The organism is Pseudomonas sp. NY15437 (assembly GCF_048068435.1).
Lineage (GTDB): Bacteria > Pseudomonadota > Gammaproteobacteria > Pseudomonadales > Pseudomonadaceae > Pseudomonas > Pseudomonas nitroreducens_B.
Genome location: NZ_JBLUQC010000002.1, coordinates 1 through 55,603, shown reverse-complemented (window position 1 = coordinate 55,603; position 55,603 = coordinate 1). Strand labels below are relative to the sequence as shown.

49 protein-coding genes and 3 tRNA genes (1 of these 52 cut by a window edge) are annotated in these 55,603 nt (G+C 67.1%); 24 read left to right on the top strand and 28 right to left on the bottom strand.

The window, feature by feature from the left end; genetic code table 11:
- Positions 1–904, top strand: the 3' portion of a protein-coding gene (locus ACNFIA_RS04255) for a patatin-like phospholipase family protein (RefSeq protein ID WP_416783719.1). Its footprint begins 278 nt before the window's first position; only the last 904 of its 1,182 coding nucleotides appear in the window; the start codon falls outside the window, past its left edge; its stop codon occupies positions 902–904.
- 77 nt (positions 905–981) lie between these two features.
- Here the strand turns inward: ACNFIA_RS04255 and ACNFIA_RS04250 are convergent, their stop codons facing one another.
- The 5 genes from ACNFIA_RS04250 to ACNFIA_RS04230 form a co-directional block, all read right to left on the bottom strand.
- On the bottom strand, positions 982–1,842 hold the full coding sequence (locus ACNFIA_RS04250) for a pirin family protein (RefSeq protein WP_259753600.1): 861 nt from the start codon (positions 1,840–1,842) through the stop codon (positions 982–984).
- Between the two features lie 140 nt (positions 1,843–1,982).
- Entirely contained in the window at positions 1,983–2,795 is an 813-nt protein-coding gene (locus ACNFIA_RS04245; RefSeq protein WP_416783089.1) for a VacJ family lipoprotein, read from the bottom strand.
- Between the two features lie 4 nt (positions 2,796–2,799).
- Positions 2,800–4,149, bottom strand: coding sequence for a serine/threonine protein kinase (locus tag ACNFIA_RS04240; protein WP_416783087.1), 1,350 nt, complete (start codon positions 4,147–4,149; stop codon positions 2,800–2,802).
- Positions 4,150–4,234: 85 nt separating this feature from the next.
- A complete protein-coding gene (locus ACNFIA_RS04235; RefSeq protein ID WP_259753606.1) occupies positions 4,235–4,720 on the bottom strand; it encodes a GNAT family N-acetyltransferase in 486 nt (161 codons plus the stop codon).
- A gap of 69 nt (positions 4,721–4,789) precedes the next feature.
- Positions 4,790–5,356 (bottom strand): hypothetical protein, encoded by a 567-nt coding sequence (locus ACNFIA_RS04230; RefSeq protein ID WP_416783085.1) that lies wholly within the window; start codon positions 5,354–5,356, stop codon positions 4,790–4,792.
- A 112-nt stretch (positions 5,357–5,468) separates the two neighbouring features.
- Here ACNFIA_RS04230 and ACNFIA_RS04225 point away from each other — a divergent pair, with 112 nt between their 5' ends.
- A complete protein-coding gene (locus tag ACNFIA_RS04225) occupies positions 5,469–5,834 on the top strand; it encodes a hypothetical protein (protein WP_259753614.1) in 366 nt (121 codons plus the stop codon).
- 1 nt (position 5,835) lies between these two features.
- Here ACNFIA_RS04225 and ACNFIA_RS04220 read toward each other — a convergent pair whose 3' ends face one another.
- Together ACNFIA_RS04220 and ACNFIA_RS04215 are read right to left on the bottom strand one after the other, a co-directional pair.
- Positions 5,836–7,392: a beta (1-6) glucans synthase gene (locus ACNFIA_RS04220; RefSeq protein ID WP_416783083.1), complete on the bottom strand. Its 1,557-nt coding sequence runs from the start codon at positions 7,390–7,392 to the stop codon at positions 5,836–5,838.
- Between the two features lie 77 nt (positions 7,393–7,469).
- The gene (locus ACNFIA_RS04215) at positions 7,470–7,691 is read right to left on the bottom strand and encodes a DUF2061 domain-containing protein (protein WP_416783081.1); all 222 of its coding nucleotides are present in this window, start codon (positions 7,689–7,691) and stop codon (positions 7,470–7,472) included.
- Positions 7,692–7,973: 282 nt separating this feature from the next.
- On the opposite strand from ACNFIA_RS04215, the gene ACNFIA_RS04210 reads away from it, so the two are divergent.
- The 10 genes from ACNFIA_RS04210 to ACNFIA_RS04165 all read left to right on the top strand — a co-directional run bounded on the left by ACNFIA_RS04210 (position 7,974) and on the right by ACNFIA_RS04165 (position 16,380).
- Positions 7,974–8,828 (top strand): glycine betaine ABC transporter substrate-binding protein, encoded by an 855-nt coding sequence (locus ACNFIA_RS04210; protein WP_259753619.1) that lies wholly within the window; start codon positions 7,974–7,976, stop codon positions 8,826–8,828.
- Positions 8,829–9,052: 224 nt separating this feature from the next.
- Positions 9,053–9,364 (top strand): DUF485 domain-containing protein, encoded by a 312-nt coding sequence (locus tag ACNFIA_RS04205; RefSeq protein WP_024763446.1) that lies wholly within the window; start codon positions 9,053–9,055, stop codon positions 9,362–9,364.
- Positions 9,361–11,016 carry a cation acetate symporter gene (locus ACNFIA_RS04200; RefSeq protein WP_259753622.1) on the top strand — a complete coding sequence of 552 codons (1,656 nt, stop codon included), beginning with the start codon at positions 9,361–9,363 and terminating at the stop codon, positions 11,014–11,016. Before ACNFIA_RS04205 ends, ACNFIA_RS04200 begins: the two co-directional genes overlap by 4 nt.
- Positions 11,017–11,091: 75 nt before the next feature.
- Positions 11,092–12,882 (top strand): DUF294 nucleotidyltransferase-like domain-containing protein, encoded by a 1,791-nt coding sequence (locus ACNFIA_RS04195; protein ID WP_416783078.1) that lies wholly within the window; start codon positions 11,092–11,094, stop codon positions 12,880–12,882.
- A complete protein-coding gene (locus tag ACNFIA_RS04190; protein ID WP_416783076.1) occupies positions 12,879–13,505 on the top strand; it encodes a 3'-5' exonuclease in 627 nt (208 codons plus the stop codon). The genes ACNFIA_RS04195 and ACNFIA_RS04190 overlap by 4 nt, the downstream gene beginning before the upstream one ends.
- Before the next feature lie 120 nt (positions 13,506–13,625).
- Positions 13,626–13,784, top strand: coding sequence for a DUF3309 family protein (locus tag ACNFIA_RS04185; protein WP_017522017.1), 159 nt, complete (start codon positions 13,626–13,628; stop codon positions 13,782–13,784).
- Between the two features lie 221 nt (positions 13,785–14,005).
- A complete protein-coding gene (locus ACNFIA_RS04180) occupies positions 14,006–14,305 on the top strand; it encodes a hypothetical protein (protein WP_416783075.1) in 300 nt (99 codons plus the stop codon).
- Positions 14,306–14,460: 155 nt separating this feature from the next.
- A complete protein-coding gene (locus tag ACNFIA_RS04175; protein ID WP_416783074.1) occupies positions 14,461–15,273 on the top strand; it encodes an SDR family oxidoreductase in 813 nt (270 codons plus the stop codon).
- 318 nt (positions 15,274–15,591) lie between these two features.
- Positions 15,592–16,017 (top strand): hypothetical protein, encoded by a 426-nt coding sequence (locus tag ACNFIA_RS04170; protein ID WP_259753632.1) that lies wholly within the window; start codon positions 15,592–15,594, stop codon positions 16,015–16,017.
- A gap of 33 nt (positions 16,018–16,050) precedes the next feature.
- Complete coding sequence (locus tag ACNFIA_RS04165) at positions 16,051–16,380, top strand: YnfA family protein (RefSeq protein ID WP_416783072.1); 330 nt, start codon at positions 16,051–16,053, stop codon at positions 16,378–16,380.
- A 347-nt stretch (positions 16,381–16,727) separates the two neighbouring features.
- Here ACNFIA_RS04165 and ACNFIA_RS04160 read toward each other — a convergent pair whose 3' ends face one another.
- The 4 genes from ACNFIA_RS04160 to ACNFIA_RS04145 form a co-directional block, all read right to left on the bottom strand.
- Positions 16,728–16,958: a YheU family protein gene (locus ACNFIA_RS04160; RefSeq protein WP_416783070.1), complete on the bottom strand. Its 231-nt coding sequence runs from the start codon at positions 16,956–16,958 to the stop codon at positions 16,728–16,730.
- 59 nt (positions 16,959–17,017) lie between these two features.
- Positions 17,018–18,241 carry an osmoprotectant NAGGN system M42 family peptidase gene (locus tag ACNFIA_RS04155; protein ID WP_416783069.1) on the bottom strand — a complete coding sequence of 408 codons (1,224 nt, stop codon included), beginning with the start codon at positions 18,239–18,241 and terminating at the stop codon, positions 17,018–17,020.
- Complete coding sequence (gene ngg, locus ACNFIA_RS04150; RefSeq protein WP_416783067.1) at positions 18,238–20,037, bottom strand: N-acetylglutaminylglutamine synthetase; 1,800 nt, start codon at positions 20,035–20,037, stop codon at positions 18,238–18,240. Before ngg ends, ACNFIA_RS04155 begins: the two co-directional genes overlap by 4 nt.
- 72 nt (positions 20,038–20,109) lie before the next feature.
- Positions 20,110–21,879 (bottom strand): N-acetylglutaminylglutamine amidotransferase, encoded by a 1,770-nt coding sequence (locus ACNFIA_RS04145; protein WP_416783065.1) that lies wholly within the window; start codon positions 21,877–21,879, stop codon positions 20,110–20,112.
- 132 nt (positions 21,880–22,011) lie between these two features.
- On the opposite strand from ACNFIA_RS04145, the gene ACNFIA_RS04140 reads away from it, so the two are divergent.
- A complete protein-coding gene (locus ACNFIA_RS04140; RefSeq protein WP_259753644.1) occupies positions 22,012–22,491 on the top strand; it encodes a MarR family winged helix-turn-helix transcriptional regulator in 480 nt (159 codons plus the stop codon).
- 4 nt (positions 22,492–22,495) lie between these two features.
- On the opposite strand, the gene ACNFIA_RS04135 is transcribed toward ACNFIA_RS04140, so the two are convergent.
- Positions 22,496–23,248, bottom strand: a complete 753-nt coding sequence (locus ACNFIA_RS04135; protein ID WP_416783064.1) for a sulfite exporter TauE/SafE family protein — start codon at positions 23,246–23,248, stop codon at positions 22,496–22,498.
- Between the two features lie 53 nt (positions 23,249–23,301).
- Positions 23,302–25,269, bottom strand: coding sequence for a bifunctional tRNA (5-methylaminomethyl-2-thiouridine)(34)-methyltransferase MnmD/FAD-dependent 5-carboxymethylaminomethyl-2-thiouridine(34) oxidoreductase MnmC (mnmC, locus tag ACNFIA_RS04130; RefSeq protein ID WP_416783062.1), 1,968 nt, complete (start codon positions 25,267–25,269; stop codon positions 23,302–23,304).
- A 246-nt stretch (positions 25,270–25,515) separates the two neighbouring features.
- Between mnmC and pap the strand changes: the two genes are divergently transcribed.
- Positions 25,516–27,021 (top strand): polyphosphate:AMP phosphotransferase, encoded by a 1,506-nt coding sequence (pap, locus tag ACNFIA_RS04125; protein WP_416783060.1) that lies wholly within the window; start codon positions 25,516–25,518, stop codon positions 27,019–27,021.
- Positions 27,022–27,561: 540 nt separating this feature from the next.
- Here the strand turns inward: pap and lapD are convergent.
- From lapD to ACNFIA_RS04105, 4 genes are all read right to left on the bottom strand, one after another.
- Positions 27,562–29,517 (bottom strand): cyclic di-GMP receptor LapD, encoded by a 1,956-nt coding sequence (gene lapD / locus ACNFIA_RS04120; protein WP_416783059.1) that lies wholly within the window; start codon positions 29,515–29,517, stop codon positions 27,562–27,564.
- Between the two features lie 12 nt (positions 29,518–29,529).
- Positions 29,530–30,231, bottom strand: a complete 702-nt coding sequence (gene lapG, locus ACNFIA_RS04115) for a cysteine protease LapG (RefSeq protein ID WP_259753652.1) — start codon at positions 30,229–30,231, stop codon at positions 29,530–29,532.
- A gap of 207 nt (positions 30,232–30,438) precedes the next feature.
- Positions 30,439–30,837 (bottom strand): YbaN family protein, encoded by a 399-nt coding sequence (locus ACNFIA_RS04110; protein ID WP_416783057.1) that lies wholly within the window; start codon positions 30,835–30,837, stop codon positions 30,439–30,441.
- 51 nt (positions 30,838–30,888) lie between these two features.
- Positions 30,889–31,476 carry a YecA family protein gene (locus tag ACNFIA_RS04105; RefSeq protein ID WP_259753654.1) on the bottom strand — a complete coding sequence of 196 codons (588 nt, stop codon included), beginning with the start codon at positions 31,474–31,476 and terminating at the stop codon, positions 30,889–30,891.
- 209 nt (positions 31,477–31,685) lie between these two features.
- On the opposite strand from ACNFIA_RS04105, the gene recQ reads away from it, so the two are divergent.
- The 5 genes from recQ (at position 31,686) to ACNFIA_RS04080 (ending at position 39,878) form a co-directional block, all read left to right on the top strand.
- Positions 31,686–33,830, top strand: a complete 2,145-nt coding sequence (gene recQ, locus ACNFIA_RS04100) for a DNA helicase RecQ (protein ID WP_416783055.1) — start codon at positions 31,686–31,688, stop codon at positions 33,828–33,830.
- Between the two features lie 273 nt (positions 33,831–34,103).
- Positions 34,104–35,300: a diguanylate cyclase domain-containing protein gene (locus ACNFIA_RS04095; protein ID WP_416783054.1), complete on the top strand. Its 1,197-nt coding sequence runs from the start codon at positions 34,104–34,106 to the stop codon at positions 35,298–35,300.
- 471 nt (positions 35,301–35,771) lie between these two features.
- On the top strand, positions 35,772–36,788 hold the full coding sequence (locus tag ACNFIA_RS04090; protein WP_416783052.1) for a DUF2804 domain-containing protein: 1,017 nt from the start codon (positions 35,772–35,774) through the stop codon (positions 36,786–36,788).
- A 107-nt stretch (positions 36,789–36,895) separates the two neighbouring features.
- Complete coding sequence (gene slyA / locus ACNFIA_RS04085; protein ID WP_259753658.1) at positions 36,896–37,330, top strand: transcriptional regulator SlyA; 435 nt, start codon at positions 36,896–36,898, stop codon at positions 37,328–37,330.
- Between the two features lie 385 nt (positions 37,331–37,715).
- Positions 37,716–39,878, top strand: coding sequence for a FimV/HubP family polar landmark protein (locus ACNFIA_RS04080; protein WP_416783049.1), 2,163 nt, complete (start codon positions 37,716–37,718; stop codon positions 39,876–39,878).
- 456 nt (positions 39,879–40,334) lie between these two features.
- On the opposite strand, the gene ACNFIA_RS04075 is transcribed toward ACNFIA_RS04080, so the two are convergent.
- Positions 40,335–42,539 carry a patatin-like phospholipase family protein gene (locus tag ACNFIA_RS04075; RefSeq protein WP_416783047.1) on the bottom strand — a complete coding sequence of 735 codons (2,205 nt, stop codon included), beginning with the start codon at positions 42,537–42,539 and terminating at the stop codon, positions 40,335–40,337.
- Positions 42,540–42,609: 70 nt separating this feature from the next.
- Here ACNFIA_RS04075 and ACNFIA_RS04070 point away from each other — a divergent pair, with 70 nt between their 5' ends.
- Both ACNFIA_RS04070 and rfaD read left to right on the top strand, forming a co-directional pair.
- Positions 42,610–42,894 carry a SelT/SelW/SelH family protein gene (locus ACNFIA_RS04070; RefSeq protein WP_236171477.1) on the top strand — a complete coding sequence of 95 codons (285 nt, stop codon included), beginning with the start codon at positions 42,610–42,612 and terminating at the stop codon, positions 42,892–42,894.
- 123 nt (positions 42,895–43,017) lie between these two features.
- Positions 43,018–44,010, top strand: coding sequence for an ADP-glyceromanno-heptose 6-epimerase (gene rfaD / locus ACNFIA_RS04065; protein WP_416783045.1), 993 nt, complete (start codon positions 43,018–43,020; stop codon positions 44,008–44,010).
- A 517-nt stretch (positions 44,011–44,527) separates the two neighbouring features.
- Here the strand turns inward: rfaD and ACNFIA_RS04060 are convergent.
- The 3 genes from ACNFIA_RS04060 to ACNFIA_RS04050 form a co-directional block, all read right to left on the bottom strand.
- A complete protein-coding gene (locus ACNFIA_RS04060) occupies positions 44,528–45,394 on the bottom strand; it encodes a DMT family transporter (protein ID WP_416783043.1) in 867 nt (288 codons plus the stop codon).
- Positions 45,395–45,481: 87 nt separating this feature from the next.
- A complete protein-coding gene (locus ACNFIA_RS04055; RefSeq protein WP_259753675.1) occupies positions 45,482–45,823 on the bottom strand; it encodes a tRNA-binding protein in 342 nt (113 codons plus the stop codon).
- A gap of 74 nt (positions 45,824–45,897) precedes the next feature.
- Complete coding sequence (locus ACNFIA_RS04050; RefSeq protein ID WP_416783040.1) at positions 45,898–46,662, bottom strand: AraC family transcriptional regulator; 765 nt, start codon at positions 46,660–46,662, stop codon at positions 45,898–45,900.
- 135 nt (positions 46,663–46,797) lie between these two features.
- Here ACNFIA_RS04050 and ACNFIA_RS04045 point away from each other — a divergent pair, with 135 nt between their 5' ends.
- Positions 46,798–47,607: a UDP-2,3-diacylglucosamine diphosphatase gene (locus ACNFIA_RS04045; RefSeq protein ID WP_259753678.1), complete on the top strand. Its 810-nt coding sequence runs from the start codon at positions 46,798–46,800 to the stop codon at positions 47,605–47,607.
- Positions 47,604–48,635: a glycosyltransferase family 4 protein gene (locus tag ACNFIA_RS04040; RefSeq protein ID WP_416783038.1), complete on the top strand. Its 1,032-nt coding sequence runs from the start codon at positions 47,604–47,606 to the stop codon at positions 48,633–48,635. The genes ACNFIA_RS04045 and ACNFIA_RS04040 overlap by 4 nt, the downstream gene beginning before the upstream one ends.
- On the opposite strand, the gene ACNFIA_RS04035 is transcribed toward ACNFIA_RS04040, so the two are convergent.
- Positions 48,636–48,884 carry a hypothetical protein gene (locus tag ACNFIA_RS04035; protein ID WP_259753682.1) on the bottom strand — a complete coding sequence of 83 codons (249 nt, stop codon included), beginning with the start codon at positions 48,882–48,884 and terminating at the stop codon, positions 48,636–48,638. It abuts the gene before it with no gap.
- Positions 48,885–49,096: 212 nt separating this feature from the next.
- On the opposite strand from ACNFIA_RS04035, the gene ACNFIA_RS04030 reads away from it, so the two are divergent.
- Positions 49,097–50,221 (top strand): GNAT family N-acetyltransferase, encoded by a 1,125-nt coding sequence (locus ACNFIA_RS04030; protein ID WP_416783035.1) that lies wholly within the window; start codon positions 49,097–49,099, stop codon positions 50,219–50,221.
- 112 nt (positions 50,222–50,333) lie between these two features.
- On the opposite strand, the gene ACNFIA_RS04025 is transcribed toward ACNFIA_RS04030, so the two are convergent.
- The 6 genes from ACNFIA_RS04025 to ACNFIA_RS04000 form a co-directional block, all read right to left on the bottom strand.
- Positions 50,334–50,897, bottom strand: a complete 564-nt coding sequence (locus ACNFIA_RS04025) for a cytochrome b (RefSeq protein ID WP_259753686.1) — start codon at positions 50,895–50,897, stop codon at positions 50,334–50,336.
- Positions 50,898–51,039: 142 nt separating this feature from the next.
- A complete protein-coding gene (locus tag ACNFIA_RS04020; RefSeq protein WP_416783033.1) occupies positions 51,040–52,314 on the bottom strand; it encodes a virulence factor family protein in 1,275 nt (424 codons plus the stop codon).
- A gap of 1 nt (position 52,315) precedes the next feature.
- Positions 52,316–54,949, bottom strand: coding sequence for a bifunctional lysylphosphatidylglycerol flippase/synthetase MprF (gene mprF / locus ACNFIA_RS04015; RefSeq protein ID WP_259753689.1), 2,634 nt, complete (start codon positions 54,947–54,949; stop codon positions 52,316–52,318).
- A gap of 162 nt (positions 54,950–55,111) precedes the next feature.
- Positions 55,112–55,188: transfer RNA gene (locus ACNFIA_RS04010), tRNA-Met, on the bottom strand.
- Positions 55,189–55,305: 117 nt separating this feature from the next.
- A tRNA-Met gene (locus ACNFIA_RS04005) sits at positions 55,306–55,382 on the bottom strand.
- 115 nt (positions 55,383–55,497) lie between these two features.
- Positions 55,498–55,574, bottom strand: a tRNA-Met gene (locus tag ACNFIA_RS04000).
- Positions 55,575–55,603 lie beyond the last annotated feature (29 nt).

Below are 55,603 nucleotides of genomic sequence, written 5' to 3'. Positions count from 1 at the left end.
GCCCGGCGTGTTCAGCCAGGCCTTCAGGTTTCTTGGCCACAGCCTGCTGGGGCTGGGCAAGCGCGAGCCGGTGGCGCTGCTCGACAGCACGCCGCTGCGCTACCTCCTCGAGCGGGAACTGGACCTCTCCGGCATCGCCGCGGCCGTGCGCCGGCGCAATCTGCGCGCGGTGGCGGTCACCGCGTTCGGCTACGAATCCGGACAGGCGGTGACCTTCTACCAGGGCCGCGCGACCATCGATCCCTGGCTGCGTCATCGGCGCATCGGCGTGCCGACGCGGCTGCAGATCGAGCACCTGCTGGCCAGTTCGGCGATCCCGTTGCTGTTCCGCCCGGTGAAGATTCTCCGCGAGTATTTCGGCGACGGGGCGGTGCGCCAGCAGGCGCCGATCAGCCCGGCGCTGCACCTGGGGGCCAACCGCGTGCTGGTGATCGGCGTCAGCGGCAACCCCACGGTGGGCAGCGCCAACGAGCAGGTGGCCAACTACCGTACGGGGCAGCCGCCGAGCCTGGCGCAGGTGGGCATCCACCTGCTCAACAGCACCTTCATCGACAGCCTCGAGGGTGATATCGAACTCTTGCACCGCATCAATTTCCTCAGCTCGCTGGTGCCCGAAGAGGCGCGCCGCGCGACGCTGGGACTGGCGCCGGTGGAGGTCCTGCTGATTTCGCCGAGCCGGCCGCTGGACGAGATCGCCGCGCAGTATCGCCACGAGCTGCCGCGCGCGCTGCGCCTGTTCCTGCGCGGGCCGGGCGCGACCAAGGCGAGCGGGGCAGGGGTGCTCAGCTACCTGTTGTTCGAACCGGGGTACTGCAATGCGCTGATCGAGCTGGGCTACCGCGATGCCATGGAAAAGCGCGCGGAGATCGCGCGCTTCCTGGGGATGGAGGATTGGTCGCTGTAAACCGCAGAGGTCTGTAACAGCGGACCTTGTCCGCTGATCGCGGGCATGGCCCGCTCCTACAGGGGGCCGGCGAGGCTTCAGACGGCGAATACACCGTCGCGGTAATCGCGCAGGGCCTGTTCGATTTCCTCGCGGCTGTTCATCACGAACGGGCCGTACTGCACGATCGGTTCGTTCAGCGGCTTGCCGGCCAGCAGCAGGACGCGCGCGCCCTGGTCGCTGGACAGGCGGATCTCATCGCCCTGGCCCAGGCGCACCAGGCGGTTGGTGGCCACGGTGTCGTCGCCACGCTCGCCCGGCACCTGCAGCGAGCCTTCGTAGACGTACAGCATGACCCGATGGCCCGCCGGAATGCGCGGCGCCACGGCGGCGCCTGCCGGCAGCACCAGGTCGTAGTAGTGCGGCTCGGTGCCCGGGCGCTGCACGGCGCCATCGATGGCGGTCTCGCCGTCGTCGAAGCGCCCGGCGATCACGGTCACGCCGACGCCCTGCGCGGTGGTCACCCGCGGCACGTCTTCGGGCTCGATGTCGCGGTAGCCGGCCGGGGCCAGCTTGTCCTTGGCCGGGAGGTTCAGCCACAGCTGGAAACCGCGCATGGCGCCTTCCACCTGCTCGGGCATCTCGCTGTGGATGATGCCGTGGGCTGCGGTCATCCACTGCACGCCGCCGGGTTTGAGCAGGCCGGTGTTGCCCAGGTGGTCCTCGTGGCGCATGCGCCCCTCGAGCATGTAGGTCACCGTCTCGAAGCCGCGGTGCGGGTGCGCCGGGAAGCCGGCGATGTAGTCGTCGGGGTTCTGCGTGTCGAACTGGTCGAGCATCAGGAACGGGTCGAAGCGTTCGATGCCCGGGCCGCCGATCACGCGGGTCAGGCGCACACCGGCGCCGTCGGAGGCCGGGTGGCCGATGTGCTGGTCGATCACGGTACGTAAGCGGGTCATGGGGACCTCCTTGATCTGTGAATGGAGATCATCCTAGTCCCATTGGATGGATAAATGGTTGCGAGTTTTTCAGTTTAACTATCGATGGATTCGATTGTTGGTCGCAATGAAAACCGCCGCCCGAGGGCGGCGGTTTCGTGTCACTCCTGGATCTGCAGGCGCCGGGCTTCGGTGTAGAAGTAGCGCAGCTTCTCGTACTCGAAGGGCGTGTTCATCTGGCCGTAGCGGAAGCCGTTGCTGTAGCGCTTGTCGATGATCTCCAGCACCGGCAGTTCCCAGTACTCGCGGCTCAGCTCGGAGTAGTTGAGGTAATTGACCTCGCGGGCGGCGATGAAGTCGGTGACCAGGCCGCCGGTGTCGCGCAGGTTGGAGGGGCCGAGGATCGGCAGCATCACGTACGGGCCTTCGGGCACGCCCCAGTAGCCCAGGGTCTGGCCGAAGTCCTCGCTGAGCTTGGGCAGGCCCATGGCGGTGGCCGGGTCCCACAGGCCGCCGATGCCGATGATGGTGTTGAACAGCAGCCGCGCGGTGCTGTTGGCCGCGCGCGCGGGCTTGAGCTGGGCGACGCTGTTGAGCAGCGTCGGCACTTCGCCCAGGTTGCTGAAGAAGTTGCTCACGCCGGTACGCACGAAGCGCGGGGTGACGTATTCGTAGCCGTGCACCACGGGCAGGAATACCCACTCGTCGAAGCGGTAGTTGAAGTGGTAGATGCGGCGGTTCCACGACTCCCAGGGGTCGTAGACGTTGAGCGCGTCGAAGGTGGCGCGCTCGAACTCGCGCTGGTCGAGGCCGGGGTTGAACTTCAGGGCGTCCAGCGGGTGCTTGAAGCCGTCGTCGTCCGGCGCCATGTCGAAGGCGGTGGTGGTCGGCGTGCTGACCGGCTGCGGCGTCTCGGCCTGGGCGAAGCCGCAGGCCAGCAGCAGGGCGAGGGTCCAGGAGTGGCGTGATGGCATGGCGTCAGTTCCCTGTCTGCGCGGTGGCGATGCCTGCGGAAGCGGCATTCTGTCCCTTGAAGAAATCCAGCATGTCCTGGGCGTTCACGCGGTAGTTGAGGTTGCCGCAATGGCCGCCGCGCGGGTAGAGCGTCAGGCGATCGCCGAAGGTGCGGCGCAGGAAGCCGATGTCGCCGGGGCCGAGAATGACGTCGTCGGCGTTGTGCATGACGGCGATCTTCGGGCTCTGTTTCAGGTAATCCTGGACGCCGTACAGGCTGACCTGGTCGACCAGTTGCGGCAGGCTGCCGCCGTCGTACTTGGCGCGCCACAGCGGCATCAGCTGGTCGGTCATGTAGCACTCGAAGTCGCACTGCATGGCGCGCTTGAAGAAGGGCGTCAGGCTGGTGCCTTCGGTGATCGGGTACTTGGGCGGGGTGATCAGCCCGCGGCGGTTGATCAGGTCGGAGGTGAAGGCGATGTCGGCGGAGGAGAAGCGGAACACCGCGCCGATCAGCATGGCCATCTCTTCGTTGGAGAGGTGCTGCTTGGACTGCTGCAGGTCGAACAGGAAGGCGTCGTTCAGGTCGACGTAGCCCTTCTGCTTGAAGTAGCGGGTCAGCTTGGCCAGCACCACCTGGTAGAAGGTGTTGGTGTCGTTGATGCCCTTGACCTGGGTCTGCACCAGCTTGTCGAGGTTGCTCACCGAGGTGTACAGGTTCACCGGCGGGTTGAGCAGCAGCACGCGCTTGAAGTTGAAGCTGTGGCGAGACTCGTCGAGCTTGCTGACGAACGCCGCATGCAGCGCGCCCAGGCTGTAGCCGGTCAGGTAGTAGTCGCTGACCGGCAGGTCCGGATGCTGCGCGCGCACGGCCTGCATCACCCGGTACAGGTCGTCGGCGTCGTCGGGGGTATAGCCGGGGGTGGCGACGCGGGAGGCGCCGACCATGAAGTCCCAGCTGGTCGGCGAGGACAGCTGCACCACGTGGTAGCCGGCGCCGTAGAACAGGCGCTTGAGGTACTCCGGCGTGCTGCTGGCGTAGTTCGCCCCGGTGCCGGCGATGATGAACACCAGCGGCGCCTCGTGGTCCTGGCGGGCCAGGCGGTAATGCAGCTTCTTCACCGGCCAGAAGTTGCTCGGCAGCTCGTACTCGCGCTCCGGACGCAGCTTCAGGGCGTAGTCGGACTGGCGGATGTCATCGTCTTCCGGCAGCTGCGGGCGCAGCTCCGGCGGGGTGGTGGCGATGGTCGCCTCGAACGGGTTGAGCAGCGGGAAGCCATAGTTGGCCTGATCCACATCGCGGGCAAAAGCCGGCCCGGCGAGTCCCAGTGCGAGGCCGCCGATCAGGGCGGCCACGCGGCGAAGAAGTGTCATGGTTCGGAGTCCTTTCAAAGGAGGGCCAACTCTAGGCTGGCCGCCGAGTAAGACCAGCATATTTCCTACAAGTGCGACTCGCTTGTCAGCCTTTGCGCGCGAGGTCTTTCAGCGCGTCGCCGGTTAGACGATAGACGGTCCATTCGTCCTGCGGGCGGGCGCCCAGGCTGCGATAAAAGCCGATGGCCGGCTCGTTCCAGTCCAGCACCGACCATTCCAGGCGCCCGCAGCCACGCTCCACCGCCAGCCGCGCCAGTTCCGTCAGCAGCGCCTTGCCCAGGCCGGCGCCACGGGCGGCGGGGCGCACGTAGAGGTCTTCGAGGTAGATGCCGGGCTGGCTGAGCCAGGTGGAGTAGTTGTGGAAGAACAGCGCGAAACCCTGCGGCGTGCCGTCCACCTCGCCGATCAGCACCTCGGCATAGGGGCGCGGGCCGAACAGATGATCCCGCATGCGCTGGGCGTCGGCCTTCACTTCGTGGACCAGTTTTTCGTAGTCGGCCAGTTCGCGGATCAGTTCGAGGATCAGCGGGATGTCGTCGGGAGTGGCGGGGCGCAGGGTGACGCGAGGCATGGGCAATTCCTTGGAAAGCGAAACCCGCCGAGCATGCCCAAAGCCCCGCGCCGCTGGCAACAGGGCTTTTCAATAGTGCTCCAGGCGCTCCAGCCAGACCAGTTCGCAGGCGCCGGCGCCGGTGTCCTCGCGGGTCAGCGAACTGACCCAGCGCCAGCCGTCGTCGCCCTCGACGCGCACCAGCTTGCCCGCCAGGCGAACGTGCTCGCCGGCACGGACCTGGGCCAGGGCGCGCGCCACGGCGTCGTCGGCCGGGATCATGTGCATGTTGGCGGCGTGGGTTTCCAGCTCGCGGCGCGGTATCGGCAGCGTGTCGGCATGCCAGTAGAACCAGCGGTTGCCCTGGGTGATGCGGATATCGGCGAGCACCTTCGGGTCATCCATCGGGCCCCAGCCCAGGGCGAGGTCGGTGGGCGACAGCTCGGCCTCGCGGCCCAGGTGGTAATCCTCGCGGCCCAATACGCGCGCCTCGATGCTGAAGTCCTGCAACGGGTAGATGGCATAGCGCTCGATACGCCACCCGCCGTCGGCCAAGGCCTGGCTGCGCGGCTGCGGCGCCGCGGGCCGCTCGGTCGGCCACAGCCACCAGAAGCTGGTCGCCAGGCAGACCAGCAGGAACAGGGACGATCGCTTCATCGAAGGCTCCGTGGATGGACGAAGTCTAGGCGCGAATCGGCGCCCCTTGCATCGGCCCCCATGCTCGCTATGCTGGGCGCCGATTTCCCCGCCTGCCCGGAGTCGTGGCGCCATGTCCCGTCGTTTCCCCGTGATCCTCCTGCTGCTCGCCCTGGCGCTCTGGCTGGCTGCCAGCTATGGCCTGCGTTACGGGCTGATGGAGGATGGCCGCTGGGTCGGCATCTGCGCCGACGAGGCCGCGCGCTGGCAGTGCGGTGTGCGCGAGCGCTTGGGCTGGGCGATTCATTTCGCCGTGTTCGGCAAGCTGGCGCTGGGCCTTTCGCTGCTGGCGTTCTTTGCGCCGCGCCAGGCGGGCTGGTGGCTGGCGGTGCTGGCGATGCTGTTCGGCCTGCCGGCGCTGGTGCTCTACAACGCCGGGTTTGCGGTGTTCGCCGTGGTGCTGGCGGGGTTGCGCCTGGTCCGCGCGCAACCGCACTGACTCATGCGCAGCGTTCGGCGCGCAGCCCACGCAGCAGGGCGCCGAGCAAAAGCAGGCTTACCGCCGCCCAACCCAGCGCCTGCAGGTTGCTCAGCCCTTCCAGCGCCAGTTGCGCCGGAATCCCCAGGGCGATGATCAGCGCCAGCAGCAGCGCTTCGCGGCGCGGCGCGGCGACCGACCGGCACAGGTAGACCAGCGCGGGGAACAGCAGGGCGGCGCTGGGGAAGCTGCGGTAGCGCGCATCGAAGACCATCCCCAGCATCAGCACCGCGCCGGCGAAACCGGCGGCCCCCAGCCACAGGCCGGCGCGGCGTTGCAGCCAGGCGAACGCCGACGAGCGCCAGCCTGCCCGAGCCGACAGGGCCAGGCTGACATGCAGCAGCACCAGCAGGTTCAGGCCCGTCAGCGCCGCGGCCCATAGCCATTCGCCCCAGAAGCGGCTGGTGATCGCCGATTGCTCCAGCCACAGGCCGATGCAGCCGCCGCCCAGCGCGCTGGCCAGCGGCAGCAGCACGGCATTGCGCGCAGAACCCGGACGGCCGCCCGCCAGCAGCCCGGCGAGCAGGATCACGCCGGAAAGCCCCAGCCACAGCGGCCAGCCCGGCAGGTTGCTGACCGGCCCGGCAAGCACGCCCTTTTCCTCGCGGTCGGCGCTGAACAGGCCCCAGTAGCCGCCCACGGCGCCTTCGCTCTGGCGCTTCCACGGTTGGTCGAAGGCTTCGATCAGGTTGTAGTGCCAGCCCTTTTCCTCGGCCATGTGCACGAAGCCACGGATGAAGCGCGCCTCGTTGACCCGGCTGGGCAGGGCGGTTTCGCGCTGGCGGCCTTCGCTCGGCCAGCCGGTCTCGCCGATGAGGATGTCCTTGGGCGCGAACTCGCGGCCGAAGTCCTCGCGGATCTTCGCCACGTGGGCGAGGGCGTCGTCGATGCGGGTGGGGTTGTCTTCCCAGTAGGGCAGCAGGTGGATGGTGAGGAAGTCCACCGCCGGGGCGATTTCCGGGTGCTGGTGCCAGAACTCCCAGACGTCGGCATAGGTCACCGGCTGGCGCACCTGGGCCTTCACCTTGTGGATAAGTCCGGCCAGGTAGCGTCCGGTGACTTCCTTGCGCAGCAGGGTCTCGTTGCCGACGATCACCGCCTGGACCACGTCGGGGTACTGGTTGGCGGCCTTGATCAGCGCCTCGACCTCACGTTCGGTGTCCACCGGGTTGGCGTTGACCCAGGCGCCGAGCATGAGCTTGAGCCCATGCTTGCGGGCCAGCGCCGGAATGCCTTCCAGGCCGGTCATCGAATAGGTGCGCACGCATTCGAAGCGCGTCGCCAGCAGGGCCAGGTCCGCGTCCATCTGCTCCGGGCGCAGGACGAAGGGCTGGTCGAAGGGCGATTGGTCCTTGGCGAACGGGCTGTAGGACGCGCACTGCAGCTTGTGCGTGGGCGTCGCCGCGTCCGGCAGGATCACCGGCTTGCCCAGGCCGTACCAGAGGCCGCAGAGGGCGGTCACGGCAAGCAGCAGGGCGAGGCAATAGGGGAGGAGCGGAAAGCGCGAGGACTGGGGCATGGGGGCACGCGAACCGTGACGAGGCGCGCATCTTAGCAACGCCTTCGGCCGCCGTCAGTGCCCACCTGCACCGCCGCTCAGGCGTGGCGGTGAATCCAGTTGTGCACCGGTGCGGCGTCGCCCGCGCCAGCGCCTTCGATACGCTTCCAGAACTTCTCGTGGAAGTGGAAGCCCACGGCGTTGCACAGCGGCTCGACCACCGCCACCAGGCCGCCCACGGTGATGCTGCCGGTCAGCGCGTAGGCGACGCTGAAGGCGATGGTGAAGTGCATCAGGGTGAAGGTGACGGTCTTGAGCATGGTGGCGATCCTCAGGTGAGAATGATTCTCCGTTGCTGAAAGACTACTGCGCCCGTGCCCATTCCGGTAATCGAGCCTCTGCATGGAGACGATAGGCCGGCACCCTCGTCGTGGATGGAAAGGCGCGGTCGTGGATGGACGGGTTCTGTCGCGGATCGGACGGCTTGGCGTCGCTCTCAGAGCAGTTCGCCAGCAGCGTGCGCCGATCATGAAGGGGCGGCCAAGACCGCGAAATGCGCCGGGTTCGCCCAGGCGCGCCGATAAAATCACGGGGAGAAAACCATGCGAATGATGCGACGCCTGTTGGGCCTGGGCGCAGGGCTGGTGCTGTCGGCGGCAGCCGGGCTGGCCACTGCGGCGGCCAAGCCGGAAATCACCATCGGTTACGTGGACGGCTGGTCGGACAGCGTGGCGACCACGCACGTCGCCGCCGAGATCATGCGCGAGAAGCTCGGCTACCAGGTCAAGCTGATGCCGGTGGCGGCCGGGATCATGTGGCAGGGCGTGGCGCGCGGCAAGCTCGACGCCATGCTCTCGGCGTGGCTGCCGGTCACCCACGGCGCCTACTACGACAAGATGAAGGACAAGGTGGTCAACCTGGGCGTGAACTACCCGGGCGCGAAGATCGGCCTGATCGTGCCCGAGTACGTGAAAGCCAACAGCATCGCCGACCTGCAGGCGCAGAAGGCCGACTTCGACGGCCGCATCGTCGGCATCGACGCCGGTGCCGGGGTGATGCTCAAGACCGACCAGGCCATCAAGGACTACGGCCTGGACTACAAACTGGTGGCCAGTTCCGGCAGCGGCATGATCGCCGAGCTGACCCGCGCGGAGAACGACAAGAAGGCCATCGCCGTCACCGGCTGGATTCCGCACTGGATGTTCGCCAAGTGGAAGCTGAAGTTCCTCGAAGACCCGAAAAAGGTCTACGGCGAAGAGGAGCACGTCGACAGCGTCGCCAACCCGGCGCTGGAGAAGAAGGCACCGGAAGTCTGGGCCTTCCTGAAGAAATTCCAGTGGAAGGACGGCCAGGAAATCGGCGAAGTCATGCTCGCCGTGCAGAACGGCGAGAAGCCGGAAGTGGCTGCCAAGAAGTGGGTCGAGGCGCACCCGGATCGGGTGAAGCAATGGCTGTAAGCCGTTAGCGCCAACCCGCCTTCGACACAGAAAAATCCCCCGCGAACCGGAAGGTTCGCGGGGGATTTTTTCATGCGACAGCGTCTATTCCGGGCTTGTTCGCAAAAAACGCGAAACCGGTCCGCCTCCCGCTACGACTAAAGTCGTCTGGAGCGCTTGCAGCGGCGACATAAATTAGGGATCGACGACATCCGCGTCATCCCCGCTGTGAGGACAAGAACAAAATGAACGACAGCATCTACCAGCGGATTGATACCAATCCGCGCTTCAAAGAGTTGGTGGCCAAGCGCGAGCGATTCGCCTGGCTGCTCTCCCTGATCATGTTGGGCCTGTACGTGGTCTTCATCCTGCTCATCGCCTTCCAGCCGCAGCTGCTCGGCGCGAAGATCAGTGCCGATTCGTCCGTCACCTGGGGCATCCCCATGGGCGTCGGGCTGATCCTCTCTGCCTTCGTGCTCACCGGCATCTACGTGCGCCGCGCGAACGGTGAATTCGACCGCCTGAACCAGGAAATCCTCAAGGAGGCCCAGCAATGAAAGGTCGAATCTCAGCGGCCCTCGCTTTGGCCGCATTTGCCCCCGCACTCTGGGCTGACGCCCTCACTGGCGAGGTGCAGCGCCAGCCGCTGAACGTCTCCGCCATCGTCATGTTCGTCGCTTTCGTCGGCCTGACCCTGTGCATCACCTACTGGGCCTCCAAGCGCAGCAAGTCCGCTGCCGACTTCTACACCGCCGGCGGCAGCATCACCGGCTTCCAGAACGGCCTGGCGATCGCCGGCGACTACATGTCCGCCGCGTCCTTCCTGGGCATCTCCGCGCTGGTGTTCACCTCCGGCTACGATGGCCTGATCTACTCCATCGGCTTCCTCGTCGGCTGGCCGATCATCCTCTTCCTGATCGCCGAACGCCTGCGCAACCTGGGCAAGTACACCTTCGCCGACGTGGCCTCCTACCGCTTGAAGCAGAAGGACATCCGTACCCTGTCCGCCTGCGGTTCGCTGGTGGTGGTGGCCTTCTACCTGATCGCGCAGATGGTCGGCGCCGGCAAGCTGATCGAGCTGCTGTTCGGCCTGAACTACCACGTCGCGGTAGTGCTGGTCGGCATCCTGATGGTGCTCTACGTGCTGTTCGGCGGCATGCTCGCCACCACCTGGGTGCAGATCATCAAGGCCGTGCTGCTGCTCTCGGGCGCCACCTTCATGGCGATCATGGTGCTCAAGCACGTCAACTTCGACATCAGCACCCTGTTCTCCGAAGCCATCAAGGTTCACCCCAAGGGTGAGTCGATCATGAGCCCCGGCGGCCTGGTGAAGGACCCGATCTCCGCGTTCTCCCTGGGCTTCGCGCTGATGTTCGGCACCGCCGGCCTGCCGCACATCCTGATGCGCTTCTTCACCGTCAGTGACGCCAAGGAAGCACGCAAGAGCGTGTTCTTCGCCACCGGCTTCATCGGCTACTTCTACATCCTGACCTTCATCATCGGCTTCGGCGCGATCCTGCTGGTCAGCACCAACCCGGACTTCAAGGACGCCACCGGCGCCCTGCTGGGCGGCAATAACATGGCGGCGGTGCACCTGGCCGATGCCGTGGGCGGCAGCCTGTTCCTGGGCTTCATCTCCGCCGTGGCCTTCGCCACCATCCTCGCGGTGGTGGCCGGCCTGACCCTGGCCGGCGCCTCGGCCGTGTCCCATGACCTGTACGCCAGCGTGCTGAAGGGCGGCAAGGCCAACGAGAAGGACGAGCTGCGCGTGTCGAAGATCACCACCGTGTGCCTCGGCGTGGTCGCGATCATCCTCGGCATCCTGTTCGAGAAGCAGAACATCGCCTTCATGGTCGGCCTGGCCTTCTCCATCGCCGCCAGCTGCAACTTCCCGGTGCTGCTGCTCTCCATGTACTGGAAGAAGCTGACCACCCGCGGCGCCAAGATCGGCGGCTGGATGGGCCTGATCACCGCCGTGGTGCTGATGATCCTCGGCCCGACCATCTGGGTGCAGATCCTCGGCCACGAGAAGCCCATCTACCCGTTCGAATACCCGGCACTGTTCTCCATGGCCGTGGCCTTCATCGGTATCTGGTTCTTCTCCATCACCGACAAGTCCACTGCGGCCGACGAAGAGCGCGCGCGCTTCTTCCCGCAGTTCATCCGCTCGCAGACCGGCCTGGGTGCCACGGGCGCCGTCGCCCACTGACAGCCTGAGCTAACCTGCCGGGGCCGGAGGTGGCGACACCTCCGGCCCCGCTTTTTTGACAGGGACGGATGACGGATGTCCGACGATTTCAACTTCGCCTCGCCACCCTTCGACCAGCTCCGCCCGCTGGAGCGCGAGCAGCTGCGCGACGCGCTGAGCGTGGGCTACTACACGGTCGATGAAGTACTGCTGGACGCCGGCGCGCCGGTGCCGTGCCTGTTCGTCGTGCTCAAGGGCGTGATCGAGGAGCGCGGCGAGGACGGCAAGCTGTTCGCCCAGTACGGCGCCGAGGACCTGTTCGACGTGCGCGGGCTGTTCTCCGGCAGCAGCAAGCACCGCTACCAGGCGGTGGAAGAAAGCATCGTCTACGAACTGCCGGCGACGGTGTTCCACCAGCTGTGCGCGGACAACCCGCAGTTCGCCCGCTTCTTCCGCGCGGACCTGGCCAGCAAGCGGCAGCTGGAGCGCCGCGACGGGCAGAACCTCGCCGAATTCATCCTCACCCGCATCGCCCGCGAACACCTGTTGCCGGCCCTTGAAGTGGAGCCTTCGCTGCCTCTGGGCGACGCCGCGCGCCTGCAACTGAGCCGTGGCGCGGACGCCTTGCTGGTGCGCGAGGACGGCGCGCTGGGCATCGTCACCCGCACCGACCTGATGACCGCGCACTTTCGCGACGGCTTCAGCGAGGCGCAACCCATCGGCCCGCTGGCGCACCGCCCGTTGAGCCACGTGGAGCTGGGCGACTTCCTCTTCGACGCGATGATCCTCATGACCCGCCAGCGCATCGAACGGGTGGCGGTGTGCGAGGAGGGTAGGGTGGTCGGCCTGCTGCACCTGACCCAGGTACTCAGCCTGTTTTCCACCCACTCCCATGTGCTGGCGCTGCGTATCGCCCGCGCCGAAAGCGAGGCCGAGCTGCGCGCCGCCGCCGAGACCCTGCACACGCTGATCGCGACCCTGGCGGGCAACGGCATTCGCCTGCGTTTCATCATGCAACTGGTCAGCGCGCTCAACGAACAGCTGCTCGAGCGTCTGTTCGAACTGCAGGTTCCGCCGGTACTGCGCGGCCGTTGCTGCCTGCTGGTGATGGGCAGCGAAGGGCGTGCGGAACAGCTGCTCAAGACCGACCAGGACAACGCGCTGATCCTCGATGACGGCCTGCCGGTGGAGCAGGGGCTGCTGCTGATGCAGCGCTTCTCCGCGGCGCTGCTGGAATTCGGCTATCCGCCGTGCCCCGGCGGGGTCATGGCCAGCCGGCCGGAGTGGTGCAAACCACTGGCCCAGTGGCAGCGCGAGTTGCGCGAGCTGCCATTGCAGGGGCGCCCCGAGCAACTGATGCGCCTGTCGATCCTCGCCGATGCCTGGCCGGTGGCGGGCAACCGGCAGCTTTTCGACGGCCTGCGCGAGTGCCTGAACGCGCTGGCCGGCGACACGGGCCGCTGGATGAGCGACCTGGCCATGCCGGCGCTGCAGTTCGACACGCCGTTGACCTTCCTCGGTCAGCTCAAGACCCAGGACGCGCATTTGGACGTCAAGCGTGGCGGCCTCTTCCCCATCGTCCACGGCGCCCGCGTGCTGGCGGTGCGGCATGGGCTGGAGGAGCGCGGCACCCTCGGCCGCCTGGCTGCCCTGAAAGCGCTCGGGGTGCTGGACGAATCGCTGGCCGATAACCTGGCCGAAACCTTCGAGCTGTTGCTCCAGCTGCGCCTGCGCCAGCAACTGGATGGCCAGCGCGACGGCCGCGTGCAGGGCCTGGATGTATCGCGCCTGAGTCGTCACGAGCGCGACCTGCTGCGCTTCGGGCTGCACACGGTGAAGAAGTTCAAGCAGAGCCTGACCCGCCAATTCCACCTGGAGACCCGATGAACGCCTGCGTTGCTGCACCCGATCCGCACTGGTCCGCCTGGCGCCGCCGCCTGTACTGGTGGCGGCACGACCCGGCGCAGGCGCAAGAGCTGGTGTCGCTGGACCTGGAAACCACCAGCCTCGACCCGCGCAAGGCCGACATCCTCAGCATCGGCGCGGTGGTGATCCGCCATGGCAAGCTGATCCTCGGCGAGCGCCTGGAGCTGCTGGTGGAGCCGCCGCCGTCGCTGGACGGGGAGTCGATCCGCATCCACAAGCTTCGCCGCGCCGACCTCGAAGGCCAGCTGCCGCTGGTGGAGGCGCTGCGTCGGGTGCAGGCCTTCGTCGGCGAGCGGCCGCTGCTGGGGTATTACCTGTCCTTCGACGTCGCCGTACTGCGTCGCCACCTGCGCGAGCAGCTCGGCGCGCGGCTGGACAACCCGCGGGTGGAGGTCTCGGAGATCTACCACCGCAAGATGAGCCGGCGCTTCCCCGACCTGCACCTGGACCTGCGCTTCGACACCCTGGCGCGGAATCTGGATATCCCCATCGAAGGCCGCCACACCGCCATCGGCGACGCGCGCACCGCCGCGCTGATGTTCCTGCGCCTGCGCAAGGGCTCGCTGCCGCGCGACCTGAGCTGAGGCCGACCCTGCGCAGATTCTTTGAATCTTCCTGTCGCCGTCCCGGTCGGTATCTACAAGCGCTGGCCAATCGCATCCCGCGAGCCATCGCCCCTCGTCGACTGAAAGAGGAGAGACGATATGGGACTCGGGACTATCCTGTTGATCATCCTGATCTTGATGCTGATCGGCGGCCTGCCGGTCTTCCCCCACTCGCGCAACTGGGGTTACGGCCCCTCGGGCGTGATCGGCGTGGTGCTGGTCGTGCTGCTGGTGTTGCTGTTGCTCGGGAGGATCTGACCGAGCTTCGCTGAGAGCATCGCGGATGAATCCGCTCCTACGAAAAGCACTGAGTCGTGCGTAGGAGCGGACTCCGTCCGCGATCGCTCGACCCTCGCCGCAGCTTTAAACGTTCCCCGCCTTTGTCACCGCGCCGATACGCCACAGGGTGATTCGTCGCACATCCCATCGCCAAGACCTGCACTACCATACTGGGCCTTTGCCATCAGGGAGTCGTAGGGATGCTCGGTGTTGTACTGCTTGTACTGGGCGTGGTGTGGTTGCTCGTCCAGTGCGGGTTGGGCCTGCCGCCGCTGGCCGAAGCCATGACCCTGGACCCGGTTGCCAACCCGCATCGCTATTGGCAGTTCGCCTTCCTTGGCCCGGCCATTCCCCTGGCGCTGGGCGTGTTCCTGCTGCGCTACCGCATCAGCGGCTTCGCCCAGCTCAAGCGCGAGCGCTTCAACTGCGCCGCCCACCTGCTCGTCTGTGCCGGCATCGCCCTGGTGCTGGGAAAACTCTGCGTGCTGCTCCAGGCCTGATCCGCGCTGGTGCGCCGGCGGTTTGCCGGGGGCATTCAGCGCCCTGATTTCGCCGCTGGAGGCTGAAAGCCTTGGTTACACTTCGGGCCACAGTGGTCGACATGTCCTTGTCGACCCTCCGTCCCGAACACGACAAGAAAAGGCAGACCTCCCCTATGCAAAATCGCATCATGATCACCGGCGCCGGTTCCGGCCTCGGACGCGAAATCGCCCTGCGCTGGGCCCGCGAGGGCTGGAAGCTGGCGCTGGCCGACGTCAACGAGGCAGGCCTGCAGGAAACCCTCAAGCTGGTGCGCGAGGCCGGCGGCGACGGCTTCACCCAGCGCTGCGACGTGCGCGACTACAGCCAGCTGACCCAGTTGGCGCAGTCCTGCGAAGAGAAATTCGGCGGCATCGACATCATCGTCAACAATGCCGGCGTCGCCTCCGGCGGCTTCTTCAGCGAATTGTCGCTGGAGGACTGGGACTGGCAGATCTCGATCAACCTGATGGGCGTGGTCAAGGGCTGCAAGGCCTTCCTGCCGCTGCTGGAAAAGAGCAAGGGGCGCATCATCAACATCGCCTCCATGGCCGCGCTGATGCAGGGCCCGGCGATGAGCAACTACAACGTCGCCAAGGCCGGCGTGGTGGCGCTCTCGGAAAGCCTGCTGGCCGACCTCAGCCTGGTGGACGTGAAGGTGCACGTGGTCTGCCCGTCGTTCTTCCAGACCAACCTGCTGGACTCCTTCCGCGGCCCCAGCCCGGAAATGAAGACCCAGGTGGGCAAGCTGCTGGAAAGCTCGCCGATCAGCGCCGCCGACATCGCCGACTACATCCACCAGGAAGTCGCCCGCGACGTGTTCATGATCCTGCCCCACGAGCAGGGCCGTCTGGCCTGGCAGATCAAGCAGCAGAACCCCCAGGCGCTGTACGACGAGATGGCGAAGATGGCGGAGAAGATGCAGGCCAAGCGCCGCAGCCTGGGCTGAGAAGCGGATGACGATCTGCTGCGCGTCGGCACGGCGGTGCCTTGTTCCGCTCCGGCTCGCACGCTCGCTCGGCAGGTTTTGACGTAGAAATTTGCCCCCTTTCGGTGCAGTGAAAGAGAGGGCTTGCCCAGCTCGGTGCAAAGGGTTAGTTTTAGTCACCGGCCTGCCTGGCTGATGTACGTTGGACCCCGGTGAAAGCCCCGCGAATGTCGCGGGGCTTTTGCTTTTTCGGGCTACTGCGCAGCGTCGGGGATTCGCGCTTTGCGCGATGCCAGGCCTGTGTTAGAAGGCACCGGTGTCATTGAAGGAATCACCTGCTTGCACTCCGAATCCATCGTCTATGGCTGCATCCGCGACTGGCCCGGCGACTCGATGGAGCGCCGCCTGCGCCGCGCCGCCAACCGCAAGGTGCTCGACAGCCTGCCCATGGGCGAAGCCTGGCCGTTCCTCGGCCGCGAGATGTTCAGCCGCTGCGAGACCGAAGGCGCGGGCCTTTACCAGTCCCAGGTGATCCATTTCGGCGCCAGCTACCCGGCCATCGAGTACGAGTGGAAGCTCTGGGTCGAACAGTTCGAAGCGTTGCTGCGCCGCCTCTACTGGGCCAGCGCGGTGGTGCACCTGGAAACGGAAGTGAACGGCAGCCACACCTTCCGCTGGGAGTCCGAGAACGGCTTCCACAGCCCGCGCGAAGGCGAGTTGAAAGTGCGCTGCGCCTGGGAACGCGAGGGCGGTCTGCGCGGCTGAACTCTCGCGACTGCCCTTCAAGAGAAGATCGCTGTGATCAATTACCTCTGGTTCGTCCTTGCCGCGTTCTGCGAGATCGCCGGCTGCTATGCCTTCTACCTTTGGCTGCGCCTGGACAGGAGCGCCCTGTGGATCATCCCCGGCCTGCTCAGCCTGACGCTGTTCGCGCTGCTGCTCACCCGCGTCGAGGCGAACTACGCCGGGCGCGCCTATGCCGCGTACGGTGGCATCTACGTCGCCGCCTCGCTGTTCTGGCTGGCCTTCGTGGAAAAGAGCCGCCCGCTGTGGAGCGACTGGGTGGGCGTGGCGCTGTGCGTGATTGGCGCCAGCGTCGTGCTGCTCGGACCGCGCCTCGCGCCTTGAGCGGGATTCCGAAGGCCGTATAAAGCGTTCCGCGTTAAGCGCCCGACGTCGCCCGCGCTCCGGCCAAACCTGTAGGAGCGAGCTTGCTCGCGAACGGAATGACCGGCGGCGACGGAGCGGTCGGTGAGCCTCTCGCGCTCTGATCCGCCGTTCAGCAGTCGGCGGATAACGCCGCGGGCGTTATGTACCCTACGTTCTGGTTATGCATGCCTCGACGTTTGTGGTGAACACCCTCTCCCTAACCCTCTCCCTTCAGGGAGAGGGTTAGGGAGAGGGGAGGAGTTGACCCACACGCCGAAGTCGCGGCTGAAACCGTTCCGACAACAGGCCCAGGCTCACCCACTGGCTCACTCCTCCAGCCATTCCCTCGGCACTTCGCGCTTGAGCATCAGCTGGCACTGCTGGCTTTCCGGGTCGAAGACGATCACCGCCTCGCCGCGCTTGAGCGCATGGCGGGCGCGTTCCACGCGCACGTCCAGCGGCGTGTCGTCGCCGTTGTCGGTGCCTTCGCGGGTGACGAAGTCTTCCAGCAGGTTGTTGAGGGTGTCGGCTTCGATGAGCTCAAAGGGAATCAGCATGGCGGGTACTCGCAAATCGCAGCGCAGGATTGTAGTCCCGCGCTGCGCTGCGCGCAGCTTCACTTCTTGCCCTTGTCCGCATCCTTGCCCTTGTCGGACGCCCCATCGCTGCTGTCGATCAGCTCGTCCACCGGCGGTACGTGGGTAGTGCTTTCCATGTGGACCGGATGCTCCAGTTGCTTGCTGAAGCGCTCCAGCGTGCCCTCGCTGGGTTCCGCGTCGCTGTCGAATACTGGCGGGCTGAGCATGTAGGCGGTCAGCAGTTTCGCCAGGGCGGCGAGGCTGTCGATGTGGGTGCGCTCGTAGCCGTGGGTGGCGTCGCAGCCGAAGGCCAGCAGGGCGGTGCGGATGTCGTGGCCGGCGGTGATCGCCGACTGCGCGTCGCTGTGGTAGTAGCGGAACAGGTCGCGCCGCACCGCCACCTCGTGGCGTTCGCCCAGGCGCAGCAGATGGCGGGAGAGATGGAAGTCATACGGCCCGCCGGAGTCCTGCAGGGCCACGCTGACCGCGTGCTCGCTGGAGTTCTGCCCCTCGGCCACCGGGGCGATGTCGATGCCGACGAACTCGCTGACGTCCCAGGGCAGTGCGCCAGCTGCGCCGGAGCCGATTTCCTCGGTGATGGTGAACAGTGGATGGCAGTCGATGGGCGGCACCTGGCCGCTCTCCACGATGGCCTTCAACGAGGCCAGCAGCGCGGCGACGCCGGCCTTGTCGTCGAGGTGACGGGCGCTGATGTGGCCGCTCTCGGTGAATTCCGGCAGCGGGTCGAAGGCGACGAAATCGCCGATGGCCACGCCCAGGGATTCGCTGTCGGCGCGGCTGGCGGTGTAGGTGTCCAGGCGCAGTTCGACGTGGTCCCAGCTGATCGGCAAGGTGTCCACGGCGGTATTGAAGGCATGCCCGGAGGCCATCAGCGGCAGCACGCTGCCGCGGAATACGCCGTTCTCGCAGAACACCGTGACCCGGCTGCCCTCGGCGAAGCGGCTCGACCAGCAACCCACCGGCGCCAGGGCCAGGCGGCCGTTGGGCTTGATCTCGCGGACGATGGCGCCGATGGTGTCCAGGTGCGCCGAGACCGCGCGGTCCGGGCTCTTGCGCCGTCCCAGCAGGGTCGCGCGGATGGTCCCGCGGCGGGTCATCTCGAAGGGCACGCCGATCTCTTCCAGGCGCTCGGCGACGTAGCGCACGATGGTGTCGGTGAAGCCGGTGGGGCTGGGGATGGCGAGCATTTCCAGCAGCACGCGCTGCAGGTAGTTCAGGTCCGGTTGGGGCAGTTGGCTCATGCCGGGGCCTCCACGTTGGGGTGTGGCTGGTCACGGTTGTCGCGGTGCAGCAATTCCCGGCTGAGCGGGAAGAGCAGGTCGACGAAGCGTTCGGCGGTGGGCTGCGGCTCGTGGTTGGCCAGCCCGGGCCGCTCGTTGGCTTCGATGATCACGTAGTCCGGCTGGTCGGCCTCGGTGACCAGCAGATCGAGGCCGGTGACCGGAATCTCCAGCGCCCGCGCGGCGCGGATGGCGGCGTCCGCCAGCGTCGGGTGCAGGCGCTCGGTGACGTCCTCCAGCACGCCGCCGGTGTGCAGGTTGGCGGTTCGCCGCACGGCCAGGCGCTGGCCGCTGGGCAGCACGTCGTCGTAGCCGAAGCCGGCAGCGGCCAGGGTGCGCTCGGTTTCGCCGTCCAGCGGGATGCGGCTTTCACCGCCGGTGGCGGCCTGGCGACGGCGGCTCTGCGCCTCGATCAGCTTGCGGATGCTGTGCCGGCCATCGCCGATCACCTCGGCGGGGCGGCGGATCGCGGCGGCCACCACTTCATAGCCGATCACCACGATGCGCAGGTCCTGGCCGTCGTGATAGCTCTCGAGGATGACCCGGCTGTCGAACTGCCGGGCATGGGCGATGGCGTTTTCCACTTCCTCCGCGGTGCGCAGGTCCACGGCCACGCCCTGGCCCTGTTCACCATCCACCGGCTTGACCACCAGCGCGCCGTGCTCCGCGAGAAACGCGGCGTTCTCCTGCGCGCTGCCGGCCAGGCGCTGCTGTGGCTGGCGCAGGCCGGCGCGGTCGAGGGCGCGGTGGGTGAGGGTCTTGTCCTGGCACAGGCTCATGCTCACGGCGCTGGTGAGGTCGCTCAGGGACTCGCGGCAGCGGATGCGCCGGCCGCCCTGGGTGAGGGTGAAGAGGCCGGCGTCGGCGTCCTGTACCTGCACCTCGATGCCGCGCCGATGGGCCTCGTCGACGATGATCCGGGCGTAGGGATTGAGCCCTTCTTCCGGGCCGGGGCCGAGGAACAGCGACTGGTTGATGCCGTTCTTGCACTTCACCGCGAAGGTCGGCAGCTCGCGGAAGCGCAGCTTGCGATAGAGGGACTTGGCCTGCTGGTTGCCATGCAGCACCGACAGGTCGAGGTAGGCCAGGCCGCGGCTCATGAAGTGCTCGATGAGGTGGCGCACCAGCGCTTCGCCCACTCCCGGCCGGCTGGATTGCGGGTCCACCGCCAGGCACCAGAGGCTGGAGCCGCCCTCCGGATCGCGGAACGCCTTGGCGTGGTTGATGCCCATGACGGTGCCGATCACCGTGCCGGTCTCGGCGTCTTCGGCCAGCCAGTAGGCCGGGCCGCCCTGGTGGCGCGGGGTGACCTTGGCCGGGTCGACCGGCAGCATGCCGCGCGACAGGTACAGGCGGTTGATCGCCGCCCAGTCGTCGTCGCTGTGCACGCGGCGGATGCGGAAGCCACGGAAGGGCCGGCGCGCGGGGCGGTAATCGGTGAACCACAGACGCAGCGCGTCGGAGGGGTCGAGGAACAGTTGCTGCGGCGCATGGGCCAGCACCTGCTGCGGCGCGGCGACGTAGAGCGCAATGTCGCGCTCGCCCGGCTGCTCGTTGAGCAACTCGGCGGCGAGTGTTTCCGCATTGGGGAAGGTGTGGCCGATCAGCAGGCGCCCCCAGCCGCATTGCAGGATCAGCGGGCCGTGGCTTTGCGCATGCTCGCCGGCCAGGCGCGCCTGCAGCCGCTCGTAGGTCGGTGCCTGGCCGCGCAGCAGGCGCTGGTTGTGGGGGTGGGGCAGGTTGGAATGGGGTTTCATCGTGCGCTCCCTGATAAGGCATCTGTCCTGGGCGGTTGGGAAAGGCGGCGTCGTACCCGACGCCCCCGGGCTCTAGAGGCCTTGTTCCGTCAGCCAGAGGTTGAGGGCCGCCAACTGCCACAACTTGGAGCCACGCAGCGGGGTGAGGTCGCTTGCCGGGTCGCTGAGCAGGCGGTCGAACATCGCCGTCTCGAACAGTCCACGGTCCTGGCTCGGGTCCAGCAACAGCTCGCTGACCCAGGCGCGGGTATTGCCTTGCAGGTGCTTGAGGCCGGGCACCGGGAAGTAGCCCTTGGGCCGGTCGATCACTTCGCTGGGGATGACCTTGCGCGCGGCGGCCTTGAGCACCTGCTTGCCGCCATCGCCGAGCTTGAAGCGCGACGGAATGCGCGCCGACAGCTCGGCTACGCGGTAGTCCAGGAACGGCACGCGGGCCTCCAGGCCCCAGGCCATGGTCATGTTGTCCACGCGCTTGACCGGGTCGTCCACCAGCATGATGGTGCTGTCCAGGCGCAGGGCCTTGTCCACCGGGTCCTGCGCGCCGGGCTGGGCGAAGTGCTCGCGGACGAACTCGCTGGCCACGTCCTCCACCCGCATCGCTTCGCGCACGGTGGCGAGGTATTCGCCGTGGCTTCGGTCGAAGAATGCGGCGCGGTAGGCCTGCAGCGGGTCCTTGGCGCCGGCGACTTTCGGGTACCAGTGGTAGCCGGCGAACAGCTCGTCGGCGCCCTGGCCGCTCTGCACCACCTTGCAGTGTTTGGAAACCTCCCGCGAGAGCAGGTAGAAGGCGATGCAGTCGTGGCTGACCATCGGCTCGCTCATGGCGCGGAAGGCCGCGGGCAGTTGCGCGATCACTTCGTTTTCGTCGATGCGCAGCTGGTGATGGCGGGTGCCATAGCGCCGGGCGATCAGGTCGGAGTACTGGAATTCGTCGCCGCGCTCGCCGCCGGCATCCTCGAAGCCGATGGAGAAGGTCAGCAGGTCCTCGACGCCGGCCTCGTGCAGCAGGCCCACCAGCAGGCTGGAGTCCACCCCGCCGGAGAGCAGCACGCCGACTTCGCGGGCGGCGCGCTGGCGCACGCTCACGGCGTCGCGCAGGCTGGCGAGCAGGCGGTCTTCCCAGTCGTCCAGGGTCAGCTCGCGCTCATCGGGCAGCGGGCCGTAGTCCAGGTTCCACCAGCGCCGGCGCTCGGTGTGGCCATTGGCGTCGATGCTCATCCAGGTGGCCGGCGGCAGTTTCTGCACGCCGGCCAGCAGGGTGCGCGGCGCTGGGACCACGGCGTGGAAGTTGAGGTAGTGGTTGAGCGCCACCGGGTCCAGGGTCGGGTCGATGTCACCGCCCTTGAGCAGCGCCGGCAGGCTGGAGGCGAAGCGCAGGCGCTTGCCGGTCTGCGACAGGTACAGCGGCTTGATGCCGAGACGGTCGCGGGCGATGAACAGGCGCCGTTTGTCGCGTTCCCAGATGGCGAAGGCGAACATGCCATTGAGGCGTGGCAATAGTTGTTCGCCCCAGGCGTGGTATCCCTTGAGCAGGACTTCGGTATCGCCTCCGGAAAAGAAGCGGTAGCCCAGGGCTTCCAGCTCGCTGCGTAGCTCGGGGTAGTTGTAGATTGCCCCATTGAACACCAGCGACAGGCCCAGCGCGGTGTCGATCATCGGCTGACCCGAGGCTTTGGCCAGGTCCATGATCTTCAGCCGCCGGTGCCCCAGGGCCACCGGCCCTTCGCTGTGGAAGCCCCAGGCATCGGGGCCCCGGGGGGCGAGGTGATGGGTGATGCGTTCGACTGCGGCGAGGTCCGCAGCCTGGTTATCGAAACGTAGTTCTCCTGCTATTCCGCACATGTCCTTACCGGATCTCCGTTGGGGATGAAGTGGGTGGCGTCTCACGGGCGCCTTAGGGGATGACCCGGCGATCTGGCGAGAGTTCTATTTGATTTCATTGAGGAAAAGTGACGAAGCAGCAGGTGGACTGAGATGGCCGAGAGCAAGACTTCGACGCGCAACGCCCATGCACTCGCGATGTTGCAGGCCTTGAGACGGCTGCAGCAGGCGGCGGAAGTGCACTCCAAGAGCCTGGGCCGTGACGGCGAGCTGACGCCGCTGCAGCTGCTGATCCTGCAGGTGGTCGATCTCGAAGGGGAAATTACCGCTGGTCAGTTGGCGCGGCAGGTGGCGCTGTCGCAGTCCTCGATTTCCAGCGCGCTGACCCGCCTGGAAAGCAAGGGCCTGCTCAGTCGGCGGCGCGACGAGGACGACCGCCGCAAGCAGTGGCTGAGCCTGGCCGCCGCCGGCCAACGGGCGCTCAAGTACGGTCCGGCGTTACTGCCCGAGCATGCGCTGGAGCGTTTCGCCGGGCTGCCGGAGTGGGAGCAGCACGCCATTCTCGCCGGCCTGCTGCGCGCGGCCGAGCTGTTCGAAACCCCCGGCGCCGGCGCCGAGGAGGAAGAGTGCTAGGGCGCTAGGCGCTTACCAGTTTCTGCGCGGCCAGCGACAGGCTCACCGCCACCAGCATCAGGGCGAACAGGCGCTGCAGCGTTGCCCCGCCCAGGCGTACCGCCAGGCGATTGCCGAACAGCACGCCGAGGGCGCCGCCGGCCGCCAGGCACGCCAGCAAGGGCAGCGGCGGCTGCGCATGGGTGAGGTACAGCAGGAAGCCGCCACCGGATACCAGCGCGATGACCGCCATGGACGTCGCCGTCGCCGCCAGCATCGACAGCGGCGTGAACCACAGCAGCCCCGGCACGATGAGGAAGCCGCCGCCTACGCCCATCAGGCCGGACAGCAACCCCACCGCCAACCCCACCCCCAGCAGCGGCGCGTTGCGCATCGGCTTGTCGCCCGTGCGTGGCTGGCCCGAGCCCTGCCACATGCGCCAGGCCGACCACAGCACCAGCAGGCAGAAGCCGACGATCAGCCAGGCGTCCGGCACGAACTTGCCCAGCCACTGACCCACGGCGTTGCCCGGCCAGCCGGTGATCACCAGCCAGAACAGCGGCTTCCACGCCACCTGCCCCTGGCGTGCACGCGGCACGGCGCCGATGGCTGCCGACAGCGCCACGGCACCGAGGCTGACGCCGATGGCGTCGTGCAGCGGCAGGTGCAGGCTGAGCAGCAGGGGCAGGGCCACCAGCGAGCCGCCGGCGCCGGTAAGCCCCAGCAGCAGCCCGAGGATCAGGCCGATGGCGGAGGATTCGAACAGCAGTGCATCCATGTCGGTGGTCCGCTCTGGAAGCTGGCACGGCCCGCTGGCGGGCCGTGCGGTGATCAGGAATTCTTCTGGCCGCGCACGACGTCGCGCAGGAAGAAACGGTTCGGGTGGCAGGCCTCCGCCACGGCGCGCGGCACGGGCAGCGGCTCGTCGTCGATCCAGGCCGCCAGCAGTTCGCCGGCCAGCGGCGCGGTGACCAGCCCGCGCGAGCCATGGGCGCTGTTCAGGTACAGCCCGTCGAGCCAGGGGCAGGGCGTCTCCGGCACCTGGCGCGCGTCCTTGCCGAGCACCGCGTAGGCCTGGGTGAAGGCCTCGCGGTCCGCCAGCGGGCCCACCAGCGGCAGGTAGTCCGGCGTGGTGCAGCGGAAGGCGGCGCGGCCTTGCAGCGTGGCCGGGTCGAGCTGGGCGACGTGCAGGCGTTCGCGCAGGTCCATGGATATCTCCGCCAGCAGGTCGAGGTTGCCCAGGTGTTCTTCCAATGATGGCTCAGTGTCGTCTCGTTTGAATTCGAAACTGGCCCCCAGGGTGTGCTCGCCCAGGCGCGGCGGGGCGACGTAGCCCTCGGCGCAGACCACGGTGCGCAGCGCGGCGCTCTCGGCGGTGGCGGGCAGGCGGGTGATTTGCCCACGGATGCGCTTCATCGGCAGGCCCTGGGCACCGGCGAAGCGGCGCACCTCGGCGGCGGTGGCGAGGATGGCGATGGGCGCGCTGGCAAGCTTCTGCTCGTCATTCCAGGCGCTCCAGCCATCGGCGTCGCGTTCCAGGCGGACTTCCCCGCCGGTCAGCACGCGAATGTTTGGATGGTGCGCCAGGTGCCGGCACAACGCGGGCGGATGCACCCAGCCGCCTTCGGGGTAGAACAGCCCGCCGGCGGGCAGGCCGATGCCGGCGATACTTTCCGCCTCGACCTTGTCCAACTGGCGCAGCAGCGTGGGCGGGAAGGCGTCGGCCAGTTTGCCCTGGCGCTGGGTTTCGGCGTCATCGAAGCCCAGTTGCAGCACGCCGCAATCGGACCATTCCTCGCCCTGGCGCAGCCGCTGGATCAGCCGCCGCGTATGGCCGAAGCCGCTGACGATGAGCCGCGAGAGCGCCGTGTGGTGGGCGGACAGCTTGAGGTACAGCACGCCCTGCGGGTTGCCCGAGGCCTCTTCGGCAAGGCCCGCGTGGCGCTCGATCAGCGTCACCTGCCAACCCCGCGCGGCGAGGCTGGCGGCGCTGGCGCAACCGGCCATGCCGCCGCCGATCACCAGCGCTTCGCGCACCGACTTCGCCCCGGACGGTCTGGCGTACCAGGGTTTGCCGGCCGTTGCCGCGTCACCGATGAAGTCGCCCTGGGACATCTCCCATTTCTTGCCGAAGCCCAGGGTGCGGCGGATCTTGAAGCCAGCAGCGCCGAGCCCGCGCCGCACGAAGCCGGCGCTGGTGAAGGTGGCCAGGGTCGTGCCCGGCCCGGACAGGCGGGCGAGCTGGGCGTAGAGCGCGTCATTCCACATCTCCGGGTTCTTCGCCGGGGAGAAGCCGTCGAGGAACCAGGCGTCGATGCGTGCGTCGAGCTCCGGCAGGGTCTGGAGCACGTCGCCCACCAGCAGGGTCAGCACCACGCGGCCGCCGGCGAAGACCAGGCGCTGGAAGCCGGGGTTGATCGCCACATACTGCTCCAGCAACTGTTCGGACAGCGGCGCCAGCTCCGGCCAGAGGGCGAATGCGCGGCGCAGGTCGTCCGGCGCCACCGGGTACTTCTCGGTGGTGACGAAGTGCAGTCGCGCATCGCTAGGCGCGCGTTCCTCGAACAGCTTCCAGGCGCAGAGGAAGTTCAGCCCGGTGCCGAAGCCGGTTTCGCCGATGCACAGGCGCCCGCCGGCGGGTAGCGCGGCAAAGCGCTCCGGCAGGCGGTTGCCGTCGATGAACACGTGGTGCGTCTCGGCGATGCCCGAGTCGCGGGAAAAGTACACGTCGCCATAGACGCGGGAGGTCGGCTGGCCGTTCTCGTCCCAGTCGATCTGGGCGCTGCTGATGTCTGGCATGGAAAAGGGCAGGGCAGGTAAACGAAGGCCGCAGTTTAGCCGATTCCCGGGCCCCACCTCAGCGCCCGCGGCATGCGCCCGGTTGCCGCGCCAGATCAAGCGGCAGGGCGGTCATCGGCGGGATACGTTGCGTTTTTCTGCCGAGCGCCGCACGAGGAAAGTGGCGTAGGACGCGCAATGGAAAATCTCAGCAGACCCCGACCGACATCCGCTACCTTTTAGACACTTCGAAACAAGGAGAGGTGCATGTTCGAGTCCGCCGAGATCGGCCATTCCATCGACAAGGAAACCTACGAGAAGGAAGTCGCGGTATTGCGCGAGGCCCTGCTCGAGGCGCAGTACGAGCTCAAGCAGCAGGCGCGCTTCCCGGTGATCATCCTGATCAACGGCATCGAGGGCGCCGGCAAGGGCGAGACGGTGAAGCTGCTCAACGAGTGGATGGACCCGCGCCTGATCCGCGTCGAGAGCTTCATGTTGCCCACCGACGAGGAGCTCTCGCGGCCGCCGCAGTGGCGCTTCTGGCGCCGCCTGCCGCCCAAGGGCACCACCGGCATCTTCTTCGGCAACTGGTACAGCCAGATGCTCTACGCGCGGGTCACCGGGGAGATCAAGGACAGCCAGCTCGATGGCCTGATTGGTGACGCCGAGCGCTTCGAGCGCATGTATTCCGACGAAGGCGCGCTGATCTTCAAGTTCTGGTTCCATCTCTCCAAGAAGCAGCTCAAGGAACGCCTCAAGGCGCTGGAGAACGACCCCACCCGCAGCTGGCAACTGAGCGAGATCGACTGGAAGCAGAACGAGGTCTACGACAAGTTCGTGCGCTACGGCGAGCGCGTGTTGCGCCGCACGAGCCGCGACTACGCGCCCTGGTACGTGGTGGAGGGTTCCGACGAGCGCTACCGCAGCCTGACGGTCGGCCGCACGATTCTCGAAAGCCTCCAGGCCGCGCTCAAGCGCACCGACCGCCCGACTCCGCAACCCCATGCGGCGCCGCTGGTGTCCAGCCTGGACAACAAGGGGCTGCTGGACGCGCTGGACCTGAGCCTGAAGCTGGACAAGGACCAGTACAAGGAGCAGCTGGCCAAGGAACAGGCGCGCCTGGCGACGCTGATGCGCGACAAGCGTTTCCGCAGCCACTCGCTGATCGCCGTGTTCGAAGGCAACGACGCCGCCGGCAAGGGCGGCGCCATCCGCCGTGTCACCGACGCGCTGGACCCGCGGCAGTACCGCATCGTGCCGATCGCCGCGCCCACCGAAGAGGAGCGTGCGCAGCCTTACCTGTGGCGCTTCTGGCGGCACATTCCGGCGCGCCGGCAGTTCACCATCTTCGACCGCTCCTGGTATGGCCGGGTGCTGGTGGAGCGGGTCGAGGGCTTTGCCAGCGACGCCGACTGGCTGCGCGCCTACGCGGAGATCAACGACTTCGAGGAGCAGTTGTCGGACTACGGCATCGTGCTGGTGAAGTTCTGGTTGTCCATCGACCAGGAAACCCAGCTGGAGCGTTTCAAGGAGCGCGAGTCGATTGCCTTCAAGCGCTACAAGATCACCGAGGAGGACTGGCGCAACCGCGACAAGTGGGACCAGTACGTGGACGCGGTGGGCGACATGGTCGACCGCACCAGCACCGAGATCGCCCCCTGGACGCTGGTGGAGGCCAACGACAAGCGCTATGCGCGGGTGAAGGTGCTCAAGACCATCAACGACGCGCTGGAGGCGGCGTATGCCAGTGCGAAGAAGGGCAAGAAGGACTGAGGCGTTCGGTTTTTCGCAGGAGCGAGCTTGCTCGCGAACCAGGCCCGCTCGGCGCTTCCCTGTAGGAGCGGGCCATGCCCGCGATCCGTCGGCAGGGCCGACGTTGGCCTTCGCTTCGGTTTCGCCGGCTTGCTGCGTTGACCAGGGTGTTCCAGCGCCGCTTCGGTGTACGCTGGGACATTTGGTTTCGCCTCTCGGCGAGTTCCTTTTGTCAAACGCCACAAAAGGAACCAAAAAGTCTTGCCCCGGACATTCGGTTTTTCGCTTAGGCGAAAAATTCCCTCGTTGAAGCGAAGTTTCAGGGGCACGCTGCGAAGGGCCTTCCCTGGCCCATCGCAGCTCTCGCGACATCCATGTCGCTCAACCCCTGAAACTCCGCTTCAACGAGGCCTCCTGAACGGGGCATTCGGAGTGCGCGGTTGTTTCTCTGGAAATCTTCAGAGCCAGAGCCAGAGCGAACTGGGTCTTCGTAGGAGCGAGCTTGCTCGCGAACCGCACGGCACGGCATCCACCTGTGGGAGCCGACCGCGCGGCGATCCTCTACTCCCCATTCCTCTGCGAAGGCTTCGGCGCCCCGACCAGCCGTCCCATCGCGCCGGCGATACCCATCTCCCGCAGCACCTGCAACTCGCCCTCGGTCTCGACCATCTCCGCGATCAGCGGCAGGTCGATGCTGTTGGAGGCGCGGTACATGGCCTCGATGAACAGACGCTTGTCGTTGTCCTGGTCGATGGCGCGGATGTAGCTGCCGTCGATCTTCAGGTAGGCAAGGCCAAGCCGGGTCAGGTTGCCGATCAGGCTGAAGCGTCCGCCGAAGTGCTGCAGGCCGAGCTTGGCGCCGACTTCCTGCACGGACTGGGCGAGCCGCTCCAGCTCGGCAGGCGGCGGCAGGTAGCGCTCGTCCACTTCCAGGGTCATCAGCTGCGCCTCCTGCGGGTGGGCACGCAGGGCCTCGAACAGTTGCCGCAGCGGCTCGGTGCTGCGCACGGTTTCCGCGGAGAGCGACAGGGCCAGCGGCGCCGGTTGCTGGGCGAGGTGGGCGAGGGCGTGTTCGAGCATCGCCAGGTCGAAGCGCGCGGACCAGCCGAAGCGCTCGATCCACGGCAGGAACTGCCCGGCGGCGACGGCCTCGCCCTTGGGGTCGAGCAACCGTGCGAGGACCTTCTGGTGCAGCAGTTGACCGTTCTCGGCGCAGGCGCGCACTGGCTGGAACCACAGCTGCAGCTTGCCTTTGTGCAGGGCGTCGTCGAGCCACTCGCGCCAGCTGCGGGAGTCCTGCACGGGCTGGCTGCCGGAGCTGTCCAGGCGCTGCCAGGGGCGGTCCGGCGAGGATTGCGACTGCGCCAGCGCCTGGTCCGCACGCGACAGGACGCTGGCCGCCGCCTCGCCGGGGCGGAACGCCGCCAGGCCGAGGTGCGCCACCGGCGTGCAGTCGCTGGCGCCGGTGTTGCGCAGGTTTTCCAGGGCGGCGCTGAGCTGGTCGGCCAACAGTTCGGCGCTGGCACTGTCGACGCCCGGCGCGAGCAGGGTGAACTCGCCACCACGGCTGCGCGCGGCTAGCCAGTCGGGGGTGCCGTGCTGCTGGCGTTCGCGCTCCAGCAGCTCGGCGACGTCGCGGATCAGTGCGTCGGTGCGCTGGCCACCCAGGCGCTGGTTGAGACCGGCCAGGTCATTCAGGCGCAACAGCAGCAGGTAGCCGGCGGCATTCTGTTCGCTGGGGGAGAGCTGCGCGTCCAGCCGCGCGTCGAACAGGCGGCGGTTGGCCAGGCCCGAGAGGCTGTCCTGGTAGGCTTCCTCGCGCAGTTTCTCGCTGCGGGTGGCTTCCTCGGCGAACAGGGCCTTGAGCTTGTCGACCATCTGGTTCATCGCCTGCACCACGCGCTTGAGCTCCGGGGTGCGCGGCTCCTTGGGCAGGGTGAGGAATTCGCGGCGGGTGATGGCGTGGGCCTGTTGCACCATCTGGTCCAGCGGCTTGAGCTGGGTGCGCAGCAGCCAGCCCCCGAGCACGGCGCTGACCAGGCCGCAGGCGAGCAGCCAGGCGAGGCTGCCCAGGGCGCCGTCCCACAGCTTGGCCAGGGCGAATTGCGGGTGGCTGACCACCTCGACCCGCGCGGCCTGCTCCCAGCCGCGCATGATCAGTGCGTCGCCGCCCTGTGCCTTGAGGTTGACCAGCTTGGCGAACCAGGCCGGCACCTGCTGGTTCTGCGTGTCGCTCTCCCGCTCGACGATGACCTTGCCCTCGGGAATGCTCACCACGCGGATGGTGGCGAAGTAGCCGGAGTCGAAGATGGAGCTGACCATCAGCTCGATCATCGCCGGGTCGTCCACGTGCGGGGTGAGCGACAGCCCCAGCGCGGTCGCGGCGTCCTGGGCGTGGGAGCGCAACTGGCTGATCATCTGCTCGCGGGAGCTTTCCAGGCTGGCGGCGAAGCTGCCGGCGAAGGCCACCACGAGGAACAGGCAGATCGCCAGGAACAGTTGCTTGAGCAATGACATGCCGGGTTTCTCCTATCGCGTCTCGTCGAGGTCCAGGCCCTCGGCGCGCATCTTGGTCAACAGGTCCTGCCAGCGCGACAGTTTCTTGCTGTCGCCGGTGCGCTTGCCGCCGCCCGGGCCGGGCAGCCACAGGCCCTCGGCATTGAAGGCGTAGACGGGCAGGAGGTCCTTGCGCTGGGAGGCGGGCTTGATCTGCGGGATCAGGTTGTCCAGCACCAGCGGCTCGGCAGTGGGGGAGGCGTAGTAGGTGAGCACCATGTGCGCCTGGTTCTGCTGCAATGCCTTGACGTAGGTGATGCGCAGCTTGTCGCTGGCCACGCCCAGGCGGCGCAGGGTGACGAACTTGGCGATGGAATAGTCCTCGCAGTCGCCGGCGCCCTTGTAGAGCGACTCCACCGGCGTCGCCCAGTAGTCCTCCTGGTGCCACACGGTGCGGTCGTCGGTGAACACCAGGGCGCCATTGAAGAAGGCGTTGACCGCCTTGAGCTTGGCCATTTCGTCGAGGTTTTCGCTGTCGTCGATCAGCCGGCCCCAGGATTCGATGCGGCTCTTGGCGGTGCCGAGATTGCCGTATTTCTGCTCGGCGTTCTTCAGGATGGCGTCGAAATTCCACGCGGCGCCGGCCGTCAGCGCAAGGAGCCCGAGCAGCAGCGCACCGGCCCGCAGACGCAGCGGGCTGGCGAACAGCCTAAGGGCTCCTCGGGGTGGCTGCATCGCCAGCGCTCCATGTGGGATGTGTGGAGTCTAGGCGCTCTTCACAAACTTGCGCTGGCGCATCGCCACGTGGCGCGAGGCAGCGGGGGTCGGGGCTGAGGGCCGCGCGTGTGAGGCACGGCTTCGGCGTTCGGAAGTTTTCCCTCTCCCTAACCCTCTCCCTGAAGGGAGAGGGCTGGGGAGAGGGGGCTCGTCCCGGCTGAGCATTCAATCCAACCGCCGGGTCTTCATCCGGATCAGATAGAGGCTCACCAGCGTCGCACTCGTCAGCATGAACGCCCAGGCCCAGGGCCGCTGCACCAGGAAGCCGGAGATGAGGATGCTGCACCACATCAGGCCAATGGCGTAGACCTTGCCCTTGAGCGGGATGCCCTCGCCGTCGAGGTAGTCGCGGATCCACGGGCCGAGTTTCGGGTGGTTCAACAGCCAGTCATAGAAGCGCCGGGAGCTGCGCATGAAGCAGGCGGCGGCCAGCAGGAGGAACGGGGTGGTGGGCAGTACCGGCAGGAAGATGCCGATCACGCCCAGCGCCACGCTGAGCCAGCCCACGCCAAGCAGGCAGTAGCGAACCCAGGCGTGACGGCTTTGGCGGATTTCCGGTGGCATCGACGGGCGCGAAGCGAAGCCGGAGCCGCATGCCGCGGCTCCGGCGGCGGATCAATGGCTGCGGGGCTTGAGCAGGGCCGGCTTTTCTTCCGGCGCCTGGCAGAGCAGGAACAGGTTGGTCAGCAGCTCGGGAATCTGCGCGACCATGTCGTCCACCAGTTGGCGGTCGCGGGCGATTTCGTCGAACTCGGGCTGTTCGTCGAACAGGCCGGAACCGACCATGATCGGCAGCAGCAGCTCGCTGACCTCTTCCTCGGCCTGCTCGAACCACACCGCTTCACGCAGGAACACGCCTTCCATGAAGCCGATGCACCAGCCGCGGATATCGGAGTCGTCCGGCTCGTCGCCCAGGTAGGGCTCGCAGGGCAGCTCCAGCTCCTCGTCGCCGGCCATCTGGCGGGTGATGTGCGCCTTGAGCTGGACCAGGGTGGATTCGATCTGGGTGCGCTCGTCCTCGCTGCGGTAGTGCGGCGGCTCGGCGAACAGGGCGTCGATCCACTCGCGCTCGGGCACTTCCTCCGGGCAGATCGCCAGGGCGGTCAGGTAGCCGTGTGCCGCCACGTAGTCCAAGGCTTCCTCATGCAGGTCATCGGCATCGAGAAAGGCTTGCAGGCGGGACAATTGGTCGGCGAAGGACATCGGGTACTACCTCGGAGGTGATCGGTCCCGAATTGTAGTCTTTCCGCCGGCTCGCGGCAAAAGCCAAATGCCCGCGCAACCCGCGCCGACGCAGGGCTCCGACGCAGAGCTCGGATGCATGTGACGGATTTTTCCGCAGTTTCCCGGACAAGGTGCCGGCCGCGAGCGGATCGCTTGCGTATAATGCGCGGCTTAATTCGGAGTCCCCCATGCTCGATCAGGCCCTGCGCATTCTCAAAGACGTTTTCGGTTACGACGCCTTCCGCGGCAATCAGGCGCGGATCATCGAGCGCGTGGCCAACGGCGGCGATGCGCTGGTGCTGATGCCCACCGGCGGCGGCAAGTCGCTGTGCTTCCAGGTCCCCGCGCTGCTGCGCGACGGCCTGACGGTGGTGGTCTCGCCGCTGATCGCGCTGATGGAAGACCAGGTCGCCACGCTGGACGAACTGGGCGTGCCGGTGGCGGCGCTGAACTCCTCGCTGAGCCCCGAGGCCCAGCGCGAGATCGCCGACCGCCTGCAGCGCGGCGAGATCAAGCTGCTCTATCTTGCCCCGGAGCGCCTGGTGCAGCCGCGCATGCTGGCCTTCCTGCAGCGTCTGCAGATCGGCCTGTTCGCCATCGACGAAGCGCACTGCGTGTCGCAGTGGGGCCATGATTTTCGTCCCGAATACCTGCAGTTGGGCCAGCTCGCCGAGCTGTTCCCCGACGTGCCGCGCATCGCCCTGACCGCCACGGCGGACATGCGCACCCGCGAGGAGATGATCCAGCGCCTGCACCTGCAGAACGCCGAGCAGTTCCTCTCCAGCTTTGACCGGCCGAACATCTTCTACCGCATCGTGCCCAAGGAGCAGCCGCGCAAGCAGCTGCTGGGCTTCCTCGCCGAGCGGCGCGGCGATGCCGGCATCGTCTACTGCATGTCGCGCAAGAAGGTCGAGGAGGTCGCCGAGTTCCTCTCCGCCCAGGGCTTCCCGGCGCTGCCGTACCACGCCGGGCTGTCCAACGACCTGCGCGCCTACCACCAGAAGCGCTTCCTCAACGAGGAAGGGCTGATCATGGTCGCCACCATCGCCTTCGGCATGGGCATCGACAAGCCCAACGTGCGCTTCGTTGCCCACCTGGACCTGCCCAAGAGCCTGGAGGCGTACTACCAGGAAACCGGCCGCGCCGGCCGTGACGGCCTGCCCGCCGATGCCTGGATGGCCTATGGCCTGCAGGATGTGCTGCTGTTGCGGCAGATGATGCAGAACTCCGAGGGCGACGAACGCCACAAGCGCGTCGAGCGGCACAAGCTCGAAGCCATGCTGGCGCTGTGCGAGGAGACCCGCTGCCGCCGTCAGGCGCTGCTGGCCTACTTCGACGAAGTGATGCCCAACCCCTGCGGCCACTGCGACATCTGCGTCGACGGCGTGGAAACCTGGGATGCCACCGAGCCCGCGCGCCAGGCGCTGTCGGCCATCTACCGCAGTGGCCAGCGCTATGGCGTCGGCCACCTGGTGGACGTGCTGCTGGGCAAGGACACGGAAAAGGTGCGCAGCGTCGGCCACCAGCACCTGGCCGTATTCGGCATCGGCAAGGCCCGGGGCGAGGACGAATGGCGCACGTTGTTCCGCCAGCTGGTTGCCCGTGGCTTCGCCGATGTGGACGTCGACGGCTTCAACGGCCTGCGCCTGACCGAGGCCTGCCGTCCGCTGCTGCGCGGCGAAGAGACCCTGGCCCTGCGCCGTGATCCCAAGCCGCAGCGCAGCAAGTCGTCGTCCTCCGGCGGCGCCAGCCCGGCCAGCCAACTGGTGCGCCAGGAAGAGCGCGAGATGTGGGAAGCCCTGCGCACCCTGCGGCGCAAGCTGGCCGAAGAACACTCAGTGCCGCCCTACGTCATCTTCCCCGATGCCACCCTGCTGGAAATGCTGCGCAGCCAGCCCACCACGCTGTCCGCCATGGCCCAGGTCAGCGGCGTTGGCGCGCGCAAGCTGGAGCGCTACGGCCAGGCCTTCCTCGATGTGCTGACCGAGTCGGACAAGGCCCCGGACACCCCGGCCCCGGTCACCGACCTGCGCCACGAACTGGTGACCCTGGCCCGCGCCGGCATGACCCCCGCACAGATCGCCCGCCAGCTCGATTGCAGCGAGAAGAACGTCTACAGCCTGCTGGCCGAGGCCATCGGCCGCCAGCAACTGACGCTGGAACAGGCGCTGGACCTGCCCGAGGAACTGCTCGGCGAAGTCCAGGACGCCTTCCTCGACGAAGACGGCGAACTGCCGCCGGTGAGCGCCATCGCCGAGCTGTTCGAGGGCCGCGTGCCGCTGGGTGTGCTGCACTGCGTGCGCGCCGCCCTGCAGGCCGAGCTGGAAGTCTGAGCTTGCAGGGAGTGGCGTAGCAGCGGACTTCGTTCGCGAGATCCCTCGGGGCAGGCGTCAAATCCGGGTCCCCTGTTCTTGCTGACGCCCCCGCGCGACCCCGTTCGCGAGCAAGCTCGCTCCTACACGAGTTCATCCTTCAGTGCTGGAGCGTCGGCGGGACTTCGCGGACAAGGTCCGCTCCTACGACGCAGGCGCGACCCGCGCCCAGCTGCACCGTCATATTCGTGACGGGGCAAAACGACAAACTTGTGACGCCCGTCCCGAACGGCTATGGTGGCACTTAGACCTCCACGAGAAGAGGTGAGCGTGCCACAACAACAAAGCTGGCTGGACGACGTCCGTTCCAATGCCTATGCCGAACAGCTCTCCCGGGGCTTTCGCCGCCTGCGTTTCGAACCCGACCTCGAAACCCAGTATCGCCAGTACCTGCTCGAAGACAGCTTCGATCTCAAGCGCACCGCCCTGACCATCGGCGTGCTGATCTGGCTGGCGCTGGCAGCCATCGATTTCCTGCTGATCCGGACCCCCGAACACTGGGACATGCTCGCCGTGCGCATCGGCGTGCTGGTGCTGCTCACCGTGTGCGGCGGGCTGATCCTGCAGCGCCGTCATATCCACTTGCTGGTGCCGCTGAGCCTGGCCTGCATCCTCAGTGTCGGCATTGGCGCGGCGGCGGTGGCCGGCATCGCCCATACCGTCGACCCGAGCTATCCCTACGAGGGCCTGTTGCTGGTCAGCATGGCGGCCTACTTCCTGATCGGCCTGCGCTTTGCCGAGGCAGTGGGCAGCGCGTTGGTGATCCTGCTGGCCTACGTGGGCTTCGAACTGTACGCAGCGTTGCCGCTGCCCAAGCTGGTCAGCAACGTGGTGTTCCTCCTCTTCGGCAACTTGGTGGGCGCGGTGGGCTGCTACCTGCTGGACTACAAATCCCGCCAGCACTTCCTCATCAGCCGACTGCTGAAAGTGATGGCCGAGCACGACGCGCTGACCGGCCTGCACAATCGTCGCAGCTTCAATCGCCAGCTGGAGCGCCTGTGGCGCCAGGCCCAGCGCGAGAGCGTCGGCCTGGCGTTGCTGCTCTGCGACGTCGACCACTTCAAGGCCTACAACGACCGCTACGGCCATCAGGCCGGCGACGGTGTGCTGCAGCGCATCGGCGAGGTCCTGGCGGCCAGCGCGCGGCGCCCGCTGGACATGGCCGTGCGCCTGGGCGGCGAGGAATTCGCCGTGCTGCTCTATGGTGCCAGCGAGCGCGAGGCCAAGGAGCGCGCCGAAGTGCTGCGCGAATCGGTGCAGGCCCTGGGCATCGCCCACGAGGGATCGCTGACGGCGGACGAAGTGACCCTGTCCATTGGCGTCTCCTGCCTGTGGCCGGAAACCGGGCACCCGCTGCGCAGCATCTACGAACACGCCGACCGCGCGCTCTACGAGGCCAAGGCGTTCGGGCGCAACCAGGTGGTGGCCTGAGTGGCGCTGCCCCTGTGGGAGCAACTGTCTTCTTTCTGCAAGTTTGTGCCGACGTTTCCCCCTCACCCCAGCCCTGGCTGCACGCCCCGCTCCGGAGGGAGAGGGAGCAGATTGTGCCGGCTGGCGCTGTAGTTTCATCCTGCATCGAACGGTCCAGAGGGTTAGGCTGAGGGCCAACCCGAGCGCTGATATACCTCGTAGGAGCGGACTTCGTCCGCGATGTGCAACCGGCCAGCCCGGATCAGCCGGACATCGTTCGCGGACCGAGTCCGCTCCTACGCAGGCTGGTTGCGCCGGGGTAGATCTGTAGGAGGGGGCCCCGCCCGCGATCGCGTGCAGGGCGCGCTCCTACAGCGCATTGGCATCTGTCCACATGGCCCATTCCGTCCCCCACGCTGGCGCCGTGCGTGACTGCGGCGCGCGCAGCCCCGGTGCTAGCATGCGTCGGACCTTGTCACCGAGCCCGCGCCCATGCAGCAGCTGATCCAGCCCAATGGCCAACCGCACTACGGCATCTTTCCCGGCACCCCGGCGACCATCAACTACCGCGACTTCGACTTCCGCTCGCCCATGGGCCGTCGTCTCGGCGCCCTGAGCAAGTGGCGCCGCTTCCACCAGTTCCAGTATTTCGGCCTGATCAGCCCGACCCTGATCGGCGGCTGCGCACTGGCCGACGTCAGCCTGCTCACCGTCGGCTTCGTCTACCTCTACCACCCCGCCAGCGGGCGGATGATCGAGCGCCAGTTCAAGTGCCCGCTGGGCAGGGGCGCGAACTTCTCGCAGAACCCCAACGACGGCGTTTGCGAACTGCGCCAGGGGCGCAACCTGCTGCGCCTGGAGAACAGCGCCACGCCGCTGGAAAAACGCCTGCTGGTGGAACTGGACGACGGCACCCGCATCGACGCGCGCTTCAGTGAACAGCAGCCAGCCTTCGAGCCCATGAGCCTGTGCACGCCGACGGCAGTGAACGGCTGGGTCTATGCGCGCAAGGTGGCCGGCGTGCACTGCCAGGGCGAGGTGCGCAGTGCGCTGGGCCACTACGACCTGCGCGAGCTGGATGCCTACGCGCACCACGACTGGTCCGCCGGCTACATGCGCCGCGAAACCTTCTGGAACTGGGCGTGCCTGTCCGGCGAGGCGCAGGGTCGGCGCGTCGGGCTGAACCTGTCGTGCGGGGTCAACGAGACCAGCTTCACCGAGAACTGCTACTGGCTCGAAGGCCAATTGGTGAAGGTGGACAGCGTGCGCTTCGAGTTCGACCGCGACCATCCGCTCAAGCCCTGGACCATCCGCTCCTACGACGGCCAGGTCGAACTGCGCTTCGAGGCCCACGGCCTGCACCAGGAGCGCCTCAACCTGGGCGTGCTGGCGAGCAACTTCAAGCAGATCTTCGGCCGCTTCAGTGGCGTGTTGCGGCCGGCGGGGCAGGCCGAGGTGCGGATCGAGAACCTGTGGGGATTTGTCGAAGACCAGTATGCGAAATGGTGAGATCGGGATTTACACCCTGCGACAATCTGTCATTGTACGGGCTTGATTAGCTGGCTAATAATTAGTCAAATCAATTAGCCGTCCCATTTCCTACCGTACGCAGCAGAATGTCAGACAACGATAAGCACTATTTCGGTACCCAACTGGCCCAGGCGTCGCGTGCATGGCGTGCCGAACTCGACCGCCGTCTCAGCCATCTCGGCCTGTCCCAGGCACGCTGGCTGGTACTTCTGCATCTGGCGCGTCACGCTGCCACCCCTACCCAGCGCGAGCTGGCGCAGTCGGTGGGCGTCGAGGGCCCGACGCTGGCCCGTCTGCTCGACGGCCTCGAAGCCCAGGGCTTGGTTCGCCGCCAGGCGGTTGCCGAGGATCGTCGCGCCAAGCGCATTGCCCTGACGCCCAAGGCAGACGTCCTGATTGCCGACATCGAGAACATCGCCGCCGCCGTGCGCAACGAAGTGCTGACGGGCATTTCCGAAGAGGAAATCGCTCTGTGTCAGAAAACGCTTAGCCGGATTCTCGGCAACCTTGAGCGAAACTGAGCAATTCATCACGTTATTCGGTTAAAGTAGCCATTTTTCTGGCGGTTCCTCGCGGGATCGCTGGCCATTCGCTATCCACCCCTGAACCATTCGCCGGTTTTTCGACGATTCTCCTTGACCAAACCCTGCGCACCACCTAATCCGTGATATCAGACGGCCTGTACCCTGCAAGGTACAGAGGAGTGGTGCGAGACGGTCTGTAGCCCGGCGTGGTTCACGTGTGGACAGGTTCAGCCTGCCGCTTTCGAGTGGTCAGGGGATGGCGTGCAGACCCGGACAATGGGATGGGGTTATGGCTCGAATAAATAGAATTCCGCTGACGCTGGCCGCACTTTCGGTTTTTGTCTCCGCTCACGCGAACGCCCTCGGTCTTGGGGATATCACGTTGCACTCGGCGCTGAACCAGCCGCTGGATGCCGAGATCGCCCTGCTCGAAACCGGCGACATGACCTCCGACGAACTGATCGCCAAGCTCGCCAGTCCTGCGGACTACGAGAGCGCCGGCGTCGATCGTTTCGTGTTCCTACAGAATCTGCGGTTCACCCCGGTGATCCGCAACGGGCGTGGCTACATCAAGGTGGTGTCCACGCAGCCGGTGCACGAGCCCTACCTGAACTTCCTCATCGCCGTGGAGCGACCCAACGGCCGCATGCTGCGCGAGTACACGCTGCTGATCGATCCGCCGGACTACAACAGCGCCAATCGCAGCGTCGCCGCCAATCTGGGCACCCGCACAGCGGCGCCTTCGCGCTCGTCCGAGTATCGCGCCAACGGCTATCGCCCGGAGCCCGTGCGCCACGCGCCGGCGCAGCCGCCGCTGCCGGCGGGTGAGGGGCGTTACACCACGGTGCGCAACGACACCCTGTGGAAAATCACCTCGCAACTCAGCGGTACTGGCGCTTCGCGCGCGCAGCTGATGGACAGCATCGTCGCGCTGAACCCGCAGGCCTTCGTCAACGGTGATCCGCATCGGCTGAAGGTCGGCCAGACGCTGATCCTGCCGCAGGGGCAGCAGCATGCAGGTGCCGCCAACGTGGCAGTGGCGACGCAACCGGCAGCGGCTCTGTCCTCGCCCAGCGCCGAACTGCCCGCCGGGGCGATGCTGACTCCGCCCGCGACGGCGGCCAATGCCGGGACGTCCACGCAGGGCGCGGCTGCCGCTTCGCCGGCGACGGCCGCGGACGCCAACGTGGCCAAGGCCGAAGCCGACCTGTTATTGGCCAACGCCCAGCGTGACCAGATGAACCAGCGCATGGACGACCTGCAGAAGCAGCTGCAGGCCCTCCAGCAGGCGTTGCAGAGCCGCGACCAGCAGGTGCAGGCGCTGCAGGCCGAACTGGATCGCCGGCAGGGCGCGAACGCCTCCGGCGACGCCGCGGCAGCCAGCGCTCCGACGGCCAACGCGCCGACCAATGCCGTGGCCGCTGCGCCCGATGCGGTGGTGCCGGCGCCACAGAGCGCTCCCGCGCCAAGCGTCGCCCAGCCGGCAACCCCGGCGCAGGACGCGCAGGGCTCCGGCTTCAATTTCTGGCCGTGGCTGGGCGCAGGCGCCCTGGGCGCGCTGCTGGTCGGCCTGCTGTTTGCCCGCCGCAAGCGCGAGGACAAGCCGGTCGAACTACCGCCCGTGCGCGCGGCCGCCGAACCGATCAAACCGCTTCCGGCCGCCACCCCGCTGGCTGCGGCGGTGGTGGCGCCGGTTCCGGTGCCGCACCCGGTGGTCATCGCCACGCCGGAGGCCGGCGTGGTTCGTCTGCCCGCCGCCAGCGCGGACAGCCTGGAAGGCGCGGACATCTACATCGCCTACGGCCGCTTCACCCAGGCCCGCGACATGCTGCGCAAGGCCGTCAACGCCGAGCCGAACCGCCGCGAGCTGCGCATGAAGCTGCTGCTGGTACTGGCTGAGCTGGGCGATGTGGCTGGCTTCCATGAGGAGGAGCATGCCCTGGTGGCCGTCGGCGGCGACCAGAAGCAGATCGACCAGCTCAAATCGCGCTATCCGGCGATGCTGATCCGCCCCGAAGACACTCTGCAGCCGCCCACTGGCGAGACGCTGACCGACTGGGACGACCTGGAGTTGGGCGAGTCGACGGAGAGCCCGGTGGAGCAGCCCAAGGCCGAGCACGACCAGCCGGACTTCGCCATGAACCTCAGCGACCTGTCGCTGGACCTGGACTGGGACAAGCTCGACAACCCCTTCGACTCGCCCAAGCCAGGCAAGCCGGCCGCCAAGGTCAGCCAGGACGTTCCGTCGGACTTCCGCAGCAACCTCCATGAACTGCCGGAAATCACCGAGCTGGACCTGGGCGAACATGGCGAGATGTTCGGCCATGGCAGCAAGGCCAAGGGCGTGGAAGACGACCTGATCTTCGACCTGCCGGACGATGTCAGCCATGAGCACGACGAGCTGCTGGCCAGCCTCGACCGCGCCCGCACCTGCATCGACCAGGGCAACCTGGAAGAAGCCTACGGCATCCTCAAGCAAGTGATCGCCAGCGGCGACTCCAAGGCCAAGGCCGAAGCGCGCGAGCTGCTGGCGCTGATCGCCTGATCCCGCGCTTGAATGAAAAAGCCCGGCGCCTGCCGGGCTTTTTCTTGGGCGCAGCAAGGCGATCTTCACTGCACGTGGCAAGAGAACTGTCCTTCTCTGAAAGTTCGTGCCTGGGCTCTCCCTCTCCCTAACCCTCTCCCTGAAGGGAGAGGGGACTGGATCAGTGCCGTCTGGAACTGCGGCGTCAACCGGCTCGGATGGCTCCCTCTCCCTTCGAAGCGGGGCGCGCAGCCAGGGCGGCTGAAGAGGGCTGGCCGGCACGATATCTCCTGTAGGAGCGGGCCACGCCCGCGAACGGCGCCTGTAAGGCACCTCGATCGACGCGCACGGGCTTCCCGGTGCGGCGCAAGCGCGGACGTTGTCCGCGGTCGCGGGCATGGCCCGCTCCTACAGGGATACCAGCTGTAGGCATTCAAGTACCCACCGTTGTGCGCTGTGTCCGGGCGTGGCAGTGCCTTAGAAATTGCGCCCCAGGTTGATGTACACGGCCTGCTCGCTGGCATCGTTCAGCCCGTAGCTGAACGACAGCGGCCCCAGCGGCGTCTCGAAGCCCATGAGGATGCTGCCGGCGTTGATGTAGCCGGTGTCGTAGCTGTTGTCGTTGTTCCACACCCGCCCGCGCTCCAGGCTGCCGCCCAGGTAGAAGGGGAAGTCCAGCGGCAGGAAGGAGCGCTCGGTCATGCGCCGGTAGTAGATGACCCGGCCCAGGCTGTAGTTCTGCCCGGCGATGGCGTCCTGGCGGAAGCCGGAGAGCTGCCGCGCGCCGCCGAGCAGGAAGCTCGATACCACCACATTGGCATCGTCGAGGGTGCGCCCGTAGCCGCCGCCCAGCACCCAGGTGTTCGGGCCGCTGCTCAGCGCCTTGTCCAGGCGGAATTCCCACTGGCGGTAGCGGTCGTCGTCGCCCAGCGAGGGCGTGTGTTCGCGGAACGAGGTCTGGATGTTCTCGCCTTCGCGGGGGAAGTCGACGTTGTCCACGGTGTCGAAGGAATACTGCAACTGGGCATAACCTTCGTTGAAGTGGTAGTTGGGCAGGTCCTGCTCGCCCACCCGCACATCGGCCTTGCCGAAGGCCTGGGCGACGCCGAAGCGGAACTCGCCGTTGTTGGCGATCTGCCGGCCGAGGTTGAGGCCGTAGCCGTAGCGCTCCAGGCGGTACTCGGCAATCGGGTCATCGTCGTCGGTGGCCTCCACGTTCTGCGCCTCGTTGAACAGGTAGGGCGCGACGAAGTAGCGAGAACCCACGTCCAGCGGCTGGTAGAACTCGCTGTAGAGCTCCTGGCGGTCGCCGATCTGCAGGCGGGTCAGCCATTCCGCGCCGAGGCGGTTGATGCCGTTCATGCGGTAGCTGCCGCCGACGTTGAAGGTGCTGTCGCCGCGCAGGTCGTCGGACAGGCTCAGGCCCAGGCGCAGGTAGTCCGTGCCGCTGCGCTTGCCGTAGGCATGGATCACCAGCACGTTGCCCGCCTTGCCGTCCTTGTCCGGTTTGTTGCGCACGACGCGGTATTGCACCTGGTCGAAGTAGTCCAGCCCGTAGAGGGTGCTCATGTCGCGCTGCAGGCGCTCCAGGTCCAGGTGGGCGCCCAGGGGCTGACGGATATAGTGGCGGATGACGTCGTCGCTGACCTTGGAGTTGTTCTCTACCTCGATGCGGTCGATCACCGGCTGCCGTTCGCCGGGCTCGCGGGCCTCGTTGAGCGCCACCGCCTCGGCATCGGCGGGCTTGCGCAGCGCGGCCAGGCGCGGGGCGAGGATGCGGGTGGCGCGGTAGCCGGCGTCGATCAGCTGCGGCACGCGGCCGAAGTCGGTGGAGCTGTAGCCGCTCAGGGGCGGTTGCACGAGGATGTCGCTGGATTTCAGCGTGGCCAGCTGCGCCTCGGAGTTCTTGCGGGTCATCAGGGTGACGGACTGGTTGAGCATGTCCACCACGGTCAGCAGTTGCTTGCGGTCCGCCAGCGGGTTGCCGATGTCGACCACGATGACCACGTCGACGCCCATCTGCCGCGCCACGTCCACCGGGATGTTGTCGACCATGCCGCCGTCCACCAACAGCTTGCCGTTGACCTCCACCGGCGCGAAGACCGCCGGGATCGACATGCTGGCGCGGATCGCCTGGGGCAGGTGGCCCTTGCTGAACACCACTTTCTCGCCGGTGGAAATATCGGTGGCTACCGCCCGGAAGGGGATCGCCAACTGATCGAAGTCGCGGGTGTCGCTGGTGTGCACCAGCAGGCTTTCCAGCAGCATCGACAGGTTCTGCCCCTGGATCGCGCCCAGCGGCAGGCCGAGGGTGCCGTCGTCACGGAAGCTGAGCTTCTGCTTCACCAGGAAGTCGCGGTCGTCCTGCTTGCGGCGGAAGGGCACGTCGACCCGCGGCGGCGAGTCGGACAGCGCCTGCTTCCAGTCCAGCCCCAGGGCCAGTTTTTCCAGCTCCTTGGGGGTATAGCCGGCCGCGTAGAGGCCGCCGATCACCGCGCCCATGCTGGTGCCGGCGATGGCGTCGACATGGATGCCCTGTTCGTCCAGCGCCTTGAGCACACCGATATGCGCCAGCCCACGCGCCGCACCACCGGACAGGACCAGGCCGATCTTCGGCGCCGTGTTCGCCGCCAGGGTGCCGAGGGGGAGAAGCAGGAGGAGGGCGAAGAGCAGTCGGCGCATGAAGAGAAGAATCCGGTAGGGCGTTTCGGACCGGTATTATAGGTTCGCGTCCTACAGCAGAGTCTGATTCATGTCCGAAGCCAAAGCCGAAATCGTCATCACCTATTGCACCCAGTGCCAGTGGCTGCTGCGCGCCGCCTGGCTTGCCCAGGAATTGCTGAGCACCTTTGGCGACGACCTGGGCAAGGTCAGCCTGGTGCCCGGCACCGGCGGCGTGTTCCACATCAGTTGCGACGGCGAGCAGATCTGGGAACGCAAGGCCGACGGCGGCTTTCCGGAAGCCAAGGTCCTCAAGCAGCGGGTCCGCGACCGCATCGATCCGCAGCGCGACCTGGGCCACAACGACCGTTCCTGAATCGGGCTGTCCCCTCGGATGGAACAATTCGATAGCTGGCTAACTTCCTTGCTGTATGTCAAAGGGAGATGTCGGTCACACTTTTAGTCTGGTGGCATCCATTCTCCGCACAGGATGCCCGCCATGAGCATCATCGTTACAGGCGCCGCCGGCTTCATCGGCAGCAACCTCGTCAAGGCGCTGAACCAGCGCGGCGAGACCGACATCATCGCGGTCGATGATCTGACCGAGGGCGACAAGTTCGTCAACCTCGCCGACTGCGACATCAGCGACTACCTCGACAAGCGCGATTTCATCGAGCGCTACGCCCGTGGCGATTTCGGCGTGGTGCGCGCGCTGCTGCACCAGGGCGCCTGCTCCAGCACGATGGAGCGCGACGGGCGCTACATGATGGACAACAACTATCGCTACAGCTGCGAGTTGCTGGACGCCAGCCTGTCCCTGGGCGTGCCGTTCCTCTACGCCTCGTCGGCAGCGGTGTATGGCGGCGGCCATGAATTCCGCGAGTTGCGCGCCTGCGAACGGCCGCTGAACGTCTACGGTTATTCGAAGTTCCTCTTCGACCAGCGCGTGCGCAAGCTGTTGCCCACCGCGCGCACCCAGGTGGCGGGCTTCCGCTACTTCAACGTCTACGGCCCGCGCGAGCAGCACAAGGGGCGCATGGCCTCGGTGGCCTTCCATTGCTTCAACCAGTTCCGCGAAACCGGCAAGGTCAGGCTGTTCGGCGAATACGGCGACTACCCGGCCGGCGGCCACCTGCGCGATTTCGTCTCGGTGGAGGACGTGGCCAGGGTCAATCTGTATTTCCTCGACCACCCCGAGCGCAGTGGCATCTTCAACCTCGGCAGCGGCCGTGCCCAGCCGTTCAATGACGTGGCCCTGGCGGTGATCAACACTTTGCGCGAACAGCAGGACCTGCAACCGCTGACCCTGGACGCGGCGATCCGCGCCGGGTTGCTGGAATACACCGAGTTCCCCGATGAGCTGCGCGGCAGGTATCAGTGCTACACCTGCGCCGACATCGCCTTCCTCCGCGAAGCGGGCTACCGCGCGCCGATGATGGGGGTGGAGGAGGGCGTACGGCGCTACTGCCACGGGTTGCTGCAACAGGGCTGATACCGCCTGTAACGGGTTTTTTACCCAGTCTTTACCCCGTGCTGACACTGCGCAGGGGCAGCGCGCGAGACAATCACCCCAGGCCGCCACGCAGGCTGTCGTGCGATGAACCCTTGGTATTCCCTCCCCCGGGCAAGGTTCGAGTTTCGCGCGCTGCGGGGCGGCCTTCTTTTTTCTATGCACCGCGCCTGTAGGAGCGAGCTTGCTCGCGAACCGATCTCGCTCCGCTGCCGGAGGGGGCGCGAGCGCGGGCTTCCCCTCACCCCAACCCTCTCCCAGAGGGAGAGGGGGCAGATTGTGCCGACTGACGCTGTGGTTTCATCCTGCTCCGAACGGTCCCCTCTCCCGCGGGGAGAGGGTCAGGGTGAGGGCAGACCCGAGCGCTGGAGTATCACGGTAGGAGCGGAGCTTCTCCGCGATATCCCGGCGCAGCCGGGACCCTGGGTGTCGGCAACGCGGCGGCCCCGGCCGGATCGCCAAGCTCTCCTCCAGCAAGAGCCGGCCCCGCAGGCCGCGGCTAGTGCGACCCGCGCGCGCTGAGGAAGGTGGCGACGATGATCAGCACGCCGCCCGCCAGCATCCGCAGGCTCGGCTGTTCGCCGAACAGCACGGCGGCGAAGGCGATGCCGTAGACCGGTTCCAGGGCGAAGATCACCGCCGCCGTGCGCGCCTTGATCAGCCGCAGGCTGGCGACGAACAGGCTGTGGGCGACGCCGGTGCAGAGCACGCCCAGGGCCACCAGCCACAACCAGTCCATTCCACTCACCGAAGGCAGGTCGAGCAGCACCAGCGGCAGCAGGCAGGCGATGATCGTCAGGTTCTGACACAGCGCCGCCTGGATCGGATCGATGCCGCGCACGCTCACCCGGTTGGCCAGCGACAGCAGGGCGAACAGCAGGCCGGAGAGTGTGCCCCAGAGCAGCCCCGCGGTGGCGCCGTCGCGCAGGTCCAAGGTGGGTGTGACCATCACCAGGCCGATGCACACCAGCGCCACCACCAGGTACTCGCCCTTGCGGATGCGCTCGCGGAACAGCAGCCCCTCCAGCAGCACCGTGAAGGCCGGGAAGCTGGCGAAGCCGAGGGTGGCGACGGCGACGTTGCCGACCTTCACCGCGAGGAAGAAGGTCAGCCAGTGCGTACACAGCAGCACGCCGCCGCCTACCAGCATGGCGGCCTGTTTCGGCGTGGGGCGCTTCTGCGCGCGCAGATGCCCGGCGAACACCGCCGCCAGCGACAGCGAGCCGAACAGGGCGCGGCCGAAGACGATGATCAACGGGCCGGCGAGGATGAGTTTGCCGAAGATGCCGGACAGCCCGAACATCAGGGCGCCGATGTGCAGGCCGATCAGGGCGCCGCGGGGAGTGAGCTGGGTAACGCGCTTCATGCCGTAGCCCCCGCCGACGGCTGTGGCGGGGCCTTGTCTGGAAAGAGGGACGCGCACCGGCCCGGCCGGCGCGCACTGGAAGGGAAATCAGGCGAGACGCGCGCCATTGGGCAGCGGCTTGTCGAAGCCGGCCAGCACCACCTTGTCGTCGCTGTCGTAGGCACCGGTGACCAGCACTTCCGAGCGCACGCCGGCGATGGATTTGGGCGCGAAGTTGCACACGCACAGGACCTGGCGGCCGATCAGCTCGCTTGCGTCATAGTGCGCGGTGATCTGCGCGCTGGAGGTCTTGATCCCCAGCGGGCCGAGGTCCACCTGCAGGATGTAGGCGGGCTTGCGTGCCTTCACGTTGGGTTCGGCCTGGACGATGGTGCCCACGCGCAGTTCGACGCGTTCGAAATCCTGCCACTCGATGGTGTCTGCCGACATCGCTGTTCCCTGGTCATTGCTCGGTTCGATGGCCGGCAGTCTAGGCCCTGGGCGCGCGGCTGTCTGTCGCGCGGCTAGCGGGAATTGTCGCGCGCCTGCTGGCGCAGTTGACGCGGCGTGGTGCCGAACTGGCGCACCAGGGCAGCGGTGAAGGCGCTCTGCGAGGCGTAGCCGACCTGCGCGGCGATCTCGCCCACCGACTGGTGCGAGCCGCGCAGCAGGTCCCGCCCCAGTTGCAGGCGCCGCTGGCGCACGTAGTCCATGGGCGTCTGCCCGGTTTCGGCGAGGAAGCGGGCATGAAAGCGTGCGGCGGACAGCCCGGCGAGCCGCGCCAGGTCGGCCACCTGCAGCGGGTGCGCGGCGTGGCGGTCGATGTAGCTGTCGAGGCTGGCCAGCGGCAGTTGCGCCGGCTCTTCGATGCGCTGCTGCCCGGCGGCGAGGCTGGCGAGCAGGAGGATCGCGCCCTGGCGTGCCAGCACCGGGTCATGCAGCGAGCTGCCGGCCAGCCACTGCACCAGCTGCGCCTGGTCGTTGCTGAGCAGGCGCTGGCCGGGGGTTTCCAGCAGACGTCGGCCGGCGTCGCTATGCTGGCCCAGGCCTTCGAGCAGGCCCTCTTCGTCCTCCAGGTCCACCACCAGGCAGCGGCTGCCGTCGGGGCTGGCGCAGGCGTGGTGTTCGTCACGCGGCACCACGGCGAAGGTCTGCCGGGTCACCAGGCTGCCGCGTCCGCCCACCTCGAAATCCAGGCTGCCGGACAGCCCCAGTACCAGCTGCGCATGGCTGTGGCTATGGGCGAGGTGGTCGTGGCTGTAGTGGCGCAGGGAGAGGATCTGGCTCATGCAAGCGTGTTCCGGGCTGGCGGGCTGGCCGTCAGTCTAGCGCGCCGGCGGCTGTAACGGGACTGTCGCCAGTCGGTCATGTGCACTTCACCGCGCTCGCCGACACTCGCGGAAACCTACCGGAGGCCGCCGACGATGAGCAGCGCGCAACGCATGACGCCGACGAAGAAACAACGGGTACGTACCCTGTGGATATCCGATGTCCACCTGGGCACCCGCGACTGCCAGGCCGAGCACCTGGCCGGTTTCCTCAAGCGCTACCACGCCGACCGCATCTACCTGGTGGGCGACATCATCGACGGCTGGAAGCTGCGCGGCGGCATCTACTGGCCGCAGGCGCACACCAACGTGATCCGCCGCCTGCTGACAATGAGCAAGCGCGGCACCGAGGTGATCTACGTCACCGGCAACCACGACGAGTTCCTGCGCCGCTACTCCTCGCTGCTGCTGGGCAACATCCGCCTGGTGGACGAGATCGTCCACACCACCGCCGACGGCCGCCGCTTGCTGGTCATCCACGGCGACCAGTTCGACGTGATCACCCGCTATCACAAGTGGCTGGCGTTCCTCGGCGATTCGGCCTACGAATTCACCCTGACCCTCAATCGCTGGCTCAACCACTGGCGCAGCCGCTATGGCTACGGTTACTGGTCGCTGTCGGCGTACCTCAAGCACAAGGTGAAGACAGCGGTGAACTTCATCAGCGACTTCGAGGAAGCCATCGCCCACGAGGTGCACAAGCGCGGCCTCAACGGCGTGGTCTGCGGGCACATTCACCACGCGGAGATCCGCCGGATCGGCGAGGTGGAATACCTCAACTGCGGTGACTGGGTGGAGTCCTGTTCGGCGCTCATCGAACACTGGGACGGCAGCATCCAGCTCTATCGACTGGCCGAGGAGCAGGCACGCAGTGCCGCGCCGGCGGTGGTCGAGTCGGCGGCATGAGGCTGCTGATCGTCACCGATGCCTGGCTGCCGCAGGTCAACGGCGTGGTCACCAGCCTGCGGGCGCTGGTGGCCGAATTGGAAGGGCAGGGCCATGCGGTCGGCCTGATCACCCCGCAGGATTTCCGTCATCGTCCGTGCCCCAGCTACCCGGAGATTCCCCTGGCCTGGGACGTCTGGAAGGTGGGCGAAAAGATCCGCGCCTTCGCCCCCGACTGCGTCCACCTCGCCACCGAAGGCCCGCTGGGCTGGGCCGCCCGGCGTTGGCTGGTACGCCGGGGAGTGAGGTTCAGCAGCGCCATTCACACCCGCTTTCCCGAATACGTGAACACCCGCTGGCCCTGGTTGCCGCTGGCGTGGGGATATGCCTTCCTGCGCCGCTTTCATCGGCCCAGCGCGGCCGTGCTGGTGAGCAGCGAACGCATGCGCGCCACCTTCGCCGCGCAGGGCTTCGCCCGTCTGGCGCTGTGGCGCAAGGGTGTGGATATCCAACGCTTCCAGCCTGGCGCGGGCACACCGCCGGATGAGCCGGTGTTCCTGTATGTCGGCCGCCTGGCGCGGGAAAAGAACCTCGAAGCCTTCCTCTGCCTCGACCTGCCGGGGCGCAAGCGCGTCGTGGGCGACGGCCCGCAGCGCGCCGAGCTGCAGGCGATTTATCCACAGGTGGAGTTCCTCGGCTATCGCCACGGCGATGCATTGGCCGAGGTCTATCGCACTGCCAGCGTGCTGGTCTTTCCTTCGCTGACCGACACCCTTGGCCTGGTCATGGTCGAGGCACTCGCGTGCGGCACGCCGGTGGCGGCCTTCCCGGTGGCCGGGCCGCTCGACGTGCTAAAGGAAGGCGTCACCGGGGCCATGGACGTGAACCTGCGCAGCGCCTGTCTGCGGGCGTTGGCACTGGACCGGCGGGCCTGTGCGGACTGGGCGAGCACGCAGACCTGGCATGCGTCGGCGCAGGAGTTCCTGAGCCGTCAGGTGCGCCTGACGGAGGTGCCGGTCAGCGAGGAGCCGGGCTACCTGGGCGGCTGATCAGAACAGCTGGCGATCGTGGTCCAGGCTCTGGTCCACCAGCCACTTGCCGTGGGCGATGGACGCATGCTGGGCCTTCTGCAGATCCGACAGGAAGGCAAATTCCAGCGGCAGCGTCTTGCGTCGGGTGGTGTGCCCGTCCGGGCTGGTGATGTGGCAACCGGCGGCCCACGGGGTCGGCAGGCCGGGGTGTTCGACCACATCGGCGGTGATGGTGTAGCGGCGGTATTGGCATTGCATCAGGCTCATGGGGCGTCCTCCTGGCGGTTCGCCAACGGCCCCGGAAGGGCGGTGGCGGGCGGAACGATGTCGGCGTCGCGCGCCGGCAAGCCTTCTCACGTCCCAACATAGAACACCCGACAGGCTTTTTTGCCGGATACCGACGAACGCGAATCCCGCCTGCGCTGCAGATTTCGTTCGCGATCTTCCCAATGCCGACGCCGCGCGCCAGACTGTCTGCCATGCCAATCCAGACACTTTCCCGCCTTGCCGACCTCGACGCCCGCCAGTGGGACGCCCTGCTGTCGGACGATCAGCCGTTCCTGCGCCATGCCTTCCTCTGCGCCCTGGAGGACAGCGGCAGCGTCGGCGGTCGCACCGGCTGGCAGCCGTCTCATCGCGTATTGCTGAACGACGACGGGCGCCTGCTCGCCGCCGCGCCGGCCTACCTGAAGAGCCACTCCTACGGCGAGTACGTGTTCGACTGGAGCTGGGCCGATGCCTGCCTGCGTGCGGGTATCCCCTACTACCCCAAGCTGCTGGTGGGCATTCCCTTTACGCCGGTGGGCGGCGCGCGCCTGCTGGGCAGCTCGGAGGCGGCGCTGAGCCTGGTCGGCGCGCTGGCGGCGGAGGTGGACGAGGGGCATTGCTCAAGCGTGCACGTGAACTTCACCGATGCGGCCGCCGATGCGCTGCTCGGCTGCGCGGAAGGTTGGCTGCCGCGCCTGGGCTGCCAGTACCACTGGAACAACCGGGGCTACCGTGACTTCCAGGATTTCCTCGACGCGCTCAGTTCGCGCAAGCGCAAGCAACTGCGCAAGGAGCGCGAGCAGGTCGCCGGGCTCGGGCTGGATTTCGTCTGGATGGAAGGGCGTGAGCTGTCAGAGACGCACTGGGACTTCGTCTATGCCTGCTACAGCAGCACCTACGAGGTGCGCGGGCAGGCGCCCTACCTGAGCCGCGCATTCTTCAGCCTGATCGGCGAACGCATGCCGGAGGCGATCCGCGTGGTCTTCGCCCACCAGCGCGGCCGGCCCGTTGCCATGGCCTTCAGCCTGCTGGGCGGCGACACGCTGTATGGCCGCTACTGGGGCTGCCTGGCGGAGTTCGACCGGCTGCACTTCGAAACCTGTTTCTACCAGGGCCTGGACTTCGCCATCGGCCACGGCCTCAAGCGCTTCGACGCCGGCGCGCAGGGGGAGCACAAGCTGATCCGCGGCTTCGAGCCGGTGATCACGCGCTCCTGGCATCGCCTGGGGCATCCGGGCCTGCGGGAGGCGGTGGAAGAATTCCTGGTGGGGGAACGGGCGGGCATCCTGGCCTACGCCGAAGAGGCCCGCGCGGCGCTGCCGTATCGCCAGGAGTAATGCATTTCGTAGGAGCGAGCTTGCTCGCGAACTCGCGCAGCACAGGAGCCTTCGGTCAGGCTGTTCGCGAGCAAGCTCGCTCCTACAGATTCCCGCCTTGCGGGCGAAGGGGTTACTCCGGCTTTGCCTCGCCCTTGCCCGGCAGCATGCGCACCAGGGTGTTGTCGCGGCTGATGTAGTGGTGGAACAGCGCCGCCAGGGCGTGGATGCCGATCAGCCAGTAGCCGAGCACGGCGATGGTCTCGTGCCAGTACTTCACCTGCTTGGCCAGGTCCGGGTTCTTGCCCACCAGGTGCGGCAGCTCCAGGCCCCAGAACGGCACGGGCTTGTCGGCGGCGCTGAGGATGATCCAGCCGGCCAGCGGCAGGCCGATCATCAGGCCATAGAGCGCCAGGTGCGCCAGGTGCGCCAGGGCCATCTGCCAGGCCGGCGGCGCCGGAACGATCGGCGGGGCGGGGTAGATGAAGCGGCCGATGATGCGCAGCCAGACCAGCACGAACACGGAGAGGCCCAGCATGAAGTGCCATTGGGAGAACAGCGCGCGGGTGTCGCTGCCTTTGGGGAAGTTGGTGCGGTACTCCATGCAGAAGTACGTGGCGGCGATCAGCACTAGCATGATCCAGTGCATGGCGATGGACAGGCTGCCATAACGGGACGGGGTCTTGGACAGGCTCATGACGGTTCCTTGTGTGACTCGGGGAGCGTGACGCCCCGTTCTGGCGACGGAGCTATCGGTGTCAGCATAGAGCCTTCAGCCTGCCTCAGGCACCGTGAAGGCAAAGTGAAAGGGCCGCGATGTGCGGCCCTTTTGATGTCGGTCAACCCTCGTCGGCGGTGGGCTGCCGTGAGCGGATGGCATTCACCAGGCGCTTGGCCAGGGCCGGGTAGTCCTCGTCGAAATGGTGGCCGCCGGGCAGTTGCAGGTTCTCGCCCACGGCCTGCGGCTGGGTGCAACCGCTTTCGTCCTTCTCGTCGATGCCGTACACGCAGAGCACTTTCGGCGCCGGCAGACGGGCCATTTCCGGGCCGGTGGCGGCTTCCTGACCGGCCTTGCCGAGCCAGCCCTGCACCTCGATCTCGAAGCTGCCGCTGCGGGCGAAGGCCAGCAGGATCACCGAGCTGACGTCCTTCTTGGCGTCCGCCGGCAGGCGGTTGTAGATCGCCGGCAGCACGTCGGCGCCGAAGGAGTAGCCGGCCAGCACGAAGTGCTTGGCGCCCCATTTCTCGCGGTAGTGCTGCATCAGCAGGGCAAGGTCGGCGGCGCTCTGTTCCGGGGTCTTGTGCTCCCAGAAGTAGCGCAGCGCATCGACGCCCACCACCGGATAGCCGAGCTCGGCCATCTGCGCGGCGACGTCGCGGTCCAGGTCACGCCAGCCGCCATCGCCGGAGTAGAACAGGGTGACGGTTTCCGACGGCTTGGCGGCCGGGACTTCCACCACCGGCACGCTGTCGCCGCCGCCTTGCAGCAGCTGGCGCAGCTGGTCGGCGAGCACCTTGGGCAGCGGCGTGTCGTAGTCGGTGATCACCGTCTCGGCGTTCTTCAGACCACGGGCGAAGCGCGCGCTGGCGTCGTCCGGGTTGTCGTTCCAGGCGGCCAGCCAATGGCCATGGGGCGTGGCGGTTGGCAGCGGCGTGGCAGCGCAGTCGGGTTTTTCCAGGGAGAAATCGACCGACAGCGCCTTGGCCTTGTCGTCGGTCTGCCCGGCGAGCCAGCGCAGCGCCCAGGCGCTGCCCGGGCCGATGCCGGCGACCAGGGTCGGCTGGCCGTCGAGCAGTTCGCTGGCAGCCTTGATGCGCGCCTGCTGGGCGGCGCAGTCGTTTTCCGGGAAGACGAACTGCACCACGCGGGCGCCGCTGTCGTGGGCCAGGGCCAGCAGTTGGCCGTCGTCGAGTTTCTGGTCAGCCTTTACCGCGAGCAGAACACGGGCGTTCGGCTGCTTGCCGGGGATGGCCAGGGCGACGGCGCTGCCATCGGCGAGCTGGCGGTGTTCCAGCGAGGCCTGGGACGCCGGGCGGCTCCACAGCAGCAGGCCGACGGCGAGGATGATCAGCAGGAGGAGGGCGAGCAGGTGTCGCCAGCGTCGTTTCAACATATCAGCGTTTTACCAATCCACTCAGGCCGCCTGCGATGAGGGCGGCCGTATCGGCCAGGGCCACCAGCGGATCCAGTCCGGCGGGCACGGCCAGGTAACGGGGTTCCCAGTCGGGCTGGAACTTGTCCTTGAAGCGTCGCAGCCCCTGGAAATTGTAGAACTGCTCACCCCGGCGAAAAACCAGCGCGCCGAGACGTTGGGTCAGCGGGGCGCCGCGGCGCGGCTGCAAGCCGGCCAGGGGCACCATGCCGAGGCTGAAGCGGGTGTGCCCGCTCTCCTTGTAATGCAGGATCAGGCCGAGCATGAGGAACTCCATGGTCAGCTTGGGTGCGTCGGGGGCCACGCGCATCAGGTCGATGCTCGCCAGCTCCTTGCCGGAGGTTTCCAGCAGGTTGGCGAAGGCCACGGCGCGGCCCTGGAAGCGGACCACGACGACGCGGAAATAGTGCAGGTACTCGGGGGTGAAGCGGCCGAGGGAGAAGCCCTTTTCGCGGACGTTCTTGCCGCCCAGCCAGGCATCGGAGATGGCGCGCAACTCGTCCATCGGCGCCTGGCCGGCATCGTGGAACTCCAGGCTCAGGCCGTCGCGCTGGCCCCGGTTCCAGGTGTAGCGCAGGTCCTTCATCTCCTTGCCCTTGCTCTCCAGGTCGAAGCGGCGGAGGTCGACCCGCGCCTCCTCGCCGAGCTTGAGCGCGGTCAGGCCGATGTCCATGTACAGCGGCAGGTTCTCCGCGCGCACCTGGTAGAACACCGGGCGCGCGTGGTGCAGGTCGCAGAGGTCGCGGAACTGCCAGATCAGCTCGGCGCGCGCCTGGGCCGGGCCGACCGGGTCGAACAGCGCCACCAGGCTGCGGCCGCGGCGCGCATACATCAGGAAGGCGTCGTTGCCTTCGTGGAACAGCAGGGCCTTGTCGCCGGACAGGGCCAGGCCGCCGTCAGGCTGCGCGGAATTGGCCAGGATGCCGGCGGCGATATCCAGCTCCTCGCGGGTCGGCGCATGGATCGCCGGCGGCGCGGTGCGCAGCAGCCAGTACAGCGCCAGCGCGGCCAGCAATAGGCAACTGCCCAGGGCGGCGCGCAGGCCGCGCGGGGCGTCGGCGTCGAGGGCGAACTGCCACCAGAGCTCCTGGCTGTAGGGCACGTCCTGGTAGGCGAACAGCAGCAGCCAGATGGACGCGGCGATGACGCAGGCGGCGGCGCCCAGGTAGAGCGGCGAGAAGGGCAGGTCCATCAGGCGGCTGCGGCGGTAGAAGGCGCTGCGGAAGATCACCAGCAGGGCGGCGGTGAAGCTCAGGATCAGTGCTTCTTCCCAGTCGAAGCCCTTAAGCAGCGACAGCCCGGCGCCGGCGATCAACAGGCCGAGGGTCAGCGCCCACGCGGCGGAAAGACGGCGCCGCAGGCCGTAGGCGAGCAGCAGGCAGAGCACGCCGATCAGGCTGGCGGCCAGGTGCGAGGCATCGATCAGGCGGTGCGGCACCAGGAAGCCGACCTCGTCCAGGCGGGTATCGATGGACGGCGTGGCGCCGGAGAACAGCAGGACGATGCCGGAGATGAACACCAGCAGCGAGAGGATTTGCGCGGCGAAGCCGGAGGTGATGCGCACGGCCTGCTTGGCCACCAGGATGCGGCGCGCCTCCAGGAACAGCAGCAACAGGCACGCGACGATCAGCGGCAGCACCACGTAGATCAGGCGGTACAGCAGCAGCGCGGCGGCCAGCGGCGCGGCGCCCAGTTGGCCGGCGAAGGCCGCCAGCAGTACGGCTTCGAACACGCCGACGCCGCCCGGCACATGGCTGAGCACGCCGGCAGCCAGGGCGATCAGGTAGACCAGCAGGAAGGCGCCAAAGGGCGGCGCTTCGGGCAGCAACAGGTAGAGCACGGTGGCGGCAGCGGCCACGTCCAGCGCGGTGATCAGCAGTTGCAGCAGCGACAGGCGCAGGCCCGGCAGGCGCAGCGTGCGTTTGCCGAAGCGGACCAGGTGGCTGTCGGGGGAGGGTTGTTCCGGAAGCCGGCGGCGTTCGACGGCGACCACCAGCAGCAGGCAGAAGGCGATGATCCCCAACGCCAGCACGGCCACCAGCCATTCGGGCAGGTGCAGGGCCAGGGAAGCGTCGGACAGATCGCTCAGCGCCGCGAGCGCTGCCAGCACCGGCAGGGCGCAGCCCAGCGAAAGGCTGGCGAACAATGTCATCAGGGCGACGTCGCCGGCGCCCAGCCCCTGGCGGGCATACAGGCGATAGCGCACTGAACCGCCGGACAGCATCGACAGGCCGACGGCATTGCCGATGGCGAAGGCGGAGAAACCACCGGTCAGCAGCGCCGGGGTGGGCAGCTTCACTCCGGCGAAGCGGCTGGCCGACCATTCATAGCCCAGCAGGAACAGGAAACCCACCACCGTGGCGGCGAAGGCGCCGAACAACGAACTACTGGGTACGTCGAGCAGGGCGTCGTGCAGGGAGTAGGCGTCGATGTCGCGCAGCAGGTGATAGCAGGCGATCAGCGCCAGGCTGAACAGGACCAGGGTCACGCCCAGGCCGAGTGCCTGGCGGTTGGCATGGACCCATTCGAGCCAGGCCGCTCGGGGCTGCGCGTCGTCTAGGGCAGGGGTATCGGGTGTGGCAGGGTTGGCGCTCATCGGGCACCTCAAACGATTTAGCGCGACAGAGTAGGGGCACTGACGCGAATTCCCAAGTCCCCGGAAGAGTATTTTCCTGATCCGTGAGACGCCACCCGTGGGCGAGATTTTTTGGCCGCAACGAAAAAAGCCACTCCTAAGAGTGGCTTTTTTCTTGGTGTCTGGTTGCGGGAGCAGGATTTGAACCTACGACCTTCGGGTTATGAGCCCGACGAGCTACCAGACTGCTCCATCCCGCGGCGGCAATTCTACGCAGATGATGGCCTGTGTCAAACGGTATTTTCGTTTTCGATCAACAATTTAACTCGCGCGCAAACGAAAAAGGCCACTCCGAAGAGTGGCCTTTTCACGGTGTCTGGTTGCGGGAGCAGGATTTGAACCTACGACCTTCGGGTTATGAGCCCGACGAGCTACCAGACTGCTCCATCCCGCGTCAGCCATTCTACGCGGATGAAAGGTCTTGTCAATCGATATTTGCCGTTCGATCAATAATTTAAATCGCGCGCAAACGAAAAAGGCCACTCCGAAGAGTGGCCTTTTTCTGTGTCTGGTTGCGGGAGCAGGATTTGAACCTACGACCTTCGGGTTATGAGCCCGACGAGCTACCAGACTGCTCCATCCCGCGGCAGCCATTCTACGCCCGCGGGGCTTCCT

Bases quoted from the DNA above. Each gene is read 5' to 3' on its own strand.
- ACNFIA_RS04250 (WP_259753600.1), bottom strand. From the start codon at position 1,842: ATGACCCGCTTACGTACCGTGATCGACCAGCACATCGGCCACCCGGCC.
- ACNFIA_RS04245 (WP_416783089.1), bottom strand. From the start codon at position 2,795: ATGCCATCACGCCACTCCTGGACCCTCGCCCTGCTGCTGGCCTGCGGC.
- ACNFIA_RS04240 (WP_416783087.1), bottom strand. From the start codon at position 4,149: ATGACACTTCTTCGCCGCGTGGCCGCCCTGATCGGCGGCCTCGCACTG.
- ACNFIA_RS04235 (WP_259753606.1), bottom strand. From the start codon at position 4,720: ATGCCTCGCGTCACCCTGCGCCCCGCCACTCCCGACGACATCCCGCTG.
- ACNFIA_RS04230 (WP_416783085.1), bottom strand. From the start codon at position 5,356: ATGAAGCGATCGTCCCTGTTCCTGCTGGTCTGCCTGGCGACCAGCTTC.
- ACNFIA_RS04225 (WP_259753614.1), top strand. From the start codon at position 5,469: ATGTCCCGTCGTTTCCCCGTGATCCTCCTGCTGCTCGCCCTGGCGCTC.
- ACNFIA_RS04220 (WP_416783083.1), bottom strand. From the start codon at position 7,392: ATGCCCCAGTCCTCGCGCTTTCCGCTCCTCCCCTATTGCCTCGCCCTG.
- ACNFIA_RS04215 (WP_416783081.1), bottom strand. From the start codon at position 7,691: ATGCTCAAGACCGTCACCTTCACCCTGATGCACTTCACCATCGCCTTC.
- ACNFIA_RS04210 (WP_259753619.1), top strand. From the start codon at position 7,974: ATGCGAATGATGCGACGCCTGTTGGGCCTGGGCGCAGGGCTGGTGCTG.
- ACNFIA_RS04205 (WP_024763446.1), top strand. From the start codon at position 9,053: ATGAACGACAGCATCTACCAGCGGATTGATACCAATCCGCGCTTCAAA.
- ACNFIA_RS04200 (WP_259753622.1), top strand. From the start codon at position 9,361: ATGAAAGGTCGAATCTCAGCGGCCCTCGCTTTGGCCGCATTTGCCCCC.
- ACNFIA_RS04195 (WP_416783078.1), top strand. From the start codon at position 11,092: ATGTCCGACGATTTCAACTTCGCCTCGCCACCCTTCGACCAGCTCCGC.
- ACNFIA_RS04190 (WP_416783076.1), top strand. From the start codon at position 12,879: ATGAACGCCTGCGTTGCTGCACCCGATCCGCACTGGTCCGCCTGGCGC.
- ACNFIA_RS04185 (WP_017522017.1), top strand. From the start codon at position 13,626: ATGGGACTCGGGACTATCCTGTTGATCATCCTGATCTTGATGCTGATC.
- ACNFIA_RS04180 (WP_416783075.1), top strand. From the start codon at position 14,006: ATGCTCGGTGTTGTACTGCTTGTACTGGGCGTGGTGTGGTTGCTCGTC.
- ACNFIA_RS04175 (WP_416783074.1), top strand. From the start codon at position 14,461: ATGCAAAATCGCATCATGATCACCGGCGCCGGTTCCGGCCTCGGACGC.
- ACNFIA_RS04160 (WP_416783070.1), bottom strand. From the start codon at position 16,958: ATGCTGATTCCCTTTGAGCTCATCGAAGCCGACACCCTCAACAACCTG.
- ACNFIA_RS04155 (WP_416783069.1), bottom strand. From the start codon at position 18,241: ATGAGCCAACTGCCCCAACCGGACCTGAACTACCTGCAGCGCGTGCTG.
- ngg (WP_416783067.1), bottom strand. From the start codon at position 20,037: ATGAAACCCCATTCCAACCTGCCCCACCCCCACAACCAGCGCCTGCTG.
- ACNFIA_RS04145 (WP_416783065.1), bottom strand. From the start codon at position 21,879: ATGTGCGGAATAGCAGGAGAACTACGTTTCGATAACCAGGCTGCGGAC.
- ACNFIA_RS04140 (WP_259753644.1), top strand. From the start codon at position 22,012: ATGGCCGAGAGCAAGACTTCGACGCGCAACGCCCATGCACTCGCGATG.
- ACNFIA_RS04135 (WP_416783064.1), bottom strand. From the start codon at position 23,248: ATGGATGCACTGCTGTTCGAATCCTCCGCCATCGGCCTGATCCTCGGG.
- mnmC (WP_416783062.1), bottom strand. From the start codon at position 25,269: ATGCCAGACATCAGCAGCGCCCAGATCGACTGGGACGAGAACGGCCAG.
- pap (WP_416783060.1), top strand. From the start codon at position 25,516: ATGTTCGAGTCCGCCGAGATCGGCCATTCCATCGACAAGGAAACCTAC.
- lapD (WP_416783059.1), bottom strand. From the start codon at position 29,517: ATGTCATTGCTCAAGCAACTGTTCCTGGCGATCTGCCTGTTCCTCGTG.
- lapG (WP_259753652.1), bottom strand. From the start codon at position 30,231: ATGCAGCCACCCCGAGGAGCCCTTAGGCTGTTCGCCAGCCCGCTGCGT.
- ACNFIA_RS04110 (WP_416783057.1), bottom strand. From the start codon at position 30,837: ATGCCACCGGAAATCCGCCAAAGCCGTCACGCCTGGGTTCGCTACTGC.
- ACNFIA_RS04105 (WP_259753654.1), bottom strand. From the start codon at position 31,476: ATGTCCTTCGCCGACCAATTGTCCCGCCTGCAAGCCTTTCTCGATGCC.
- recQ (WP_416783055.1), top strand. From the start codon at position 31,686: ATGCTCGATCAGGCCCTGCGCATTCTCAAAGACGTTTTCGGTTACGAC.
- ACNFIA_RS04095 (WP_416783054.1), top strand. From the start codon at position 34,104: ATGGTGGCACTTAGACCTCCACGAGAAGAGGTGAGCGTGCCACAACAA.
- ACNFIA_RS04090 (WP_416783052.1), top strand. From the start codon at position 35,772: ATGCAGCAGCTGATCCAGCCCAATGGCCAACCGCACTACGGCATCTTT.
- slyA (WP_259753658.1), top strand. From the start codon at position 36,896: ATGTCAGACAACGATAAGCACTATTTCGGTACCCAACTGGCCCAGGCG.
- ACNFIA_RS04075 (WP_416783047.1), bottom strand. From the start codon at position 42,539: ATGCGCCGACTGCTCTTCGCCCTCCTCCTGCTTCTCCCCCTCGGCACC.
- ACNFIA_RS04070 (WP_236171477.1), top strand. From the start codon at position 42,610: ATGTCCGAAGCCAAAGCCGAAATCGTCATCACCTATTGCACCCAGTGC.
- rfaD (WP_416783045.1), top strand. From the start codon at position 43,018: ATGAGCATCATCGTTACAGGCGCCGCCGGCTTCATCGGCAGCAACCTC.
- ACNFIA_RS04060 (WP_416783043.1), bottom strand. From the start codon at position 45,394: ATGAAGCGCGTTACCCAGCTCACTCCCCGCGGCGCCCTGATCGGCCTG.
- ACNFIA_RS04055 (WP_259753675.1), bottom strand. From the start codon at position 45,823: ATGTCGGCAGACACCATCGAGTGGCAGGATTTCGAACGCGTCGAACTG.
- ACNFIA_RS04050 (WP_416783040.1), bottom strand. From the start codon at position 46,662: ATGAGCCAGATCCTCTCCCTGCGCCACTACAGCCACGACCACCTCGCC.
- ACNFIA_RS04045 (WP_259753678.1), top strand. From the start codon at position 46,798: ATGAGCAGCGCGCAACGCATGACGCCGACGAAGAAACAACGGGTACGT.
- ACNFIA_RS04040 (WP_416783038.1), top strand. From the start codon at position 47,604: ATGAGGCTGCTGATCGTCACCGATGCCTGGCTGCCGCAGGTCAACGGC.
- ACNFIA_RS04035 (WP_259753682.1), bottom strand. From the start codon at position 48,884: ATGAGCCTGATGCAATGCCAATACCGCCGCTACACCATCACCGCCGAT.
- ACNFIA_RS04030 (WP_416783035.1), top strand. From the start codon at position 49,097: ATGCCAATCCAGACACTTTCCCGCCTTGCCGACCTCGACGCCCGCCAG.
- ACNFIA_RS04025 (WP_259753686.1), bottom strand. From the start codon at position 50,897: ATGAGCCTGTCCAAGACCCCGTCCCGTTATGGCAGCCTGTCCATCGCC.
- ACNFIA_RS04020 (WP_416783033.1), bottom strand. From the start codon at position 52,314: ATGTTGAAACGACGCTGGCGACACCTGCTCGCCCTCCTCCTGCTGATC.
- mprF (WP_259753689.1), bottom strand. From the start codon at position 54,949: ATGAGCGCCAACCCTGCCACACCCGATACCCCTGCCCTAGACGACGCG.